The sequence below is a fragment of the Xenorhabdus sp. PB62.4 genome (assembly GCF_014467285.1).
Classification (GTDB): Bacteria; Pseudomonadota; Gammaproteobacteria; order Enterobacterales; family Enterobacteriaceae; genus Xenorhabdus.
In genome coordinates this window covers 115,344-173,014 of the sequence record NZ_NKHR01000005.1, presented here as the reverse complement: position 1 = coordinate 173,014, position 57,671 = coordinate 115,344, and the positions used below count along the sequence as shown (strand labels likewise).

57 protein-coding genes and 3 pseudogenes (1 of these 60 only partly in view) are annotated in these 57,671 nt (G+C 45.3%); 26 read left to right on the top strand and 34 right to left on the bottom strand.

Features of this window, described 5'->3' with window-relative positions:
• Positions 1–139 precede the first annotated feature (139 nt).
• From prmA to Xenpb_RS06915, 7 genes are all read right to left on the bottom strand, one after another.
• The gene (gene prmA / locus Xenpb_RS06945; RefSeq protein ID WP_187653651.1) at positions 140–1,021 is read right to left on the bottom strand and encodes a 50S ribosomal protein L11 methyltransferase; all 882 of its coding nucleotides are present in this window, start codon (positions 1,019–1,021) and stop codon (positions 140–142) included.
• A 38-nt stretch (positions 1,022–1,059) separates the two neighbouring features.
• A complete protein-coding gene (gene panF, locus Xenpb_RS06940) occupies positions 1,060–2,505 on the bottom strand; it encodes a sodium/pantothenate symporter (protein ID WP_187653650.1) in 1,446 nt (481 codons plus the stop codon).
• The gene (locus Xenpb_RS06935) at positions 2,495–2,737 is read right to left on the bottom strand and encodes a YhdT family protein (RefSeq protein ID WP_047962871.1); all 243 of its coding nucleotides are present in this window, start codon (positions 2,735–2,737) and stop codon (positions 2,495–2,497) included. Before Xenpb_RS06935 ends, panF begins: the two co-directional genes overlap by 11 nt.
• Positions 2,738–3,577: 840 nt before the next feature.
• Positions 3,578–4,927 carry an acetyl-CoA carboxylase biotin carboxylase subunit gene (gene accC / locus Xenpb_RS06930; protein ID WP_187653649.1) on the bottom strand — a complete coding sequence of 450 codons (1,350 nt, stop codon included), beginning with the start codon at positions 4,925–4,927 and terminating at the stop codon, positions 3,578–3,580.
• A gap of 12 nt (positions 4,928–4,939) precedes the next feature.
• Positions 4,940–5,395: an acetyl-CoA carboxylase biotin carboxyl carrier protein gene (accB, locus tag Xenpb_RS06925; protein WP_187653648.1), complete on the bottom strand. Its 456-nt coding sequence runs from the start codon at positions 5,393–5,395 to the stop codon at positions 4,940–4,942.
• 26 nt (positions 5,396–5,421) lie between these two features.
• Positions 5,422–5,874, bottom strand: a complete 453-nt coding sequence (gene aroQ / locus Xenpb_RS06920; RefSeq protein ID WP_187653647.1) for a type II 3-dehydroquinate dehydratase — start codon at positions 5,872–5,874, stop codon at positions 5,422–5,424.
• Between the two features lie 172 nt (positions 5,875–6,046).
• Positions 6,047–7,021, bottom strand: a complete 975-nt coding sequence (locus tag Xenpb_RS06915) for an oxidoreductase (protein ID WP_187653646.1) — start codon at positions 7,019–7,021, stop codon at positions 6,047–6,049.
• A 748-nt stretch (positions 7,022–7,769) separates the two neighbouring features.
• On the opposite strand from Xenpb_RS06915, the gene mreB reads away from it, so the two are divergent.
• The 11 genes from mreB (at position 7,770) to Xenpb_RS06860 (ending at position 20,648) form a co-directional block, all read left to right on the top strand.
• Positions 7,770–8,813, top strand: coding sequence for a rod shape-determining protein MreB (mreB, locus tag Xenpb_RS06910; protein WP_010847922.1), 1,044 nt, complete (start codon positions 7,770–7,772; stop codon positions 8,811–8,813).
• Between the two features lie 108 nt (positions 8,814–8,921).
• Positions 8,922–9,977, top strand: coding sequence for a rod shape-determining protein MreC (gene mreC, locus Xenpb_RS06905; RefSeq protein WP_187653645.1), 1,056 nt, complete (start codon positions 8,922–8,924; stop codon positions 9,975–9,977).
• A complete protein-coding gene (gene mreD, locus Xenpb_RS06900) occupies positions 9,977–10,465 on the top strand; it encodes a rod shape-determining protein MreD (RefSeq protein ID WP_187653644.1) in 489 nt (162 codons plus the stop codon). The genes mreC and mreD overlap by 1 nt, the downstream gene beginning before the upstream one ends.
• 110 nt (positions 10,466–10,575) lie before the next feature.
• Positions 10,576–11,163 carry a nucleoside triphosphate pyrophosphatase gene (locus tag Xenpb_RS06895; protein ID WP_187653643.1) on the top strand — a complete coding sequence of 196 codons (588 nt, stop codon included), beginning with the start codon at positions 10,576–10,578 and terminating at the stop codon, positions 11,161–11,163.
• Positions 11,160–12,629, top strand: a complete 1,470-nt coding sequence (gene rng / locus Xenpb_RS06890) for a ribonuclease G (RefSeq protein WP_187653642.1) — start codon at positions 11,160–11,162, stop codon at positions 12,627–12,629. Before Xenpb_RS06895 ends, rng begins: the two co-directional genes overlap by 4 nt.
• An 80-nt stretch (positions 12,630–12,709) precedes the next feature.
• Positions 12,710–16,555, top strand: a complete 3,846-nt coding sequence (yhdP, locus tag Xenpb_RS06885; RefSeq protein WP_187653641.1) for an AsmA2 domain-containing protein YhdP — start codon at positions 12,710–12,712, stop codon at positions 16,553–16,555.
• Positions 16,552–17,400 (top strand): deaminated glutathione amidase, encoded by an 849-nt coding sequence (gene nit1 / locus Xenpb_RS06880; protein WP_047963560.1) that lies wholly within the window; start codon positions 16,552–16,554, stop codon positions 17,398–17,400. The genes yhdP and nit1 overlap by 4 nt, the downstream gene beginning before the upstream one ends.
• Before the next feature lie 17 nt (positions 17,401–17,417).
• Complete coding sequence (tldD, locus tag Xenpb_RS06875; RefSeq protein ID WP_187653640.1) at positions 17,418–18,863, top strand: metalloprotease TldD; 1,446 nt, start codon at positions 17,418–17,420, stop codon at positions 18,861–18,863.
• 105 nt (positions 18,864–18,968) lie between these two features.
• Positions 18,969–19,469, top strand: a complete 501-nt coding sequence (locus Xenpb_RS06870; RefSeq protein WP_187653639.1) for a ribonuclease domain-containing protein — start codon at positions 18,969–18,971, stop codon at positions 19,467–19,469.
• A 4-nt stretch (positions 19,470–19,473) separates the two neighbouring features.
• Positions 19,474–19,743 carry a barstar family protein gene (locus Xenpb_RS06865; protein ID WP_187653638.1) on the top strand — a complete coding sequence of 90 codons (270 nt, stop codon included), beginning with the start codon at positions 19,474–19,476 and terminating at the stop codon, positions 19,741–19,743.
• A 266-nt stretch (positions 19,744–20,009) separates the two neighbouring features.
• On the top strand, positions 20,010–20,648 hold the full coding sequence (locus Xenpb_RS06860; protein WP_187653637.1) for a pentapeptide repeat-containing protein: 639 nt from the start codon (positions 20,010–20,012) through the stop codon (positions 20,646–20,648).
• A 93-nt stretch (positions 20,649–20,741) separates the two neighbouring features.
• Here Xenpb_RS06860 and Xenpb_RS06855 read toward each other — a convergent pair.
• A pseudogene (locus Xenpb_RS06855) lies at positions 20,742–21,454 on the bottom strand (transposase).
• 82 nt (positions 21,455–21,536) lie between these two features.
• Between Xenpb_RS06855 and Xenpb_RS06850 the strand changes: the two are divergent.
• Together Xenpb_RS06850 and Xenpb_RS06845 are read left to right on the top strand one after the other, a co-directional pair.
• A pseudogene (locus tag Xenpb_RS06850) lies at positions 21,537–21,770 on the top strand (transposase); the annotation flags it as partial.
• Positions 21,771–21,803: 33 nt separating this feature from the next.
• Positions 21,804–22,019 (top strand): annotated as a pseudogene (locus Xenpb_RS06845) (transposase); the annotation flags it as partial.
• Between the two features lie 141 nt (positions 22,020–22,160).
• Here Xenpb_RS06845 and Xenpb_RS06840 read toward each other — a convergent pair.
• From Xenpb_RS06840 to Xenpb_RS19890, 6 genes are read right to left on the bottom strand one after another with little or no spacing between them, the layout of a single operon-like run.
• Complete coding sequence (locus tag Xenpb_RS06840; RefSeq protein WP_255523057.1) at positions 22,161–22,577, bottom strand: hypothetical protein; 417 nt, start codon at positions 22,575–22,577, stop codon at positions 22,161–22,163.
• Entirely contained in the window at positions 22,574–24,415 is a 1,842-nt protein-coding gene (locus Xenpb_RS06835) for an S-type pyocin domain-containing protein (RefSeq protein ID WP_187653636.1), read from the bottom strand. Before Xenpb_RS06835 ends, Xenpb_RS06840 begins: the two co-directional genes overlap by 4 nt.
• Positions 24,416–24,435: 20 nt before the next feature.
• Positions 24,436–25,221, bottom strand: a complete 786-nt coding sequence (locus Xenpb_RS06830) for a DUF4123 domain-containing protein (protein WP_187653635.1) — start codon at positions 25,219–25,221, stop codon at positions 24,436–24,438.
• The gene (locus Xenpb_RS06825) at positions 25,218–27,224 is read right to left on the bottom strand and encodes a type VI secretion system Vgr family protein (protein ID WP_187653634.1); all 2,007 of its coding nucleotides are present in this window, start codon (positions 27,222–27,224) and stop codon (positions 25,218–25,220) included. The genes Xenpb_RS06830 and Xenpb_RS06825 overlap by 4 nt, the downstream gene beginning before the upstream one ends.
• Before the next feature lie 33 nt (positions 27,225–27,257).
• Positions 27,258–28,058, bottom strand: coding sequence for a type VI secretion system baseplate subunit TssF (locus Xenpb_RS19895; protein WP_255523055.1), 801 nt, complete (start codon positions 28,056–28,058; stop codon positions 27,258–27,260).
• Between the two features lie 37 nt (positions 28,059–28,095).
• Complete coding sequence (locus Xenpb_RS19890) at positions 28,096–28,497, bottom strand: type VI secretion system baseplate subunit TssF (RefSeq protein WP_255523054.1); 402 nt, start codon at positions 28,495–28,497, stop codon at positions 28,096–28,098.
• 467 nt (positions 28,498–28,964) lie between these two features.
• Here Xenpb_RS19890 and Xenpb_RS06815 point away from each other — a divergent pair, with 467 nt between their 5' ends.
• Complete coding sequence (locus Xenpb_RS06815) at positions 28,965–29,285, top strand: hypothetical protein (protein ID WP_187653633.1); 321 nt, start codon at positions 28,965–28,967, stop codon at positions 29,283–29,285.
• A 279-nt stretch (positions 29,286–29,564) separates the two neighbouring features.
• Here Xenpb_RS06815 and Xenpb_RS06810 read toward each other — a convergent pair whose 3' ends face one another.
• Positions 29,565–29,981 (bottom strand): hypothetical protein, encoded by a 417-nt coding sequence (locus Xenpb_RS06810; RefSeq protein ID WP_187653707.1) that lies wholly within the window; start codon positions 29,979–29,981, stop codon positions 29,565–29,567.
• A 111-nt stretch (positions 29,982–30,092) separates the two neighbouring features.
• On the bottom strand, positions 30,093–30,629 hold the full coding sequence (gene yjgA, locus Xenpb_RS06805) for a ribosome biogenesis factor YjgA (RefSeq protein ID WP_099116016.1): 537 nt from the start codon (positions 30,627–30,629) through the stop codon (positions 30,093–30,095).
• 198 nt (positions 30,630–30,827) lie between these two features.
• Between yjgA and pmbA the strand changes: the two genes are divergently transcribed.
• A complete protein-coding gene (pmbA, locus tag Xenpb_RS06800; RefSeq protein WP_187653632.1) occupies positions 30,828–32,171 on the top strand; it encodes a metalloprotease PmbA in 1,344 nt (447 codons plus the stop codon).
• Between the two features lie 50 nt (positions 32,172–32,221).
• Here pmbA and rnk read toward each other — a convergent pair whose 3' ends face one another.
• From rnk to Xenpb_RS06725, 15 genes are all read right to left on the bottom strand, one after another.
• The gene (gene rnk, locus Xenpb_RS06795) at positions 32,222–32,632 is read right to left on the bottom strand and encodes a nucleoside diphosphate kinase regulator (protein ID WP_099116018.1); all 411 of its coding nucleotides are present in this window, start codon (positions 32,630–32,632) and stop codon (positions 32,222–32,224) included.
• 205 nt (positions 32,633–32,837) lie between these two features.
• Entirely contained in the window at positions 32,838–34,070 is a 1,233-nt protein-coding gene (gene alr / locus Xenpb_RS06790; RefSeq protein WP_187653631.1) for an alanine racemase, read from the bottom strand.
• Positions 34,071–35,015: 945 nt separating this feature from the next.
• Entirely contained in the window at positions 35,016–35,495 is a 480-nt protein-coding gene (locus tag Xenpb_RS06785; RefSeq protein ID WP_187653630.1) for a hypothetical protein, read from the bottom strand.
• A gap of 32 nt (positions 35,496–35,527) precedes the next feature.
• Positions 35,528–36,742, bottom strand: coding sequence for an MFS transporter (locus Xenpb_RS06780; RefSeq protein ID WP_187653629.1), 1,215 nt, complete (start codon positions 36,740–36,742; stop codon positions 35,528–35,530).
• Positions 36,743–37,534: 792 nt separating this feature from the next.
• Positions 37,535–37,807: a PTS phosphocarrier protein NPr gene (gene npr, locus Xenpb_RS06775; RefSeq protein ID WP_187653628.1), complete on the bottom strand. Its 273-nt coding sequence runs from the start codon at positions 37,805–37,807 to the stop codon at positions 37,535–37,537.
• Between the two features lie 21 nt (positions 37,808–37,828).
• Entirely contained in the window at positions 37,829–38,680 is an 852-nt protein-coding gene (gene rapZ, locus Xenpb_RS06770) for an RNase adapter RapZ (protein ID WP_047963568.1), read from the bottom strand.
• A gap of 39 nt (positions 38,681–38,719) precedes the next feature.
• Positions 38,720–39,187 (bottom strand): PTS IIA-like nitrogen regulatory protein PtsN, encoded by a 468-nt coding sequence (gene ptsN, locus Xenpb_RS06765; protein ID WP_047963569.1) that lies wholly within the window; start codon positions 39,185–39,187, stop codon positions 38,720–38,722.
• A gap of 177 nt (positions 39,188–39,364) precedes the next feature.
• On the bottom strand, positions 39,365–39,652 hold the full coding sequence (gene hpf / locus Xenpb_RS06760; protein WP_047963570.1) for a ribosome hibernation promoting factor: 288 nt from the start codon (positions 39,650–39,652) through the stop codon (positions 39,365–39,367).
• Between the two features lie 23 nt (positions 39,653–39,675).
• Complete coding sequence (gene rpoN / locus Xenpb_RS06755; protein ID WP_187653627.1) at positions 39,676–41,121, bottom strand: RNA polymerase factor sigma-54; 1,446 nt, start codon at positions 41,119–41,121, stop codon at positions 39,676–39,678.
• Positions 41,122–41,195: 74 nt separating this feature from the next.
• The gene (gene lptB, locus Xenpb_RS06750) at positions 41,196–41,921 is read right to left on the bottom strand and encodes an LPS export ABC transporter ATP-binding protein (protein WP_099115601.1); all 726 of its coding nucleotides are present in this window, start codon (positions 41,919–41,921) and stop codon (positions 41,196–41,198) included.
• A 6-nt stretch (positions 41,922–41,927) separates the two neighbouring features.
• Positions 41,928–42,497: a lipopolysaccharide ABC transporter substrate-binding protein LptA gene (gene lptA, locus Xenpb_RS06745; protein WP_187653626.1), complete on the bottom strand. Its 570-nt coding sequence runs from the start codon at positions 42,495–42,497 to the stop codon at positions 41,928–41,930.
• A complete protein-coding gene (gene lptC / locus Xenpb_RS06740) occupies positions 42,478–43,071 on the bottom strand; it encodes an LPS export ABC transporter periplasmic protein LptC (protein ID WP_187653625.1) in 594 nt (197 codons plus the stop codon). The genes lptA and lptC overlap by 20 nt, the downstream gene beginning before the upstream one ends.
• An 18-nt stretch (positions 43,072–43,089) precedes the next feature.
• A complete protein-coding gene (gene kdsC / locus Xenpb_RS06735; protein ID WP_187653624.1) occupies positions 43,090–43,653 on the bottom strand; it encodes a 3-deoxy-manno-octulosonate-8-phosphatase KdsC in 564 nt (187 codons plus the stop codon).
• A 28-nt stretch (positions 43,654–43,681) separates the two neighbouring features.
• Positions 43,682–44,650 carry an arabinose-5-phosphate isomerase KdsD gene (gene kdsD, locus Xenpb_RS06730; protein WP_187653623.1) on the bottom strand — a complete coding sequence of 323 codons (969 nt, stop codon included), beginning with the start codon at positions 44,648–44,650 and terminating at the stop codon, positions 43,682–43,684.
• 35 nt (positions 44,651–44,685) lie between these two features.
• On the bottom strand, positions 44,686–45,663 hold the full coding sequence (locus Xenpb_RS06725; protein ID WP_099115596.1) for a calcium/sodium antiporter: 978 nt from the start codon (positions 45,661–45,663) through the stop codon (positions 44,686–44,688).
• Between the two features lie 230 nt (positions 45,664–45,893).
• Between Xenpb_RS06725 and mlaF the strand changes: the two genes are divergently transcribed.
• From mlaF to murA, 7 genes are all read left to right on the top strand, one after another.
• Positions 45,894–46,697, top strand: a complete 804-nt coding sequence (mlaF, locus tag Xenpb_RS06720) for a phospholipid ABC transporter ATP-binding protein MlaF (RefSeq protein WP_187653622.1) — start codon at positions 45,894–45,896, stop codon at positions 46,695–46,697.
• A 10-nt stretch (positions 46,698–46,707) separates the two neighbouring features.
• Positions 46,708–47,490 (top strand): lipid asymmetry maintenance ABC transporter permease subunit MlaE, encoded by a 783-nt coding sequence (gene mlaE / locus Xenpb_RS06715; RefSeq protein WP_187653706.1) that lies wholly within the window; start codon positions 46,708–46,710, stop codon positions 47,488–47,490.
• 4 nt (positions 47,491–47,494) lie between these two features.
• Entirely contained in the window at positions 47,495–48,007 is a 513-nt protein-coding gene (gene mlaD, locus Xenpb_RS06710; protein WP_187653621.1) for an outer membrane lipid asymmetry maintenance protein MlaD, read from the top strand.
• 33 nt (positions 48,008–48,040) lie between these two features.
• A complete protein-coding gene (gene mlaC, locus Xenpb_RS06705) occupies positions 48,041–48,670 on the top strand; it encodes a phospholipid-binding protein MlaC (RefSeq protein WP_187653620.1) in 630 nt (209 codons plus the stop codon).
• 1 nt (position 48,671) lies between these two features.
• Positions 48,672–49,025 carry a lipid asymmetry maintenance protein MlaB gene (gene mlaB, locus Xenpb_RS06700; RefSeq protein WP_187653619.1) on the top strand — a complete coding sequence of 118 codons (354 nt, stop codon included), beginning with the start codon at positions 48,672–48,674 and terminating at the stop codon, positions 49,023–49,025.
• 148 nt (positions 49,026–49,173) lie between these two features.
• Positions 49,174–49,428, top strand: coding sequence for a BolA family iron metabolism protein IbaG (gene ibaG / locus Xenpb_RS06695; RefSeq protein ID WP_187653618.1), 255 nt, complete (start codon positions 49,174–49,176; stop codon positions 49,426–49,428).
• A 57-nt stretch (positions 49,429–49,485) separates the two neighbouring features.
• Positions 49,486–50,748 (top strand): UDP-N-acetylglucosamine 1-carboxyvinyltransferase, encoded by a 1,263-nt coding sequence (gene murA / locus Xenpb_RS06690; RefSeq protein WP_187653617.1) that lies wholly within the window; start codon positions 49,486–49,488, stop codon positions 50,746–50,748.
• Positions 50,749–50,900: 152 nt separating this feature from the next.
• Here murA and degS read toward each other — a convergent pair whose 3' ends face one another.
• The 3 genes from degS to zapG form a co-directional block, all read right to left on the bottom strand.
• The gene (gene degS / locus Xenpb_RS06685) at positions 50,901–51,956 is read right to left on the bottom strand and encodes an outer membrane-stress sensor serine endopeptidase DegS (protein WP_187653705.1); all 1,056 of its coding nucleotides are present in this window, start codon (positions 51,954–51,956) and stop codon (positions 50,901–50,903) included.
• Between the two features lie 112 nt (positions 51,957–52,068).
• Positions 52,069–53,448 carry a serine endoprotease DegQ gene (degQ, locus tag Xenpb_RS06680; RefSeq protein WP_187653616.1) on the bottom strand — a complete coding sequence of 460 codons (1,380 nt, stop codon included), beginning with the start codon at positions 53,446–53,448 and terminating at the stop codon, positions 52,069–52,071.
• 257 nt (positions 53,449–53,705) lie between these two features.
• The gene (zapG, locus tag Xenpb_RS06675; RefSeq protein WP_099115587.1) at positions 53,706–54,110 is read right to left on the bottom strand and encodes a Z-ring associated protein ZapG; all 405 of its coding nucleotides are present in this window, start codon (positions 54,108–54,110) and stop codon (positions 53,706–53,708) included.
• Positions 54,111–54,435: 325 nt separating this feature from the next.
• Between zapG and zapE the strand changes: the two genes are divergently transcribed.
• From zapE to sspA, 4 genes are all read left to right on the top strand, one after another.
• Entirely contained in the window at positions 54,436–55,563 is a 1,128-nt protein-coding gene (gene zapE / locus Xenpb_RS06670; protein ID WP_187653615.1) for a cell division protein ZapE, read from the top strand.
• A gap of 259 nt (positions 55,564–55,822) precedes the next feature.
• Positions 55,823–56,251, top strand: coding sequence for a 50S ribosomal protein L13 (gene rplM, locus Xenpb_RS06665; RefSeq protein ID WP_038259580.1), 429 nt, complete (start codon positions 55,823–55,825; stop codon positions 56,249–56,251).
• A gap of 15 nt (positions 56,252–56,266) precedes the next feature.
• A complete protein-coding gene (gene rpsI / locus Xenpb_RS06660; protein WP_010847761.1) occupies positions 56,267–56,659 on the top strand; it encodes a 30S ribosomal protein S9 in 393 nt (130 codons plus the stop codon).
• A gap of 434 nt (positions 56,660–57,093) precedes the next feature.
• Positions 57,094–57,671: the 5' portion of a stringent starvation protein SspA gene (gene sspA, locus Xenpb_RS06655; RefSeq protein ID WP_099115585.1), read on the top strand. 64 nt of this gene lie beyond the right edge of the window; 578 of the gene's 642 nt are visible here — the first part of the coding sequence; its start codon is at positions 57,094–57,096; the stop codon falls past the right edge of the window.

The window sequence follows — 57,671 nt, the reverse complement described above, 5'->3', positions numbered from 1 at the left end:
AATAACATATGGTTACGTTTTATTGACGAAATTTATTATTACTTATATTTCTAATCATAAAGAGAGCGGATTACCACCAATTGACCTCCTGGGTGATCATTTTAGTGGATAATCTCGCTTTTCCATAGGCATTAAGTGATTATTTTTTAATCCCTGTGATGCGGCACCATTCTTCTTGTTCAGCTATCGGATCGATAATGAATTCATTGTCATAGGCTTGGGCAACGCCTTCTGCCTGAGTTGCCAGAACGCCAGACAAGCCCAATAATCCACCAGATTTAGGCAGTGAGCCGATAACAGGGGCGAGTTCACGTAATGGGCCAGCCAGAATATTGGCAATGACGATATCGCATTCGAGGTCTTTAGGTTGATCTTTAGATAAATAGAGGGTTAATTGGTCAGATACGCCGTTACGTTCAGCGTTATCCCGGCTGGCTTGGATAGCTTGTGGGTCGATATCAATACCGATGGCGTGTTTTGCACCTAATTTCAGGGCCGCGATAGCCAGGATGCCAGAACCACAACCGAAGTCGATAATGGTTTTTCCCACCAGATCCAAACCGTCAAGCCATTGCAGGCATAGTGAAGTGGTTGGGTGAGTCCCTGTCCCGAACGCCAAACCCGGATCAAGCATGACATTGACGGCATCAGGTTCCGGCACTTCGCGCCAGCTAGGGCAAATCCACAGACGCTTGCCAAAACGCATTGGATGGAAGTTGTCCATCCATTCGCGTTCCCAGTCTTTATCTTCTAACTGCTCAATTTTATGGATAAAGTTCTTGCCCAGTTGTGGAAGCTGTTCCAGTTGGCTTACAACCGCCTTCATATCCATTTCAGCATCGTATAGGCCGATAACGTCGGTATCGCCCCATAAACGGGTTTCACCCGGCAGAGGCTCAAAAATCGGGGTATCGTGGCTATCCTGAAAAGTGACTGATACTGCGCCACTTTCCATTAGCTCATCACCCAGTGCTTCAGCTTGTTGTCCCGTGGTGTTAAGTCTTAATTGTATCCAAGGCATAAAAATTCTCTTTTTGTGGAGATGAAATCACGCTGCGATTATTGAGAAGCAGTGGTTTGTTGTGTGTGTTTATGTCCCATCATATTGCCTATTCCGAATGCCAGTAAACTCAGCAACAGTGATGGCACGATGGGATGGAAACCGAGAAGCTGGATATTAAACGTTGCCAGCAGAGCATAGCTTGTGGCACCGATCAGCATCGAACTGATTGCTCCGTGGGCATTGGCTTTTTCCCAGTATAACCCCAGCACCAGTGGCCAAAGGAAAACGGCTTGCAATCCACCAAATGCCAACAGGTTCAGCCAGATGATCATCTCAGGTGGACGCCATGCCGCCAACAGCAGTAATGCACCTAAAAATAGGGTGGAGTAGCTGGAGATACGCGAGAGTCTTTTCTCTTGGCTGATCTGATGCGGAAACAGGTTTAAATAGAGATCCTTGACGATGGTGGCCGAAGATTGCAGCAGTTGGGCATTAATCGTGGACATAATCGCGGCCATAGGCGCAGCCAAAAAAATCCCGGCGGCGACAGGCGGCAGTACGGTGATCATCAGGGTTGGGATAACTTGATCGGGGATGGTCAGATCAGGAATGATCGCCCGCCCCAAAGCGCCGGCCAGGTGCATGCCGAACATCAGGATTGCCATGACGATGGTGCCGAGAATAATACCGCGATGAACTGCCTTGCTGTCTTTGTAGGAAATGCAACGCACAGCGGTGTGTGGCAGCCCGATGACACCAAAGCAGACCAATACCCAGAAGGACGCCATAAATGGCCCTGTAAGGATATTATCCGCCCCATGAGGAGAGACCAGATTCGGGTCAATAGCACGCAAAGTGGTGACCGCGGCTGATAACCCGCCGGCTTTGTAGATGATGCCTGTCAGTAGTAACACAGTTCCCAACAGCATCACCAGCCCTTGCAAGGCATCATTGAGGACACTGGCCCGAAAGCCGCCAAACGCGGTATACAGGGCTATCGAAACACCAAAAATCAGCAATCCGGTATCGTAAGGGATGCCCGCAGCGGTTTCCAGTAAACGCGCCCCGCCGATGAATTGCACTGTCATTGCACCGACAAAAGCAACCAGCAGGCTTATGCTGGCAAACCAGACCAGAAAACGACTCTGATAGCGTGCATACAGCATATCGTTGAGTGTGACCGCATTGTAACGACGGGCTAGGATGGCAAATTTTTTCCCCAATACGCTCAGTGAGAGCCATATCGCTGGCAGTTGGATCAGGGATAACAACACCCAACCGATCCCGTACTTATAAGCGGCGCCGGGGCCACCGATAAATGAGCTGGCACTGATATAGGTGGCTGTAATGGTCATTGCCAGTACAAACCCTCCCATAGAACGATTACCGAGGAAATACTCATTCAGGAATTCGCCTGTTTGCCGACGGCGATAGGCATAAACTGACAATATGAAAACCAATGCCAGATATCCCACGAGAGGCAGAATCACTTCACTTTGCATCAACATCCTCCAGCGGAATTTCCTTGAATATAAATTTCACCATCAGCCAGCAGAGGATGATAAATAAGGCGGGTAGCAGCAGGCAAGCCAGTTCAAACCAGCGGGGTAATCCCGTTAAACCAATGGCATCACTGGGTAAATAGGCACATAGCAGCCAACCAACAAGATAAGCTAACGTCAGGAATACTGCCCAACGTGCTTCTTTGTGGGATTGAACAAATCGTCTGTCCATCCGTTCTCCGGGTAACTTACATGAAACAATATGGGGGGAATTGTACGGTAATGCGTGGATTTATTCAGAGGAAAATGTGCCGTAGGAATGTTGAATAACAGCAAAAGATTATTCAAAGGGGAAACAAAATAATAGTTGATTGTTGTCTGTATGTATTTTGTCTTTTTGTTAATCATGTTGTGAAGTCTTAATTTTTTACTAAGAGCAGGATTGAAATGTAAAGGCAAGAAAGCCTCATTACTTAATTTAAGATGTTTTTTAATGTACCCTTTATCCATTTTTTTGCATGGAATTGAAATGAAAGTAGATGACATTTAGAAACCAAATGTTAACTCTTAATTCTTGCAATAATAAAAATAAGAAAAATGTCCAACTTGGGATTTGTTTTTTAATTGATTGATTTTACTGAATTTATTTTTTTGTTTTTGTGGTTTTTTTATAATCTTGTTTTTTTATAACTCTATGATTTGATTTTTTAGCAGGTTTTATTTAAATAAATTAATGTAGATAAAAGTGTTATTTATATTATCAATGATTTTCATCATCTAATCATATGTTTCTTATATAGGTAATCGAATTAATCTCTTATTTTACATATTAAATAATTTGTTCTCATAGACGGTAAGCAGTGATCTTGTTCATCTGCCTTAATTAAACATCTATCAGAAATAAAAATCAGGCATGAATGTTATCAGCTTGTGACATTAGTTGAGGCCATGGTATTAAAACTTGACAATCAAGACGGTAACTTACTATTTGTAAGGAATAAAAAATCCCACCTTAAAAAGGTGGGATTTCATTCACTCAAATTCATCTGCTCTGAATGAGGGTTAAAAAAACTTACTTTTCGTGCAAACCCAGTTTCTTCTCCAGATAGTGGATATTGGTGCCGCCTTTCTGGAAGTTCTCGTCATTCATGATCGCCAGTTGCAGATCGATATTGGTTTTGATGCCATCAATGATCAACTCGGCCAGCGCATTCTTCATACGCGCAATGGCGACCTCACGGGTTTCACCGTAAGTGATCAATTTTCCGATCATGGAATCATAGTAAGGCGGTACGGTATATCCCGCATAGATATGGGATTCCCAACGCACACCAAAACCACCCGGTGAATGAAAATGGATGATCTTGCCCGGGCTTGGCAGGAAGGTTTTCGGATCTTCCGCATTGATACGGCATTCGATCGCATGACCTTTGATTTCGATATCTTCCTGTTTGATGGACAGCGGCATACCTGCGGCGATACGTAACTGTTCTTTGATCAGGTCAACGCCGGTGATCATCTCCGTCACAGGGTGCTCAACCTGAATACGGGTATTCATCTCAATAAAGTAGAATTCACCGTTTTCGTACAGGAATTCGAATGTACCCGCTCCGCGATAGCCGATTTCAATACAAGCATTGGCACAACGTTCACCGATGCTGCGGCGCAGTTCCGGAGAAATACCCGGTGCTGGTGCTTCTTCCACCACTTTCTGGTGGCGGCGCTGCATGGAGCAGTCACGTTCAGCCAGATAGAGTGCATTACCCTGACCATCAGCCAAGACCTGAATTTCAACGTGACGTGGATTTTCAAGGAATTTCTCCATGTACACCATGTCGTTGTTGAACGCCGCTTTCGCTTCTGCGCGGGTCATAGCGATGGATTGTTCCAGATCTTTGTCGTGGCGTACAACGCGCATACCACGACCACCGCCGCCGCCCGATGCCTTGATGATCACCGGATAGCCGATGCGGTTTGCAATCGTTTTGTTTTTCTCAGCATCGTCACCCAATGGGCCATCAGAGCCGGGAACGCAAGGTACACCGGCTTTTTTCATCGCGCTGATAGCGGAAACTTTATCCCCCATCAAACGGATGGTATCCGCTTTCGGGCCAATGAAAATAAAGCCGGAACGTTCAACTTGCTCAGCAAAGTCAGCGTTTTCAGACAGGAAACCATAACCGGGATGGATCGCCTGTGCACAAGTGATTTCCGCCGCAGAAATAATGGCGGGAATATTTAGGTAGCTTTTTACTGATGCCGCAGGGCCGATGCAGACGGTTTCATCTGCCAGCAGGACGTGCTTCAGGTCACGGTCTGCCGCAGAGTGTACAGCAACGGTTTTGATCCCAAGTTCCTTACAGGCTCTCAGGATACGCAGTGCTATTTCACCGCGGTTAGCAATGACAATTTTTTCAAGCATGGGGACGCCTCGTTATTCGATGACGACCAGTGGCTCGTCGAATTCAACAGGTTGACCGTCTTGAACCAGAATCGCTTTCACTACGCCGGTTTTATCCGCTTCGATCTGATTCATCATTTTCATGGCTTCGACGATACACAGGGTTTCGCCCTGAGTGACATGCTGGCCGACTTCAATGAAAGGTTTCGCATCTGGGCTTGGTGAACGGTAGAACGTACCGACCATTGGGGAGCGGACTATGTGACCGCTGATTTCTGCCGATTTGTCAGCAGCGGCTGGCGCCGCCGGAGCAGCAGTTTGTACCGGCTGATGAACAGGTGCAGAAATATATTGTTGAGTCACCGGCATCGCGGGTGCTACCGTTGCGCGGCTGATGCGTACTGACTCTTCACCTTCAGAAATTTCCAGTTCAGAAATGCCAGATTCTTCAACCAGCTCGATCAATTTTTTTATCTTACGAATATCCATGAGTGTGATTCCGTACTCTTATATAATTAGTTGAATGTTGACAAGCGGTTGACCGCTGCCTGTAATGCGAAACTATAACCATCTGCACCTAACCCGCAGATTACGCCTACTGCAATATCGGAAAGATATGAGTGGTGGCGGAATGGCTCACGGGCATGCACATTGGAGAGATGAATCTCAATAAATGGGATATTCACTGCCAGAAGTGCATCGCGTAGTGCCACGCTGGTATGCGTGTATGCCGCAGGGTTAATCAAAATAAAATCAGCATTGCCCCGCGCTGAATGAATTCTCTCTATCAGTTCATATTCTGCATTGGATTGCAGATGGGATAATTCGACTCCCGATTGGTGAGCTTCTTTTGACAGTTTGTTAACGATATCATCGAGCGTTAACTTGCCGTAGGTCTCTGGCTCTCGTGTTCCCAACAAGTTCAGGTTGGGGCCATTCAAGAGTAAAATGCGAAACTTGTCTGCCATTGTGCGGGTATCTCCGGCAATCTGTCAACAATCGACCAAGATAACTCGATGTCAACGGTTTGTCATCTCTTTCTGATAACTAGATTTGTAAATTTGACGATAAAGCCCGACATTATAAACATATCGTGGCATTTAGCAGCTAAATACTGGTCTTATCAGCACATCTTCCCCTTCACCTCACCTTCACGACTGTTCTGCCAGTGATCTGATTGTTAATCAGTTTATTGGCATATTCGATAACCTGATCCAGCGTGATTTCATTGGCTGTCTGTTGATAGAAAGAATCAGGCAGCAGCGTTTGCAAGCGTTGCCAAATGGCAGGGCGTTCTGAAGCGGGCGCTGTCACGGATGCCACACCTTGCAAACGGACATTACGCAGGATAAAAGGCATGACGGTGGCGGGCAAATGGCCGTCACTCGCCATACCGCAGGCGGCTACTGTACCGTTATAGTTCACCTGTGCCAGCAAGGTCGCCAATATCTTGCCTCCGACGGTATCAATTACCCCTGCCCAACGCTGTTTTTCCAACGGACGTGACGGCTGGTTAAAGTCACTGGCAGGCAGAATCGCTTTTGCGCCAAGTGAAAGCAGGTAATCTTGATTATCGGCTTTGCTGCTAATCGCGACGACAGAATAACCCAGTTGTGACAGCAGAGTAATCGCCGTGCTGCCAACACCACCACTGGCACCTGTCACGGCGATATCTCCGCTTTCAGGTGTTACTCCGCCTTGTTCCAGTGTCATGACACACAACATGGCCGTAAAGCCCGCCGTGCCGATGATCATTGCTTGTCGGGCAGTTAATGCTTGCGGCAATGGAGTCAACCAGTCACCAGGCACGCTGGCTTGTTCTGCCAGCCCGCCCCAATGTGTTTCTCCCACACCCCAACCGGTCAGTAAAACGTGCTGACCAACATGAAAACGCGGATCTTCGGAATGATGAACAACACCAGCAAAATCGATTCCCGGTATCATCGGAAATTGTCGGATGATCTTACCTTTACCTGTAATGGCAAGGGCATCTTTATAATTGAGTGTTGACCAATGAACATCAACGGTCACAGCACATGAGGGTAATTGAGATTCATCAATATCCTGGATAGACGCTGTTAATGTCTCGTGTTGGTCAAGCAATAAGGCTTTCATGGTCATTCTCCCTTGCTGAGTATCTCGCTGATACCATTACCTGTTTGGCATCATCACAACTTTTTTGATCACAATTCTGCTTCACCATAATCTTGCTTCACCACAATATAGATAAAATCAAATAAGCTGAAACGGGCAGGCAACGATATTGTGATAGAGAGTGGCAAAACTGTAGTTACTTATTTTTATTCAGGATGGCACTGTAAAAGATAATAATATACAGGAAACAATAAGGAGAGTGCTTTTGATAACCGGCTCGGAATAATCCTTATTTTCGTTACTTGCCGTTGACAGTGACGATATTTTTTCAAATCCAATCCTCAGCCTCACAAATTTATCTATTACTTTTATACTTAGGAAACTATTCCTGACGACAACAGAAAGAAGAAAATTTTTAAGAAAAAGTGAATATTGGTTGAACTTACTGAAATGATTATAGAGCAATATAGAAGCTCGAAAAACGCGGTGGTAGCTCCGCAATATGCACTATAATGTTGGTTTTTTGGTGCATCAGGTGTTTTTGGAATGCTGTGATGAGGTTATTGGTGAAATTAACCCATTTTTATGCAGTTTTTTTCTGCTCCGTCAGAGAAAAGTAACGTAGAATATCGTGTTTCTGATGTGAATAACGTAGCCACTTTTATTGAAGTAGTAAAAGTAGTTAATTATGCGCCTTGTCGCTGCTTCATGTGGTTGGTAGAGTAGACGGACAATCTCCGTCCCCAGCTTGCAGGATTATCCTTTCGTTATGTTAAAGAAATTTCGTGGCATGTTTTCCAACGATTTGTCCATTGACTTGGGTACTGCCAATACCCTTATTTATGTCAAAGGTCAGGGAATAGTATTGGATCAACCCTCTGTTGTTGCCATTCGACAAGACAGAGCCGGCTCACCAAAAAGCGTTGCAGCCGTAGGGCTGGAAGCAAAGCAGATGCTGGGACGTACTCCGGGTAATATCGCAGCTATCCGTCCTATGAAGGATGGTGTTATTGCTGATTTTTATGTCACGGAAAAGATGTTACAGCATTTTATCAAGCAGGTTCACAATAACAGTTTCATGCGCCCAAGCCCGCGCGTGCTGGTGTGTGTGCCTGTCGGGGCGACTCAGGTTGAGCGTCGCGCCATTCGCGAATCTGCCCAAAGTGCAGGCGCCCGCGAAGTATTCCTGATTGAAGAGCCAATGGCGGCCGCAATCGGTGCAGGTTTGCCTGTTTCCGAAGCGACAGGCTCAATGGTAGTGGATATTGGTGGAGGAACCACCGAAGTCGCTGTTATCTCCCTGAACGGTGTGGTTTATTCTTCTTCTGTGCGTATCGGTGGAGACCGTTTTGATGAAGCCATTATCAATTATGTTCGCCGTAATTATGGTTCCCTGATCGGGGAAGCAACAGCAGAGCGTATCAAGCATGAAATTGGTTCTGCTTATCCGACAGATGAAGTACGCGAAATTGAAGTGCGTGGCCGTAACCTTGCAGAAGGTGTACCCCGCAGCTTTACCCTGAATTCCAATGAAATTCTTGAAGCCCTGCAAGAACCGCTGACCGGCATTGTTAGCGCTGTCATGGTGGCTCTGGAGCAGTGCCCACCAGAATTGGCTTCTGATATTTCTGAACGTGGTATGGTACTGACTGGTGGTGGTGCGTTACTGCGTAATCTTGATCGTTTGTTGATGGAAGAGACTGGCATTCCTGTTATTGTGGCTGAAGATCCACTCACCTGTGTTGCCCGTGGCGGCGGCAAGGCGCTGGAAATGATCGACATGCACGGTGGCGATCTGTTCAGCGAAGACTGAAAGTAACTCTGCGAGCTGGGAGGCGGGTATATTTTCTTGGAGCCTCCTTGCTGACTATTCCGGAGTTTTATCATTAATGAGACAACACAGCCCAACAATGCGCAATTTATGAAGCCGATTTTCAGCAGAGGGCCTTCTCTGCAACTACGACTCTTTTTTGCTGTTATTATTGCCATTATTCTGATTGTGGTAGACAGCCGCCTCGGTGTTTTCAATAAAGTCCGTAGCTATATGGATACGGCTGTGAGTCCGTTTTATTTTCTTGCCAATGGGCCACGCCAATTTTTGGACAGTATTTCTGAATCTCTGACCAGCCGCAACCAACTTGAATTAGAAAATCGAACTCTGCGTAATGAATTACGATTGCAGAGCAGTAACTTGTTACTGTTGGGGCAATTGAAACATGAAAACGCCCGTTTGCGTGAATTATTGGGATCGCCTTTGCGTAGTGATGAACATATGATGGTATCGCAGGTGATTTCAGGAGGTATGGATCCCTACCGCGATCAGGTTGTCATAGATAAAGGCGCTAAAGATGGCGTCTATGAAGGGCAGCCTGTTATCAGTGATCGGGGGGTTGTGGGGCAAGTTATTTCGGTTAGCCAATTGAGCAGCCGGATACTACTGATTTGTGATCCGACTCATGCACTGCCTGTACAGGTACTGCGTAATGATATTCGCGTTATTGCTGGCGGAGCAGGATGTACAGACGATCTCCAGCTAGAACCTCTGCCGAGTGATACTGATATTCGCGTAGGTGATGTATTGGTGACATCGGGTTTGGGCGGGCGTTTCCCGGAAGGTTATCCTGTGGCGGTGGTTTCCTCTGTTAAAATTGATAACCAGCGGGCTCATGCCGTGATTCAGGCTCGTCCATTGGCTGAATTGCGACGCTTGCGCTATCTGTTGCTGTTATGGGGTGCAGATAACAATCCATCTGAGCCATTGCCGCCTTCGGAAGTATACCGTGCCGCTAATGAACGGTTGATGCAGATGTTACCGCAGGTATTGCCAAATCCATCGGATGAGACACCGCAGTTGCTGACACCGAAATCAGGCGAAGCGAAAGATGAAAGCCAAACCTCATCTGCAATAAATCCGGTTGAAAAAACAAGGCCAGCCGAAAAGCCATCACTAAAACCATCATCAACAGGAAATCGTTAATGAGTCAGTACCATAGCCGAAGAAGTTGGGTTATTTGGTTATCTTTCCTGATTGCGATAGTGCTGCAAATTATGCCGTGGCCGGAGCAGTTCTTTGTATTCCGGCCGACTTTATTATTTTTGTGCTTAATTTACTGGTTACTGGCGCTTCCTCATCGCGTCAGCGTGGGAACCGGGTTTGTCTTGGGGGTTATCACTGATTTGCTGCACGGAAGTGTTCTGGGCGCACATGCCCTGGCATTCAGCATGATCAGTTTTCTGGTGGCTTTCAAATTTCAGCTTATCCGCAATATGTCACTCTGGCAGCAAGCTCTGGTCGTGTTGGGTCTTTCAAGCCTGATGAATCTCTGCGTTTTTCTAGCCCATGTTGTATTGCCGAAGACGGTATTCCATCCGGAAGTGTTCTGGAATGGGGTAGTCAATGGTATTCTCTGGCCTTGGCTGTTCTTATTAATGCGGAAAATCCGCCGTCAGTTTTCAGTTCGTTAAAATCGGGCAAAGCTATGTCATATTAAAGCATGTCATATGAAAACCATGACAAATGAAAACGATGACGAATGAAAATAGCCGGTTGAGATAAACTCTAAGGATGACCCACGATGAAAACCATTTACTTAGCTTCTGGCTCACCAAGACGGCGTGAGCTGGTGGAATTGTTAGATTTTAATTTTGAGATCCTGAGACCTCAGGTTGAAGAAAAATGGCGTGAAGGGGAGTCTCCAGAGCAATATGTCACTCGATTAGCCAGAGAAAAATCACAGGCAGGGGTCGCCATTGCGCCACATGATCACCCCGTTCTGGGAGCTGATACCATTGTTGTATTAAATAACCGCATTCTGGAAAAACCCCGCGATCAACAACACGCCGCTGAAATACTGAACGCTTTGTCAGGCCAGTGTCACCAGGTTATCACGGCTGTCTCTTTATCGAACAGTCAACACACCTTGAGTGAGAAAGTCATTACAGATGTGATATTCCGCCAGTTATCCCAACCGGAAATACAGGAATATATTGCAACTGGGGAGCCAATGGATAAAGCCGGGGCTTATGGCATTCAAGGTAAAGGCGGCTGTTTTGTCAGAAAAATTAATGGCAGTTACCATGCTGTTGTCGGCTTACCATTGGTGGAAACGAACGAATTAATCACACGATTTTTAGCGTTAGCTGATGGGAAGAATTATTCATGACAGCAGAGTTATTAGTTAATGTAACACCATCCGAAACGCGGGTTGCTTATATTGATGGCGGTATCTTGCAGGAAATCCATATTGAACGGGAAGCCAGAAGGGGCATTGTAGGAAATATTTATAAAGGGCGCGTGAGCCGGGTTTTGCCCGGAATGCAGGCAGCTTTTGTGGATATCGGGCTGGAGAAAGCCGCTTTTTTGCATGCTTCGGATATTATGCCCCATACTGAGTGTATTGCCGGTGAAGAGCGGAAGAATTTTCATGTCAGGGACATCGCTGAACTGGTGCGTCAGGGACAGGATCTGATTGTACAGGTGGTTAAAGATCCTCTGGGCACAAAAGGCGCTCGTTTAACGACAGATATCACTTTACCATCACGTTATCTGGTATTTATGCCGGGGGCATCGCATGTGGGTGTTTCACAACGGATAGAGAGCGAAGAAGAGCGTGAACGCCTGAAAAGCATTGTCATGGATTATTGTGATGAGCATGGCGGGTTTATTATCCGCACTGCTGCCGAAGGTGTGGGAACCGAAGAGCTGGTGCAAGATGCGGCATTTTTGAAGCGCTTGTGGAGTAAAGTGATTGAACGTAAGAAACGTAATATCACAAAAAATAAAGTCTACGGTGAATTGGCGCTGGCCCAGCGTATTTTGCGTGATTTTGTCGGGGCTTCCCTTGATCGTATTCGGGTTGATTCCCGCCAGACATTTACACAATTACAGGAATTTATTGATGAATATATTCCTGAAATGAATGCCAAATTAGAACATTATCAGGGCAATCAGCCGATATTTGATCTGTATGGTGTGGAAAATGAGATTCAGCGGGCGCTGGAACGTAAGGTGGAATTAAAGTCGGGTGGTTATCTGATTATTGATCAGACGGAAGCTATGACGACAATCGATATTAATACCGGTGCTTTTGTTGGACACCGTAATCTGGAAGAGACTATCTTTAATACCAATATCGAAGCAGCACAAGCGATCGCCCGGCAATTAAGGTTACGTAATTTAGGCGGCATTATTATTATTGATTTTATTGACATGGGTAATGAAGAACACCGTCGCCGCGTATTGCTTTCCTTAGAGCAGGCATTGAATAAAGATCGTGTGAAAACCACCATTAATGGTTTTTCCCAACTGGGATTGGTGGAAATGACGCGTAAGCGTACACGAGAAAGTATTGAGCATATTCTGTGTAATAACTGCCCGACCTGTCAGGGGCGTGGGACGGTGAAATCCGTTGAAACCGTATGTTATGAAATCTTGCGCGAAATTGTGCGTGTTAATCGTGCCATTGATGCAGATCGTTTTCTGGTTTATGCCTCTCCCGCCGTAAGTGATGCCCTGAAAGGGGATGAATCTCACGTGTTGGCGGAAGTGGAAATCTTTGTGGGAAAACAGGTCAAAGTACAGACAGAACAACTTTACAGTCAGGAGCAATTTGACGTTGTGATGATGTAAGGCATCCATTTGCAGCGAGTCTGTTTTTAAATAGGTTCTGTTTTTTCAAATAAATCGCGCTGACAACCAAGGAGAAATGTGTGAGGCGACTGCCGGGGATATTATTAGCGACAGCCGCAATAGCCATTATCATTGTGGCTTTGCTTGTCAGCGGGTTACGTTTCTTCCTGCCACATATCAATGAATATCGTCAGCAATTAACAGAAAAAATTGCTGCCGTGACGGATATCGCTGTCGATATTGGTTACATCACCGGTCATTGGGAGCCATTTGGCCCCAGTCTGGAAATCCGGAATATCAGCGCGAAGTCGGAGCATATCGGTCTTGAAGCTAAAAAAATCACACTTTCTCTGGATATCTGGCGTTCACTTTTACAGTGGCGTTGGTATTTCCGGGATTTGTCTTTTTATCAGCTTCAAGTGAATTATGACAAGGGACTGTTCGGGCAAGATGGCGAAAGTATGCTATCTGAACCGAATAGCCTTTCTTCTCTGTTTCTGGAACAGTTCAATCATTTTAATTTGCATGACAGCAGCCTGGTTTTTCTCACTCCATCCGGTGAAAAGGCAGAACTGCAATTACCGCAACTAACATGGTTGAATAAAGATCATCGCCATCGGGCACAAGGCAGTGTCAATCTTTCTTCACTTAATCGTCAGGAAGGTCTTAATAGTCAGGAAGGTATTGTACAAGTCAAGTTGGATTTGAACGATATCAATGGCGTTCTGGATAATGGCGTTATTTATTTACAAGCCGATGATATCGATACGCGGCTGTGGTTAAGCCGTTGGTTAAAGGATAATACAGGGCTGGAAAATGCCCGTTTCAGTTTGGCGAGTTGGATTACCTTAAAGAAAGGGCGAATTGATAGTGGGCGTTTGCAACTAAAGCAAGGGGAAGCCAACTGGCATCTGGAAAATGAAAAACACCAGCTTGTGGTGAATGATTTACTCTTGCAGATGCGTCGTCAGGATGAAGGATGGCTGTTTAATGTTCCAAATCTGGCAAACCTGAAAACTAACGGTCAGCAGTGGCCGGCGGGGCATATCTCAGCGCTCTATCTTAAGGACGCTCGTAAATATCAGGATAAAGACCATTGGCGGATACGGGCTGAGAATATCCGGCTTGAGCGTTTAAATGGGCTATTGCCAATACTCTCTTTTGTAACGCCGGATATCGTCAAGAATTGGCAGCACTGGCAACCGAAAGGTACGTTAAATAGTTTTGCCCTCGATATTACCCCTGAATTGCCTGATGATTTGGGAATTCGCATGAAATGGCAGGATGTGAGCTGGTTACGCTGGAAAGACCTGCCTTCAGCCGACCATTTCAGTGGCATGTTGGAAGGCAATAAACAGAGGGGTAATCTCACCTTTGGCTTGAAAAACAGCACCATTGATTATGGCAGCCTGTTTCAGGCTCCGCTCAATATTGCCAGTAGCGAAGGGCAGATTATTTGGGAAGATAGCCAGAATGGCTTGGAAGTTTGGAGCCAGGGGCTGGATTTGCAAGCAAAATCATTGTGGCTCAATGGAAACTTTCATTACCTGAAACCACAAAATGACCAACCTTTATTGAAAATGTTCGCCGGGATTCGGGTGAATGATATCGGTGAGGCATGGCGTTATTTTCCCAAGCCACTGATGGGGGAATCCCTGACAGACTATCTGACGGCCTCTTTGATCAAGGGAAAGGTCGATAATGCCACTTTGGTTTTTCGGGGCAATCCCCATGATTTCCCTTTTAAACAAAACAACGGCCAATTCCAGATTTTTGTACCTCTGCGCCATGCGACATTTCAATATCAACCCGATTGGCCAGCCCTGTTTGATTTAGATATTGACCTGAATTTCCAAAATAACGGATTACAGATGCAGGCGATGAAAACGCGGCTAGGGGAAGTGGATGCTACCGAAGTTTCAGCAGTGATTCCAGATTATGGTAAGCAACAGCTAGTTATCGATGCCGGGATATCCGGGGATGGACAGAATATCCACGATTATTTTAATCACAGCCCGATGGCGGATTCGATTGGCAGCGCACTGGATAGCCTGCAACTTGACGGCAAAGTGGATGGCAGGCTTCACTTGGACATTCCTTTGAAACACGGTGAAGTCAAAGCCAGGGGAGAGGTGGCGCTAAAAGATACCAGCCTCTTTATCAAGCCATTGGATAGCAGGATGGAACACCTTAGCGGCAAATTTCGCTTTGAAAATGGTAACTTAAAAAGTGACAACCTATCTGCTCACTGGCTTGGAAACCCTTTGTCACTGCGGTTTTCCACTCAGAACTTAGCAAAACATTATCAGGTGGATGTCGATTTAGATGCACGTTGGGCTGCGAAGACATTACCGGAACTTCCTGCTGAAATTCGCCGTAAGTTGTCCGGAACGCTGAATTGGCAGGGGAACGTGAATATTACGATACCGCCAAGTGATCGAGCTTCAAAGGACGACGTAAAATATCGGGTTGCTGTCAATGCAGATTTGTCACATATCAAGAGTACATTGCCTGCATTGGACACAAACTCCCTGCAAGAATGGGATAAGGTTAATGTTTTTGCAGAAGGCAATATCAACCAATTCCAGATGAGAGGCTCAATAGGCAGACAATATGCGTTCAATAGCCAATGGAAGTTGGAAGAAAAGTTGGAAGAAAAGCATGTCCGGCTGCAACGAGGTACTTTTCATTCGAATGGTGTTGAAATTCCTGCCCTGCCGGAAAAATCACTGTTGGCATTAAAACTACCGGCAATTGACGGTGAAAAATTATTGGCGCTGATTGCGCCGCTGAGTGGGAATTCATCAAATGATGATGGCTTCCGATGGCCAAGTGTATTCGAAATTTCGTTGCCTTCACTGGATCTTGCCGGGCAGCGCTGGGATGATCTCACATTCAATATTGTTCAACACGTTGATGGTACTAGCGTCAATGCCGTGGGGCAGGATATTAGTGGCAATTTGTGGATTCAAAATAATAAACAGGTTCGGGCGTTAATCGATTATCTTTATTACGATCCCTTGTTTGCAACGGAGTCGATTGAGGCCAATAAATTAACGTCGGATAAGGTGCCATCTCCCCATTATTCCCTGAGCAGTTGGCCGGAGTTGAATGTTGAATGCACAGAATGCTGGATCGCCGGGCTAAAACTCGGCAAAGTATCAGCATCGTTTATACCGCAAGGTGATTCCCTGATCCTGACCAACGGGAAAGTAGAAAATAGCGCAGGAAAACTGACACTGTCCGGCAGTTGGCATGAAACCAACGCAGGAAATTATACGCAAGCCAAAGGGCAACTATCGGGGAAAAAATTCGATGATATGGTGGCTTATCTCGGATTTATTGTCCCGATAGTTGATGCACCTTTTAAGTTTGATTTCAATTTGAAGTGGCAGGATGTCCCGTGGCAACCCGATCTTAAAACCCTGAATGGGACGCTGACCGCAGATATGAAAAAGGGCGCCATCGCCAAATTGGGGGGTGGCAGAGCAGGGCAATTACTAAGACTTATCAGTTTTGATGCGTTGTTACGTAAATTACAATTGGATTTCAGCGACACATTCAGTAATGATTTTGCCTTTGATTCCATTCATGGCGATGCAACGATAAAAAATGGGGTCATACATGCCGATAATTTTCTCATTGATGGGTTAGCAGCAGATATCAATGCCTCGGGAGTGGCTGACTTAGTTCGTCGTCAGATCAATATGGAATTAGTCATTACGCCGGAAATTTCGGCAACGGTAGGGGTCGCGACAGCCTTTGCGGTCAACCCTGTGGCTGGTGCAGCGGTTTTTGCAGCGACAAAAGTACTGGGGCCGCTATGGAGCAAGATATCAGTGATTCGTTATCGGCTAACGGGCAGCTTCGAACAACCTAAAATTGATGAAGTTTTACGTCAGCTTAAGGAGAATAAAGGGCCATGAGAAATGTCAATGTTGCACTCTTACAATTATGCAGTGGTACAAACGTTAAACATAACTTAGCGCAGATTGAACAACAGATTAAGCAATTGCCAGACACAGTACAATTGGTGCTGACTCCAGAAAATGCTTTATTGTTTGCGGATGCCGATACCTACCGTGAATATGCAGAAGTGCAGGGAAGTGGCCCATTGCAGCAGGCTGTGAGTGAAATGGCACAACGTTACGGTATCTGGCTGTTGATTGGTTCTATGCCGATGATCAGCCGGGAAGATCCCTCTCGCATCACAAGCAGTAGTTTATTGTTTGATGATCAAGGCGAAATCCGTGCCCGTTACGATAAAATCCACATGTTTGATGTCAATATTAACGATGAGCATGGTTCCTATAATGAATCCACTATTTATCAGCGTGGGGAACACATTACCGTTGTCGATACACCTGTGGGACGTTTGGGAATGACTATCTGCTATGATCTGCGTTTTCCGGGGTTATTTCAGGCATTGCGTGAACAAGGTGCGGAACTTATCTCCGTTCCAGCGGCTTTCACCCGCCTGACCGGTAAGGCGCATTGGGAACCCTTGCTGAGAGCCCGTGCCATTGAGAATCAATGTATTATTCTGGCACCCGCTCAGGTTGGCGTACATGGCACTCGCAGGACATGGGGGCACTCAATGGCGGTGAGTGGTTGGGGGGAAGTCATCAAGAAAAATCCTCTGACCGTCAGCGCATTACAGCTTAATATCCGGCCGGACAGTCTGACTCACATGCGTGAGCAGATCAAAGTGGTGAAACACAATCGATTCCGTCCACAACTGACTTCTTTGATAAAAAAGAATACAAATTAAGGTAAAGAGTAATTACTATGAGTTTAACTTATGTCAGTGAACACTTACTGGCTGCTAATAATCTGAATCATCAAGATTTATTCTCTGTTCTGGGCCAACTGGCGGAACGTCGTCTGGACTATGCCGACCTCTATTTTCAATCCAGTTTCCATGAAACATGGGTACTGGAAGACCGCATCATTAAAGATGGCTCCTATAATATCGATCAAGGTGTGGGAGTCCGCGCGGTTAGCGGAGAAAAAACAGGGTTTGCTTACGCTGACCAAATCACACTGAATGCTTTGCAGCAAAGTGCTCACGCCGCACGCAGCATTGTGAGAGAAGCGGGCAATGGCATTGCACATACATTAGGTGCAGTGACACATAAAGCACTTTATCCGGCAGTTGATCCTTTGCAGAGCATGAGCAGGGAAGAGAAGATTGCTTTACTGCATCGGGTTGATCAAATCGCACGAGCAGAAGATCCCCGGGTACAAGAAGTTAATGCCAGCTTGACCGGTGTTTATGAGCAGGTGCTGGTGGCGGCAACAGATGGCACATTGGCCGCAGACATTCGTCCGTTGGTACGTCTTTCCGTTAGCGTCTTGGTGGAAGAAGATGGTAAGCGTGAGCGCGGAGGCAGTGGTGGTGGTGCTCGTTACGGTTACGAATATTTCCTGCAAACCGAAGATGGTCAAGTTCTGGCAGAACAATTTGCCCGTGAAGCGGTACGCATGGCACTGGTCAACTTATCGGCAGTTGCGGCACCTGCGGGAACTATGCCAGTTGTATTGGGTGCTGGCTGGCCGGGCGTTTTACTGCATGAAGCCGTCGGTCATGGTTTGGAAGGAGACTTCAACCGTCGGGGAACGTCTGTTTTCTCCGGTCAGGTTGGGCAAAAAGTGGCTTCTGAGCTGTGCACAGTCGTGGATGACGGCACAATTGAAGGCCGCCGTGGTTCACTGTCTATTGATGATGAAGGCGTTCCGGGGCAGTACAACGTGCTGATTGAGAACGGCATCCTGAAAGGCTATATGCAGGATAAACTCAATGCCCGCCTGATGGGCGTGGCTCCGACGGGGAACGGCCGACGCGAATCTTACGCTCATTTGCCAATGCCACGTATGACCAATACCTATATGCTGGCGGGTCATTCCACACCAGAAGAAATTATCGCCAGCGTTGATCGTGGTCTGTATGCGCCGAACTTTGGTGGCGGTCAGGTGGACATCACTTCCGGTAAGTTTGTTTTCTCAACATCGGAAGCGTATTTGATTGAAAACGGCAAAATCACCAAGCCAGTAAAAGGGGCGACCTTAATTGGTTCTGGTATTGAAGCCATGCAGCAGATTTCAATGGTTGGAAATGATTTGGCCCTCGACAAAGGGGTCGGTGTCTGCGGTAAAGAAGGCCAGAGTGTACCAGTAGGTGTTGGGCAGCCAACCTTGAAACTGGATAACCTGACCGTAGGTGGAACAGCCTGATAATTTCTTAAGCGATATATACCCAATAGATTTCAAGTTGCAGCTCAACCAACAAAGCAGCAACTTGAAATATGACGGGTATAAAATGAATAGCTTGAGGTCATCATGAAAAAAAGCATATTAACGGCTGTATTATTGGTTCTGGCAGTTGTCTATGTCGTCTTTGCCAAAGGAATTGTGCCGTTTGGCAAGGATGCAACAGAGCAGAAGACAATTGCTGCGGAGACAATTGTTTCAGAGACAATAGCTTCAGAAAAGGCACCTGCTCAGCAGATTGATGTTCTGACCGAACAGAACCGTGTTGCGGACTATCTTCGTCAGCATCACACATTACCGGACTATTACATTACGAAGAAACAAGCCCGCCGCCTTGGCTGGAATGCCCGTGAAGGCAATTTATGTGAAATTCTGCCGGGACGGGCAATTGGCGGTGATCGGTTCGCCAACCGTGAGAATAAACTGCCGACAGAAGCTGGCCGTCACTGGTTTGAAGCCGATGTGAATTATCAGTGTGGACACAGAGGAAGTGACAGATTACTTTATTCTAATGATGGCCTTATTTATCTAACGGTTGATCACTACAACAGTTTTACCCGGCTGGAGTAATGATATGAAAAAGGTGGAATTCGACTTTAGCCAAATCCCGGACTTGAGCACTTTTTATGATGAATTTAAAGAGCGCTTTGATCTTGGGGACGATTTCGGTGCTAACTTGGATGCGCTGTGGGATGCTGTGACGGGAGAGATCCAGTTGCCGGTTGAAATTAATTTCATTAACTTAACGTCACAGAAACAAGCGCGTTTTTCAGCATTGGTGCTGCTGTTTGAAGAAGCAGAAGAAGAGCTGGAAGGGGAATTGCGGTTTAATGTGATGGGCTGAAATTTCCTCTTCTGTTGGGATTCCTTGAGCCTCTCATTAGTATCCGATATGTCTCGACCACAACAACATCCTGGAAATGCTCTGTATGGGGCATCGTGTTATCATGCCTTATGTCCATTGACCGGATGAATTTTTCCCTGTACAGAGAGTGCGTATAGCTACGTTCAATCAGTTATGACCTCAGGGAGCAGATTACAATCAGGGCAGCTATTATGGCAACCCAGAGAAAAATATTCTGCTGTTAACGAACATCATGGGATACAGAAATGGACAAAGAAAAATTCGGCGTACTTCAATCTCAGTCTTTTACAGGCAACCAATTTGAGTTTGTCGACTTCTGCGATTCGGATTTTGGAAAAAAAAATTTAAACGAGGCAATTTTTCTTTCATGTGCTTTTTTTAATAAAAAGAGTGGCTCCGGGTGTTCATTCTATGGCAATAAAGTCAGGAATGCAAAATTCATTAACTGTGATTTAACTCTATGCAACTTTGCATTTGCAGATCTTTTCGGTGCTGAATTCACGAACTGCAGGTTAATAGGTACTAGTTTTGAAAATGCCAGTTTTTCTGAACAACTGACAAGGAAAAAATACTTTTGCTCGGGAAAAATTGAGGATTCGAATTTAAGCAATGCCAGTCTGGCGGGACTGATTCTGGAGAACTGCAGTTTGAGAGGAAACCGGTGGTATGATACCGATATCACGAAAACAGATTTCAGTGGTGCGGATCTCTCCGATGGAGAGTTCTCCGGAATAAGATGGAGTGACGGAAATTTCACAGGAAGCGACTTAAGAGGTGCATCGCTTCAGGGACTTGATATTAGAAAAGTGGATCTATCAGGTGTCAGATTGGACGCATGGCAAATCAGCCAGCTGGTATCAGAGTTAGGTATTATTGTCTCTTGAACAGTTCAGTGGCGAAGTGCACCCCTGGTTGTCGTCAGCATCAGGAAAAACGCAGCGAGTATGGTCACTGCGGCCATATAAAACATGTAGCGGTCAAGAAGTTTCGGACACATTTCTAGCCTCTTCCCACTGTCTTTCGTATTCAGCCGGAGAAATTCCTCCATTAAAGCTATGGGGACGGATGTCGTTGTCATACCCGCCCAAATAGTGGGTGATATCCCTCATTGCCTCATGAATGTCCAGATAGCCTTCTGGCGGGATCCATTCACTTTTCAAACCCTGCCGGGCGATAATGCTGAGCCCCCGCTTGACGGCTTTGCAGACCGCATTCCTGCATTAACCGCCTGGCCTTCCAGCGACCAATCGGCCGGCCTTCATTGGCTAGCAGGCGGCTCTATCGCTCCCCGGCTCTGGTTATACAATTCACGAACCCGGATGCGTAACTGCAGACGTTCCGTGTCGATAGGGCGTTGTCGCCAGTCATAATTAGGCACTGCGTGACACCTGAAGCATCTGACATAATTCTGTCACCGGCCACCGGGTGCTCAGCCGTGTGATCAACGTATAGCGCCACTGCGTATCTCGCTCATCAGCACGGCCGCCTGCTTTAGGATTTCTTTTTCCATTTTCAGGTGTTTCACCTGTTTTTCTAATGCCTGTATCTGGCGTTGTTCGGGCGTCAGTGCCTTGCCCACAGGCGTTATTCCCTGCATTTCGGCCTGGTACTGGCGAATCCATTTCCCCAGCGTGCTGTTATCGATCGCCAATGAACGGGAGACATCGACAACCTGTTGAACCGCTTCCAGCTTAAATTCAGTGGTTAGTGAGTTTCACTTTCATTGTCACACCTCATTGTTATATGAATAACATTAGCAGGCTTTTGAGGTGTCCGAGATCCGCAAGGTTATCTACACAACGAATGCGATTGAATCGCTGAACAGCGTTATCCGTCATGCGATTAAAAAGCGTAAGGTGTTCCCGTCAGATGAATCTGTGAAGAAGGTGATCTGGCTGGCCATTCAGGCTGTGTCACAGAAATGGACAATGCCGTTGCAGGACTGGCGAATGGCGATGAGTCGTTTTATTATCGAATTTGGTGACCGTCTGGACGGCCACCTCTGAGAAAAGGCATTTACACAAAATGCAGTACAGGCTCACCTCCCGCCTTACAGCCCAAACCTCAATCCAATAGAGCGATTGTGGAAGTATATGAATGAGCAGGTGCGTAACAATGTCTATTTTCCGGATGCGAAGACATTCCGTGAAACCCTTCGTCACTTTTTTCATGCCACTTTGCCAGAAAAAGCGAAAGAACTTACGACTCGACTGACTGACAATTTTCAGTTTTTAAAACCTGCATCTTCAAATTAGGTTGGTATATCTTCAATAGATTTATTTTTTTATCATCTGTCCTAATGGGTGCATGTTATTATTCCTTTATTTTTATTTGGCCTTTTATTGAAAAAGAAAAGCCATTAAACTTTATGACTTTTCTTACTCATATTTTATATCTTATTCATCTTCATCCAGAGCAAATTCAATAGCTTCTTTTACACGGTAGTAATCTTTATTGCTTTGTATGAATTCTGGACAATTAAGCACTTCATTCAGTTTTTTATCACCTAAAATTTCTCTTACATGAGAGAATAAAAACGCCAAATCAGCCACCTGATCACGGGGAGAGTTTTTTAAGTCGACAGATAAATAACGCCTCTTTAAAAGAGAGATCGCGCTTTCTGGAAAATTATTCAATAGGATAGCGAATATCTTTGTTTGATAAATTTTCATTGTAACTAGCTTTTCCAAATTAACTTCAAAATCCTCTTTATATTCAAAATGATCTGATTTATTCACTTCTCTAATACAATCTTCAAGTTCGTAGAACGTTTTAATAAATTTATTCAATATAACAGGAAAATCATTTCTCATTTTCTTACTCTCCCAGAATTGATAATATCTTCATTAGTTACATTATCCTTAATTTTCCAATCCATTACTCCTCCTTTAGTTTTTCCTTTTAACTCAACGTGTTTCTTAGTTGTATCAATATCAACATAGTAGTCAGCTCCGAGTGCTCCTGTACTTCTTTTTATCGCATCTGGATTTTTAGGATCAACTTTTACAGAAGTAACACTAATCCCGCCTCTTGGATCTTCAGGGTCATACACAAAACCTTCGTCTTGGAAATGTTTAAATTCTTTTTTTGACATAAAACGTCTCGCAGTTCCTGGATTTCTCGGTATACCATCAATTAATCCACTTCCGTTACCATGACTACTGCTCAAATAAACATAAATTGCCGGTATATTCGAGATCGGGAAAATCAGAATATAATCCCGGAAATCACTCTCCTGTACGGGGGTGGTTGTCTTCGTCGGCCCTTGGTCTGTTCCATCTAATATCGGCGTTTCAGTTTTGTTTCCCGCGATTTCATTCGGATATTGCTGCGGGTTGACCAGAATTCCGTCCCGCCATGTTGGCTGTTCTGGGATCGGTAAGCCGGGCGTTTGGCTGGTGATCGTTGGATCAAGCGGGATGACTTTGACGTTTATTGAGGTATCATGCTGCCCATACTGATCGCTAATTTCACTTTGCGATATTCCGTCTTTTTGTGTATCGACATACCAGACCAATGTCGGCGAATCTGCATCATCTTCCCAAAACTCATATTGGTTGAGTAAATTATTATATTGTACATGGCGAACTTTGACCTGTTCTAACCCGCTTTCTTCGTTAGTATGGTATCCTACGGGGATTGATTGCCCGGTTTTTACATCTTCAACAAACCGGTAACGAACACGTGTTGGCGCAGTACCCTTTTCATCTGCAATTTTTATCAGATTGTTATGACTCTCTAAATCACTGTCGCTGCCATTCCACCAACTTCGCATCATAGCGCCTAATACTGCTACAGATGTCCCGACGAGATAAACATCACGGGATAACTCATACTGGACATCCTTCAGCTTTTGTTGCTCACTTTGAGAGACTAGTCGGCTATCTTTATCGATATCGCCATTATTTGCTTGAGCTGCTGCCGCATTAGCTGTCATCTGCCTCATTATCTCCTGCCGCATTACCTCATTAAATATCATCGGATTGGCTTCTGCCCGCGAAAATATCTGATTCCCTACCCAAGCAATGGCCTTAAGAATAAATGGCTCAGAGGTTTCCTGCCTGTTTGGGCTGTATTGGCGTGCCGGTTCGGCCCGATAAATCTGCATCTCACCAAAGTGCGTATATGGTTCCATTCCAGTCCCTGCATCTGTACAACCCGCGGGTTGCAGGCAGGATTTTGCAAACACTGGTTTCACAATACGTTCGACGGCTATCACATGCCGGCGGTTATGTGCGGGCATGACCGTTATGCCCGAATATCCGGAGTCAGTGTAATATTTTGTTTGCAGGGCTTCTTCTGTCCAGCCTTCGATCTTCGGCAGTCCATCACTAAGTTCGCCCGGCATAATCGCGGAGGAGGAACCCGATGCTTTTTCATTTGTCACCGCTGCAACAGAGGATTTTTCAACCAATTGGTTTGCCAATTTCTGCGCATCCACATGCAGTGTCATAGGAAGCGGTGATAAATTTTCTTCCCGCAGTATTCCCTGACCATTCGTCACGCCATTGGCCTTGATCACCCCATCCCGGCTTTTCAGGGTATAGGGGATACCGATTAATGGCTTGCCCTGATTATCCAATAACTGAAATTCCAGCCAGTGTTTGAATGTATTGCAGGGCACACAATCTAATCTTCCTGTGTCACTCATTCGATTAAATCCTTTATTGATTAAGTACGTTGTGCATCAATCTCGCTTCCTGCCAGAAAGTCATGGAGGGTCAGCGCCTGTAAACGTGAACCCTGTTGGCGGTGCCGACGCAGCCATTTTTCAAGGTCACGGATCAAAGTACCTTCGGGAGTATCCCGTTTCAGTGCCAGTTCGCCCTGTGCTTCCCACAGTTCATACATCAGCGTTTTTGCGAGTCCTTCCAGTGCAAAATCTGATTGCTCCCACGCTGCAATCAGATGCGGCTCCAGTACAAAGGGGCGTTCAATCTGGCTGAACGGGCATTGTGCCGGTCGAAGAAAAACCGTCGGTTCAGGCATATCCACCATCAGCTCAGTGACCGGGTTAAGCAGAGATGTCCAGTCTGTCGGTTGCATCGCGGGCATCAATACCCGCAGAATACGTGTATCCATGAGCCGGAAGACGACCTGTTCATCCCGCAGGGTCACGAGCTGGTGACGTTGCCAGTGATCCAGTTGTGCCTGCCAGCCCGTATCGCTACGGTATGCCCAGCCCCAACTGCCGTCGCTGAATGCGCGGCGGTCAAGCAGACGAGCAAGGGTGGGCAGACAGTCCCCTTTCGGCTGGATAAGCCACGGTCCCTGCTCCATCAGGTGAGCAAGCGATGTACCGCTATACAGGGGGAAAGCCTGTTCAACCCAGTTGTTCACATAGAGCGTGTTGACAGGATTAGGCACCGAAAGCGGGTTGATCATCAGGTAAACTGGCGGTTTGTCAGATCCGCCCAGCCAGGTTGCCCAGCTTGTTTTTTGGGTGAAATCAGTCATGACTGACCTCCCTGCGGGGATTTAATCACCCAGGCAGCATTCTCCTGAGCCTGCAATGCACAATATTTTTTGACCGGAAATTCCACCATTGGCAATGGCTCCACACCTTCCGGTAATTGCAGTGCCAGCCCTCGCCCACTGCCTGCCGAACCCTGCCCCACATTAATCATGGAAGACAAAATGCCGCCGGGCGTAACTTTGATAAAACTGCCACCCACTTTCAGCGTGATTTCTGATGCGGCTTCCAGTACGACCTTGCCGCCGCTTTTCAGGTGGATTTCCTGCCCGCTGTCAATGACGGTCGCATCCCCGGTCTGGGTATACTGGCTGCCGGCAATCCGGTGGGAGACATCCCCTTCGGTGGTGATTTTGCGCGAACCGGCGACCTGATGATGGTCATCGGCGCGGATATCGTGGTAACGGTTGTTATCGATGCGTTGCTTCTGGTCATGCTTGATATGCCAGTAGGCATCATTTTCGATATGCGCAGTCAGATCTTTCTGACCGTGGAGATAGATTTCTTCGCTGTCTTTCGCATCCTCAAAACGCAGTTCGTTAAACCCTTTACCTTTGTGGGTTTTGGTTTTAAAGGTGGTGCGGGTTTTCTGCGCCGGTAAATCCAGTGGCGGGCGGTTCAGGCCGTTATAGACACAGCCGGTGACTATCGGACGGTCAATATCACCATTGAGATAGGAGATAATCACCTCCTGCCCGATCCGCGGTATCGCCATAAAACCAAAGCCGTTACCGTTCCAGCCCTGTGCCACCCGCACCCAGCACGATGCCCCATCATCCGGCTGGTCATAGCGGTTCCAGTGGAAATGGACTTTAATCGCCCCGTCTTTATTGACGAAGATTTCTTCGCCTTCCGGGCCGACCACGATGGCAGTTTCATCGCCATCTGCCAGCGGTTTGTAGTGGAAAGGCGGACGATAATCATCCAGACCGGAAATAAAACTGAACTGGTTGGAAAGCGTAGTGCCTTCACCGCCACTGTCTCCCAATGCCTGCGGGCAGCGCCCGTGATGGCTGATACCGACCACCTGCCAGCGCACATTAAGCGGTTTATGGGGATGATTTTTTATCTCGAAGATTTTACCTGGCATCAGTTTGATGCAGTTACTGCTACCGCTGCCAGTCTGTTTCTGGTTGTCCAGTGCTTCCTGCCGGTATTTTAAAAACGGAATGGCGGCCGCATCTTTCTGAAAACGCCCGTAACTTTCAAACACGGTGTAAGGGGTCTGGCTGCCGAAGTCGCGGAAGCCTTCGCTGCTGTGCATATGGGAGAGGTGATAGCGCGGGTTCTCCGGGTTGAAATCTTTGTGCAGGCTGCGTTGCGGGCTCATGCCGACGCCTAACCGTACCTGATAAATCGTATCTACCCCGTGCGCGGTTTCCGGCTGGGGCTGGTATTGCAGCGGTAAGCCAGCGGTCATGCCCAGATGGCTGTCACTGAAAAACAGCGTTTCATCCTCAAACCAGAAACTGATACCTTCTTCCGCGGCTAACCGGCTGAAAAATGCATAATCGGATTCGCGCTTCTGGGTCACATATTCCCGGTCCTGATGCACATCGTAGAGCTTCGAATCGGCTTTCACCCGATGTTTTTTCAGCAGGCTGTTTAAAATGGCCGGCACATTTTGCTGATGATAAATTCGGCTGTCCTGATTGAGCGTCAGCCGCCAGCAGGCAGGCCGCACGGTGACGGAATAGATTGTCTTATTACCATCGGTGCCCACCCAGTCCGCATGGGAGATGATGCCGGTGATTTTGCGTTGCTCGGTTGCCCCGTGAAAGATTTGCAGTACCGCTTTCTGCATCAGCAATGAGGCCAAATCAATCTCCGTCTGTGGTTTAAAGGGATTCGGGTTGCCCGTTCTGACCAGTGTCAGATTGAGGGTAAAGAGTTCGGATAATCCTTCCTGTAGAGAAAAATCGCCAACCGCAAAGGTGTCTTCCGGCACACCGGCGATGTGGCAGGTAAAACGTAATCCACTTTTCATTTTTTATTCCTTATCGTTTATGACATGCATGCCTTACATGGCCGGGCGTAATCCATCGACGTGCCAGAACTGCCACAGCACTTCACTGTTGTCCGGGATAAAAATTTCCAGCATGACGAACGTGGACTGGCAGATAAAGCAGGCCATCGCCTGATTGATTAACCGGCTGAAGCGGTACATCTCGCCGGACGTGCGGTAACAACCGGGATTCAGCGTGAGCGATAACACATACCCACGAACCGGTTGCCCACGTCTTAAGCGGTCAGTCAGGCGCTCTTTTACCTGCACAATGCCGTCAATGTGTTGCTGGAACTGGCGGCTCAGCGGATGGTTTGTCTCGCTATGCGGGTCAAACAGGCGGAGAAACTGTTTCAGGCTGTCGGTGGAAAATAACATCACCGGCGGACTGGAGAGGCAGGAGAGCAGCGGCCAGCTGTTATTTTCCTGTAACAATGGTGGATAATCGGTCACCACCGGAATAATATTCTGCACATCAAGATGAGACGGTGCACTTTCCTGCGTCACGGTAATTGCGCCTTGTTCCAGCGTCAGTGCCTGCTCATGGTAGCCGGTGAAATAGCACGAGACAGCAATCTCCGGCAGATTGTTTGCCGGATTGCCGGCCAAATCAAAAAAGCACAGCCGGTGCCGGATCCTGCCCAGAAAATCAGATTCAGTCTGGAGCTGGTAATAAAATGTGTCGGGCTGCGCATCGTCATCGAAAAAACGCCCGGCGGGAACAAGCTGCTCAATCGGCAGCCAGTGATAAGGCGTGCCACGCTGCTCGCTGTCTTCGGGCTGCACTACCACCTGAACCTCCCGCAGCCGGTACAAGCACACCGATCCCCTCAATGGCAGCGGATAGCAGTGATTACCGGCTTCCAACCGGGGGGCGTCCATATAAGGTTTTAAAGTTGATCAACTGTCCGTTAAGGCTGGCAGACACCGATGTACTGATCGGGATCTCGGCAGTGTCCTGATGTTCATTATCCGTGGGCGTAAACTGTACTATCGTCGTCGGTGGGACAGGAGACAAAGCTAACGGCCAGATACGGGAGAGAATGCCGTGAACAATTTCGGAAAAATTATCCTCCAGCTTGTCCCGCAGATTGGCAATCAAAAACGCAAAGGCTTCGAAAACACGGGCAATATCAGGGTCATGAGAGGAAACCAGAAATTCAGCCAGATGCGGTGACTCTTTCGCGATGTGCTCAGCCAGCTCTCGCAGGTAAGCGCGCTCTTTTAGATAAAGCGATCCCTTGTTGTTTTTCATTGAATTTAACTTATGTTTTATCAATTAGGCTTCGGTATTATGCTGAATCTCAGCGAGATAAAATGCGTAGTTGAACAGAAAAGCACATTTATTCTACACATTAATCAATCAAATTAATTAACGAATTAGATCCAATTTTGGGCTGGTGTTGGCAGGATATAGGGGGATTATCGGAATATGCACGGTAATTCAGGCAAAAATCAGGCTGGCAGGAATCCTTAACGGTTTGACTCCCTTTTCAAATCAACATAAATCCTATTTATCTTCAATGAACAACAGGATGGCTTTTGCGCATCCGTTCATACTTGTATCTATCCCTGTTTGGATCACGTATTCAATTTGTTGATTCTGGTATATGCTCCTCACTTTTCAGGAAATCAAATGGCAACGGTAGTCAACCTGACAGAATATTCAATTTTAATGTCAGCGTTTTGCATATATGACAAAATTGTTAAAGGTGAGTGAAAATGGAAAAAAATATAGAGTCACTAATGATTGAACATGGTTTTACTTCAAAGGATATTAGCTTGATAAAAGCTGCCTCAGAGCGCTCCGGTTATGAAATCATGCAAGAAATATGTATTTTGAAAAGAAAATTTCATGGTGTTGTTTTTGTTTTTTTTATTGCTCTTTCTTTTTTTATTTTCATGCTATTACTCGCTCATGATATCGATGATTATATTAATACTGCGCTTACATTTTTTATTTCAATGCCAATAGTGTTATATTTTTCATCTGTAAGACTAACATATAAATCCTTTATGTTTATAAAAAAGCATAAAGGATAGATTAAATGCTCTTGATATTCTAAGTACTTTATTTCATTTCCCATCATTTGAAGAATGGATTCTCTTTCTTCAGAATTGTCTGAACTAAATATATGACGTTCATATAAAACAGATAAATAATTTAACTCGTCAATATATTTTTTTCTCGATACATTACTGTTAATGAATATTGATGTAGAGAGTGCTAATTGCCGCATTCTTGTTTTTTATGCAATGCTTGTATTCTAAAGTAAGACTCTCTACCAGAGCGACCGTATAAGCCATACATTTTAGTAAATATCATTTAATGGATTGAGATTGCAGAAATCCAACCTGCCAGTGGCCTTTTTTCATGGCTTCTACAGAAGGTACAAATCTGCGTATGGAGCTTTGAATTAATAGCCAGGTTAATTCGGCGGCGGCAATCGGTGAACCCGAACCTTCAACAACGGCAATGCCCCGCTGTTTGCACAAGGCCAGATCGATATTGTAAGCAACTTTTCCCGTTTGGCTGATCAGTTTTAAATTGGGGGTTTTAGAAAAAAATTTCTCATCAATAAGTGTTCTTTCACGGATCAATATCAGGGCATCAGCCTTGGATAATAATTCTTCTGCTTTAGGATCACGGTCAAGGGCACCCAGACAAACTTCCTCAAAATCACTGTGCTGGTACAAAGCTTGAAGGTGTTTTGTAGCGTATTGATAATCATCAGGAATAACGACTAACGTTTAATTCAAGGTGTTAACGTAAGCTGAATTGATATGGAAATGAGGAAGGTATAGAAGGAAGTACCGCCAATTCTTAACGAAATGGCGGTGAAGAGGATACTAAGCGGATTCCGATAACTCTTTCAGGTATTGGAACATCTGGCGGTAAGATTTCGGTGGCTTGTTGGCCGCCTTCTCTTTTTTGGCGTTGCGGACCAGTGTGCGAAGTTGCTGGCGATCCGTATGTGGATACAGCGCCACGACTTCTTCAAGCGCATCGTCGCTTTCAAGGAGTTTGTCACGTAGCTCTTCCAGTTTATGCAGAATAACAACTTGCTGGTTGTGACGGTTTTTCAGTTTATCCAACGCAATCGTGATTGGTTCAGGATCACGGGCACGCAGTAGCTTTCCAATTAGCTGCAATTGACGGCGACGGCCTTCACGTTTGATTTTTTGTGCCAGTTCAATGGCTGCCAGCAAATCTTCATCCAGTGGAATACGCTCCAGTTGGCTTTTGCTGAGTTCAACCAGCTCTGTGCCTAATTTTTTCAGTATTTCAGCATCCCGCTTGATTTCACTTTTACTGACCCAGATTATCTCTTCTTCTTCCTCTTCAGCAGGATAATTGTTGAGCCAATCTTCAGGCTGCTTTGCCATAATTGTTTTCCTTCTAAAAAGGCCGGATAAGGTGCATTTTGGAGCATGACCTATCGTCCGGTGGGTGTTAACATCCTAATATTGTGTATTGTAACTGGGAAAATTGCCTGATTACCACCCGGCATTCATGTCATGAACCGGACGGAGGCATTTTTTCTGACGAATTCTCTCTTTAATTCATTGGATTATGGTTAATTAATGATAGTTACCAATCAACAAGTCGCAGAGCAACGTAAGCAACTGGAAAACGCAGTCGCTCACGCTCTGGAATTAGCGAAAGCCGGTTGTGATGCCGCAGAAGTCGCGGTTAATAAAACCACTGGGATTAGCGTCAGCACGCGTTTCAGTGAAGTCGAAAATGTTGAATTTAACAGCGATGGCGCACTGGGAATCACTGTTTATCATCAGCAGCGCAAAGGCAGCGCTTCTTCAACCGATCTCAGCCCAGAGGCAATCGCCCGTACTGTTCAGGCTGCAATTGATATCGCTCGCTATACATCTCCTGATCCTTACGCAGGCCCTGCTGATAAAGAGCTGTTGGCATTTGAGGCTCCGGAGTTGGATCTTTTCCATCCTGCGGACTTGGATGCAGATACGGCCATTGAATTGGCGGCCCGTGCTGAACAAGCCTCATTGCAGGCAGATAAACGCATTACCAATACCGAAGGCGGTAGTTTCAACAGCCATTATGGCATTCGGGTATTTGGCAATAGCCATGGCATGCTGCAAAGCTACTGCTCAAGCCGTCATTCAATGTCGAGCTGTGTGATCGCTGAGCAAGATGGCAACATGGAGCGTGATTATGCCTATACCATAAGTCGCCATTTTGACGAGTTGAAATCACCTGAATGGGTTGGGCAGGAGTGTGCCCGTCGTACACTTTCCCGTCTGGGAGCGCGTAAACTGCCAACGATGAAAGCGCCTGTTATTTTTTCTGCGGAAGTGGCAACAGGATTATTCGGTCATTTGGTTGGTGCGATTAGCGGTAGCAGCATCTACCGTAAATCTTCTTTCTTGTTGGATAGTCTGGGCAAACAGATCCTGCCTTCATGGCTGACAATTGAAGAACAGCCTCATTTGTTGCGTGGGCTGGCCTCAACACCATTTGACAGTGAAGGTGTGCGTACAACGCCGCGCGATATCATCAAAGATGGGATTTTGCAGACGTGGTTGCTGACTTCCTACTCTGCCCGTAAGTTGGGTATGACGAATACAGGCCATGCGGGCGGAATTCATAACTGGCATATCGCAGGTCAGGGACTGGATTTTGCGGGTTTGCTACGTGAAATGGGAACCGGCCTGCTCGTTACTGAGCTGATGGGTCAAGGCGTTAGTGCTGTCACTGGGGACTATTCCCGCGGCGCATCCGGTTTTTGGATTGAAAACGGCGAGATCCAATACCCGGTCAGTGAAATCACCATTGCAGGCAATTTGAAGGACATGTGGGCGAATATGGTGACAATCGGTAATGACATTGAAACACGCAGTAATATTCAGTGTGGTTCAGTATTGCTGTCGGAAATGAGTATCGCCGGTCAATAGGGATACTCAATCAACAACAGCCAGTTTGGTGTAACCGGGCTGGCTGTGAGTTAGCGGTGATATTCACCTGCGGCTTCTGGTTGATAAATTATTTCTAATACTTTTACGCGTGTCTTTTCGCCGTTAGGTAATTTCCAGCTAATTTCATCGTTCACTCTCAGACCCAAAAGTGCGGCACCCAAAGGAGCCATAACGGACAAATGTTTGGTGCTGTCTTTCAGAGATGCCGGATAGACGAGTGTGCGAACACGTTCTTCATTGCTGCCCAGATCAATAAAACGAATTTCACTGTTCATTGTGACAACATCGGCAGGAATGTCGGGTGGAGACACAATTTCCGCTCTATCCAGCTCTTCATTCAGGGCAACTGCAATGCTGGTGTTAGCAAATGCAGGTTGTTCCAACAAGGAATCTAAACGTTCGGCATCCAGTTCGTTGATAATAATTTTAGGTTTTGTCATACCACGCTCCAAATTAGACTCAATACAAAATAACACCCCGCATCGCAAGGAGGGGGGTGTTATTTTCGAAGTGATTAAAATGATATTAGGCTGTTCTGCCGTGAAAATAAAGAGATCATGATCACGAACTGTTTTGTGTTGTTAATGAGATAAAGCTCATTAACACAGGTCAGAAGAATAACCCGATATCATTTGGAACGGCTGATTAGGAGCCTGTAACCGCGATTTTTGGGTTGGTTTCTCCCCAGATGGAAAGTAACTCAAAAATCGGTATACCGCTCCATGCCTGAATGTCAGACTGAGTGATTTCATTGTTGCCTTGTTTACCGAAGAGCACCACTTCATCGCCCGCTTTCACGTCAGGCAGGTCAGTAACGTCTACCATCGCCGTGTTCATGGAAATGCTGCCAACAATTGGCGCACGGTGACCATTGATCAGAACATAGGCTTTGTTTGACATTCTGGAGCTGATGCCATCAGAGTAACCCACTGGCAGGTTGGCGAGTTTGGAATCACGTTTCAGGATGTAAGTGTTGTCGTAGCTAACACCATTGCCTTTAGGGTATGACTTGATAGAAGCAACACGGGTTTTTACTTTAATCAGCGGCTTGTATTCTGGATGGCTATCAGGCAGAACGCCGTAAAGTGCACTACCAACGCGCGCCATATCGAATTGTGCTTCTGGGATACTCATGGACGCAAAAGAGCTTGATGCGTGCAGAGTGATTTCATCTCTTTTCAGGTTGGCGGTTTTGATCAACCAAGAAGTTTGTTCTGTGAAGTTCTTGATGCTTGAACGGATTACATCCAGATCGCTGATAGCATGGTGGCTCATTATGCCGATCAGTTTCAGGTTAGGTAACTGAACGATTTTCAGTGCGTCTTGTTGACCTTGCTCAGTTTTCATTTCCAGCCCGTTACGGCTCATGAGTCCGGTGTTCAGTACCAGATGAACGCGAATTTGTTTGCCATGTTTTTTAGCCAGTGCATCAACAGCTTGAGCCTGTTCCAGATCACCGACCATTTCTTCCATGTCATAGCCCAGTGTGCTTTCAATTTCACTTATATCAGCGGTGCGGACGCGCAGTAATTGTCCTTTATAGCCGCTCTCACGCACGATGCGGGCTTCTTCATTACTGGTAATGCCCACACAAGTTACGCCCGTTTTAATGACAGATGGCATCAGCAAGCCGATACCATGGCCGTAGGCATCGCCTTTCAGAATCGCACACATTTTGGTGCCTTTATTCAGGTTTTTTTGCAGTGTGTGGATATTGTTTTCGAAAATCGTGGGATTGACTTCAACCCAAGAGTTGTTGTGGGCAGCAACTTTTTGTGCTTGAGCATTGTCTAAGGAAAGAATAGGTGCAGCGTGAGCGGCACCTTGGCACAGAGTCAGACCAAGAAAAATAGCCAGTGTAGTTTTACTAAAACGCATGAAGTAAATCTCCAATTTAGGAACTGTACATATAACGTTCTCTTTGTAAATGTGTTTTAATAATAAAGTCTTTTTAATCTAATTTCACATGGTTAACTTATTGAGTGCTAACATTTATTATCAATATAATACTATTTATAAATAGTCGGGGTAATTAACTAAATTAATAGTTTAAACAACTCAGCTTTATCTTTGGTGAATATTTAGTGATCAGGATTTATTAAGCTTTTTTTATCTTTGGTTGGTTTTTACGGCTGTTTTTATGTTTGTGCGGAAATATGGGAGATAGTTTGGAGAAAAAATAGTTTTGATGTGCTAATCAAAATGGGCTGAACAATGTAATAAATGGATGCTCGGTTGTTTTCGTTACAAACACGCCAAGTCGCGCCCGTTTATAGCCCGAATCGGGTAGCTTTGTTTTACAGGCCTTTCGTTTAAAAATACGATGCTATGATTGGGAAATTACAACTTAACAGGACTGTTACCAATTATAGGGGTTCCGGTTACCCGTCGAGCGTAAATTTCCTCTTTCAGTGTCTCTGTAAAAATGACAGACAAAGTATTCGATAAAGAAAGGGGGCGTCTATCACATCACTACATAAGGTTGGAAAAATATTTACCGAAAAATTTTTTTATCCGTTTTTTTGCCCTTCTGAACGGAGTAAAATACATATTTTTCAATCCTGAGTAATTTTCATATTTCTCACCTGCCACACCAAATACAAGCTCTGCTTTAGCTGGAGGAAACATTTGAGTACCAAATAACTTGTCCCAGAAAGAAAAAATGAAACCGAAATTTCTGTCATGATGTCGTATATCACTACTATGATGCAGTTGGGATAAGCAGGGCTGACGAAAATATTCCTTTAGATAAGTTATTTTTAAATGGTGATGTAATCACTTCAGGAACAGGATCAAAACCTAAATGTTTTCTTTTATCAAATATCAGATTTTTGTCCCTTGTGTAACATAGTATGAGCTGGAAACGGTTATTATACGGGCATGGTTCACGCCAGTGTTCAATTTTTTACCATCAAGGATTAGAATGTCCGTAATATTCATATCTACCCGATTTCCTTCAATATAAATACCCCAGTCACTTTCCTCAGCTTTATGAATACCAAGAGAGATAATGTAATCAACTGAATTTCTATCTTTATGATGAGGAAGTTGGTAATTTTTTTTATAATTCCAAAGAAAAGAGTAACTGGGATAAACAGGTTCTCCGACTGTCTTCGATACAAAATCACAATAATAACTTAACATGGCTTCAAAATAGGGAAGTGCATAGTACATATGCGCTTCCACAGAATCCGTATTACCTTTCAGAAGCCCGCAATTGGCAGAGATTGCTAAGTAGCGATACAGAATATCTATTTCTCGTTCAGATATTGCATTTTTGACGACTAACATTCCGTTAAACATTTTTATCCCTCATGATTTTACTTATGAAATTATCATGCCGATTGTGAATCCGGTAAATTAATTTCGCTGAGCTTATGTGAGTTATACATATATATGCTTCCTTTTATTTTTTTAACGAATAAGATGAAGTAAATTAATGTAATACAGAAAATAATACTGGTTATACGAAAAGTTGTATCTATACCATAATAATTAGCAATAACACCTCCAATAATCGGCATAATTATTGCTACCAAAGCAGACAACATCTGAATTATGCCTGTTGTTTTCCCTACATTTTCGTAACCCACCGTGTTTCTGACACCATAACGTACGGCAAAAAAAGTAATTCCCGATGATATCCCTACTATTACTATGGCTGAATAAAAAGCTAAAACAGAGGTGGTGTTTGAAGGTAAAAAACCAAAGCAAGTAAACGCTGTCGCATTGGTAAGAATGGAATAAAGTAAAACTGATTTTGCTATTATTCTTTTTATCAGAAATGAAGCCAGCTTAGTTCCTGCAAAACTACCCAGTCCCATTAAGGAAATGATAATACCAATACTGTTTTCATCCTGTCCTATTACTTTAAAGAAAATTCCCAACATATCATTACTGAGATAAAAGGCCAGATTCGAAATCGTATATGCGGTAACAAGAATACCCAATTCCTGCTTCTTCAACATTATTTTTAAAAATGAATATGATTCTGACGGTTCAGTAACCTGAGAAATTTCTGAGTGGTGATACTGTGTATGGTCAAGAAATGTGCTCAACGATGCTACCAGATTTAAGATAACAGAGAGCCCGACGACAAACCATATCCCCCAAAGACCATATGCCCCGATGACAATAAGTGGAATAATGATCCTACTGATGCTGATTAAATATCCATAGATTTCATAAAACCGACTAGTTTCTTCATCATCCTTATTCAATTTTGTATTTGAGATATTAATCCCGCTCCTGACCAGAGTTTTAATGAAAGCCGTGGCATAAAGTACGAGAATACTACCTCCTAACCCGATGAATGGTATTACGCACGCATTAGCTGAAAACAATAATATTCTGAACCGTCGAATTTCATATCTGTCAAAAAGTTTCCCGAATAAATAACTAGAAAAGAGGAAAGGCAAAGAAAAACATGCCCCAAGAATCCCTAACTGTAAAGGATCGGAATGTAATAAATAAATAGCGATAATGTTAAATATTGCATAATCCAGATATGTGTCAAATTCATTGGCACCTATGCCAATATATTTTATCATTTTCGAACTTCCATTATCCAAATGGATGATTGGGCAGGTATAAATTTATTTTACACCTACCCGGATATAATCAATTAAACACCTAATGGTTGATAATCCATAATATACCTCTCCAGTCAGAGATTGTAAGATTATTGATATGTTGTTCCCTTGCAAGGTGAGTACAATGTATACAAGTCATATTGGGAATACAAGTAATGTTATTCGTTTTAGAAAAAATATGTTATCTTGTTGTCTGATTGTTTAATGTATATAATTATTAAAAATTAATTAATATTTGATTATTTAAATATAAAAATAACCACTGTTAAAATATAAATAAACATTACAGCTCACTATAAAATATATTATATATCCAGTCAGGGAAAGAGCATGAATATTTATTTCTTTCTTAGTGCATTAAGGCCGATAACTAACACCTTATCAAATAATCAGGGTAAGATTCTAGGGTGGAGTATGAATACCTCAATTTCATTCATATAGAGTTATAATCAAAAATTGTTGATATGATACTTATTATTCCTCTTAAAATATTACCTTTTTGGGATTTTTTTAAGCTGATTTTATTCATAAAAAAATCAAACTTAAGCAATGGATAATAAGTAAATATTCATGCTGTAAAGCATCAAGCTCAAAATCAGTGTTGTAAAAATGGAGTGACCATAGATTTTATGCTCTCTCCAATAAGGAGTGGCGACAGAATAGCTGCCCCAACCGACTAAACCATGAAGTTTTTGAGACGGAGAGAAGGGATAACAAGCCTTTCGAGCCAATGTGCTTAGGGAGAGGATGCTATTCTTCGTCAAAACCAGAATTAAAGAGTTCAACAATAGCTGCCAGCGCCTGCTGTTCATCAGGCCCGATTGCTTCAACTTCAATATAGCTGCCTTGTTCGGAATCCAGCATAAGCATGGCAATCACGCTATCAGCTTCGGCTTGTAAGTTATTGCTGTTGCGCAGGATCACCTGCGATTGAAATTGCTGCACAAGGTCATACAGTTTCATCGCAGGTCTGGCATGTATACCAAGCCGATTTTTAATCTCAAGCCGTTGTTTGACTGTCATGCTTTACTTACATTGGTTGCACTATTTACGTTTTTCCAGTGTGCGGTGACGTGATTGCACGTTTTTACCACGAGAACGGAAGTAATCTGCCAGTTGTTCAGCAACATAGACAGAACGGTGTTTACCGCCTGTACAGCCAATGGCAACAGTCAGGTAGCTGCGGTTATTGGTTTCCAACATTGGCAGCCAAAGTTCAAGATAACTGCGGGTCTGGTAAATGAAGTTATGCACTTCTGTATGGCGATCCAAAAATGCTGCAACAGGACGATCCAAACCAGTCATTGGGCGCAGTTTGGGATCCCAGTGAGGGTTTGGCAGGAAACGCACATCGAAAACATAGTCTGCGTCGATCGGGATGCCATGTTTGAAACCAAAAGATTCAAATACCATGGTAAGTTCACGTTCCCGTTTACCCAGTAAACGTGTCCTGAGCATTTCTGCCAGTTCATGGACAGACATTTCAGAGGTATCGATGATCAAATCGGCACGAGAGCGCAGAGGTTCCAGCAGATCACTTTCTTGGTCAATTGCACTTTCCAGTGACAGATTTTTGCTTGATAGCGGATGTAAACGACGCGTGTCACTGTAGCGACGGATCAGAGTATTGCGATCCGCATCAAGAAACAGCAATTGTGGTGAAAAACTGTCCGGTAATTGCGTGAGAGCTTCTTCGAAGACTTCTGGTGATTCCGGCATGTTTCTGACATCAATGCTAACCGCTGCTGAAATATCGCGTTCAGCCAGCGTGTTTGCCAGTTCTGGCAGCAACACGACCGGTAGGTTATCCACACAATAGAAGCCCATATCTTCCAACGCACGCAGGGCAACGGACTTTCCGGAACCTGAACGACCGCTGACTATCATCAGCACCATGAGGCGACTCCCCTATATGTTTATAATTGTAATCGCTGTTTATTCAGTAATGATTTTGTATAGCTCTTCGTCACTCTGTGCTGAGCGCAGACGACGGCAGAGTGTTTTATCTGCAAGGCGCTTTGCAATCAATGATAGTGAGTGTAAATGAGTTTGACACTGATCCGATGGCACCAATAAAGCGAACAATAGGTCAACAGGTTGATTATCTATGGCATCAAAGGTGATGGGTTGTTCCAGATGCAAAAATACGCCAACGGCATTTTTAGAGCATTCTTTGTCCAATTTGCCATGGGGAATTGCAATCCCATTGCCAATGCCAGTTGTTCCCACTTTCTCGCGGGAAAGAATGGCTTCGAATACAGCATATTCTGGTAATCCAAGCTGTTTTGATGCCAGCTCACTGATAATTTCTAAGGCACGCTTTTTACTCGAACACGGTACGTTGTTACGTGTGCATTCGGGCGAAAGCACTGAGCTTAGTGGTAAATCTGTTTCGTTGTTCATTTCTTTATTCACTTAGGGCCTTGTTATACCGGATACCTAATTGGGGCATCCGGTATTGATGCACTGTTTATACCCGTCGTCTTTCAAGTTGCCGCTTTGTTGGCTGCATCTTGGAATCCATTGGGTATATAGATAGAACAGCAATAATTGTATGACGGCCCCGTTGCCTGAAAGCTGTTAATGTTGTCTCAATTTACTTTTGTGTTTGGTCAATTGACGCGCTAGCTTATCTGCCAGTGCATCAATTGCCGCATACATGTCTTCATGCTCTGAGGTTGCATGCAACTCACCTCCATTAACATGTACTGTGGCTTCGGCAATCTTCTGCACCTTTTCCACTCGGAGGGTGACCTGAATGAGGTTAATCTTATCGAAATATTGATCCAGCTTGCCGCATTTGGTGTTTACAATGTTGCGCAGTGCATCTGTGATTTCAATATTGTGGCCTGTAACATTGAGTTGCATAGTGTTTTCCTTCTCTGTGTTGTTCAAACCAGCTTTTTGCGTTGGTTTGAAGGCGGGATGGATAACGACTCTCTATATTTTGCGACAGTTCGCCGCGCCACTTGAATGCCTTGTTCAGCCAGTATACTGGTTAATTTACTGTCACTCAGAGGCTTGGCCGGGTTTTCTGCCGCGACCAGTTTTTTCACCAGAGCACGTATTGCGGTAGAAGAAGCTTCGCCCCCGCTATCGGTGTTGACGTGACTGGAGAAAAAATATTTAAGTTCAAAAATTCCTCGTGGGCTATACAGATATTTCTGTGTCGTCACACGGGAAATGGTGGATTCATGCATGTCAACCTGGTAGGCGATATCAGCCAGTACCAGCGGTTTCATGTGTTCCTCACCATATTCAAAAAAGTCTTGTTGCCGTTCGACAATACTGCTTGCGACTTTCAATAATGTCTCATTGCGACTTTCGAGGCTTTTTATCAGCCACTTGGCCTCTTGCAAGTTATTGCGAATGAATAGGCTATCACGCTCATTGTGGGCCCGTTGCCCCAGTGCTGCGTAATGTTGGTTGATGCGCAGACGGGGGATGCTATCGGTATTTAGCCTGACTTGCCAGCTTTCATTTTCTTTCTGCACCAATACATCAGGAATAACATACTCGGATTCACCGGTGTTGACTGCCAGTCCCGGTTTCGGCTCCAGAGATTGAATGATATCAATTGCCTCTTTTAGGGTGCTCTCTTTTAATTTGCTCTGACGTAATAAATTACGGAAATCCCGGTTGCCAAGCAATTCAAGGTAGTTGCTGACAACAAGTTTGGCGTCGTTTAAGTGAGGCGTCTCTGACGGCAGCATTGAAAGTTGGATAAGCAGGCATTCACGTAAATCACGGGCAGCAACGCCAATGGGATCAAAATGCTGTATGCGCTTGAGAACGGTTTCAACCTCTTCCAGAGTGAGTTCATCATCACCCATGCCGGTAAGAATTTCGTCAGTTGGGACGGTCAGGTAACCAGTATCATCAATCGCATCAATAATCGAAGTGGCAATGGCGGAATCCGTTTCGGTAAACGGCGTCAAATCTGCCTGCCACATCAGATAATCTTGCAGTGTCTGGGTGGTTTCTCCCTGATACATGGGAAAATCATCCGCATTGTAGTCACTGCTGGTCCCTGAAGGCGTGCCAGCGGAGTAAATCTCATCCCAACTGGTATCCAATGGCAGCTCTTCAGGCATATTTTTCTGTTCAAGTGCTTCGCGGGTATCCATCGCTGCTGTTTCAAAATCAGCGTCAGGAAGCTCTTGGCTATCCACTTCCTGATGCAGATCATCTTGTTCAAGCAGCGGGTTGGTTTCCAACGCTTGCTGGATCTCTTGCTGAAGTTCAAGCGTAGAAAGTTGCAACAAACGGATAGCTTGCTGGAGCTGGGGCGTCATCGCCAATTGTTGACTGAGCCTGAGTTGCAAACTTTGCTTCATAGCGTTACTACTTTCTCCTTAAATCTAGCTTGAATGATTCCCTGCATTGCGTCTGACTGACAGAAGAATGAGGATTAAAGGCGGAAGCCTTCACCCAGATAGACGCGTTTGACCTGTTCGTTACTCAGGATTTCATCAGGTGTTCCGTGGGCAATCAAGTTGCCTTGACTAACGATATAAGCCCGCTCGCAAACATCCAGTGTTTCACGGACATTATGATCGGTAATCAGGACACCCAGACCGCAATCCCGCAGGTGTTGAATGATCTTTTTAATATCCAGTACGGAAATTGGGTCAACACCCGCGAAAGGCTCATCCAATAGGATGAATTTGGGATTGGCGGCCAGCGCTCGGGCAATTTCTACACGGCGACGTTCGCCACCAGAAAGTGATTGCCCAAGGTTATCACTCAGATGAGCGATGTGAAATTCTTCCATCAACTCTTTTGCGCGCGCTTTTCGTTGTTCTTGGTTTAAGTCTTTGCGGATCTCAAGGACAGCCATCAAATTGTCTAATACGCTCAGACGACGAAAAATAGAGGGCTCTTGCGGTAAATAGCCTATCCCACGACGGGCGCGTTCATGTAACGGCATCAGGCTGATGTCTTCTTCATCAATCGTAATGGTGCCGGTATCACGTGGAACAATGCCGACTACCATGTAGAAAGTGGTGGTTTTACCTGCGCCATTGGGGCCAAGTAAGCCAACAATTTCCCCTGAATTCACTTTTAGGCTGACGTTTTCAACGACCTTACGGCCTTTATAGGCCTTAGCCAGATTTTCTGCGTTTAGTATTGCCATATGCCGTTATTTACTCTTTTTTTGAAGTTCAGTTTTTTGAACATCAGTTTTTTGAACATCAGCACCCGGGCCTTTTTCCTGTAGCTGAGCAGGTAACAGGACGGTGGTAACACGTTTACCTTTATCACTAAAGGCTTCCATTTGTTGTGTTGGTACCAGATAGGTGATTTTATCGCCCTTGATATTACTGTCCAGTTGTTCAAGATAGGCATTACCTGTCAGGGTAACCAGCTCATTGTCCATCTCATAGCGCATCTTTGAGGCATGCCCCTTGATGGGCTTACCGTCATCCTGCAATTGGTAGAAAGTCGCTGGGTTGCCGAAGGCTTCAATGACCGTCTTATTCGAATCCCCTTCTGGACGGGTGACAACGACTTTATCTGCATGAATATCGATCGAGCCTTGTTTGACAACAACGCTGTCCGTAAATGTGGCAACGTTACCCGTTAAATCCAGCGACTGTCTCGCTGAGTCAATGGTAATAGGCTTTTTCGTATCATCTTTCAAGGCCAGTACAGGCAGGCTCGCTGCAAAAAGCGTACTGGCAATAACGGTATTACGGATTAGGTTGTTCATGTGGAATCTCATAACGAGTGGTCACCTTTTCAATCAATTCAGCAGTTTTGTTTCGCAGATTGCCGCGCATTTTCATGCCAACAGACTTTATATCAATGCCAATAAGGGTGGCTTGGTCATCAGATGCGACATCTTGGGTTGTGAGATTGACGGTCGCATTGTCTGTTGTGATCCGTTGCAGTTGTGACGCATCGGACAGGCTATCCACTTGGACATCCCCATACAGGTAGAGCATTTTATCATTGGTTAGTTTGGCTTGGTTGGAACGTACTGTCCATGTAGGGATTGGGGTTCCAGGGATGCTATTCGGATCAAATGTTGTCAATACGGGCTTGGTAAACCAAGTCAGTTTCGTTTCCGCATAGTTTTTAACATCGTCGGAGACCAGTTTGTAAACCAACTTTCCTTCTGGATCGTAGACGAAAGTAATGGCTTTTTGGGTTTGATAAGTGGGATGACCGTCATCCACAATGGCGGATGATGTATCATCATTTACATTAGATAAATTCCAGCCAATCAACGCAAGCGCGATCAATATCAGTATTGCAATCAGCCAGGATTGAATTTTGCTCATTCTTTTTTCAATTTTAGTTTATATGGATAATCCTTTGGCGCCTTCCAGCTTATTTTGAGCGAAGAGCACCAAATCACAAAGTTCCCTGACTGCACCACGACCACCCGCAATCCGGGTCACGTAATCTGCCTTCGGCAACAGCAGTGGATGGGCATCAGCAACCGCAGCAGATAATCCAACCTGTGCCATGACGGGCCAGTCAATAAGGTCGTCACCAATATAGGCAACTTGATCTGGCTGTAACGCTAGTTTATCCAACAGTTCTTGATACGCCAAAAGCTTATCGTTTTGGCCTTGGTAAAGATGTGTAATGCCTAATGTTTTTGCGCGATCTTCCAGCAATTTTGCCTTGCGGCCGGTAATAATCGCAACTTCAATGCCCGAAGTGATTAAACAACGGATGCCATAACCATCACGAACATTAAATGCTTTCAGCTCTTCCCCTTGGTTCCCCATGTAGATCAGCCCATCAGACATGACGCCATCAACATCACAAATCAGAAGACGAATTTTACTGGCTTTTTCGATAATATTTTTGTTAACCGGACCATAGCAGGTGTCCAGAGACTCTTTTTGATTCATTAAGGGATTCTCTTAAGGTTTATACTATTTATACGACTCCGGCCTGTAAAAGGTCGTGCATATGTAATACACCAAGCAATTTGTCTCCTTCTGTAACCAACAGGGACGTAATGTGGCGTGATTGCATCAGATTTAGCGCATCAACGGCCAGGGCATTGGGTTTGATGCGGATGCCTCCGGAAGTCATCACATCAGAGATTTTCGCATGGTTTAAATCGATTCCCATATCGAAAACCCGGCGTAAATCGCCATCAGTAAAAATTCCGTTGATCTGCATGTCTGCATCGCAAATAACTGTCATACCTAGCTTTTTGCGTGTGATTTCCACCAAAGCTTCACGCAATGTTGCTGTACGCGGAACACGGGGAATGTCATCACCTGTGGTCATTAAATCACTCGCCAGTAACAGAAGTTTGCGTCCCAGTGCGCCACCCGGGTGGGAAAGTGCAAAATCTTCGGCAGTAAAACCACGGGCTTGTAAGAGGGCAACGGCCAAAGCATCTCCCATGACAAGCGTGGCTGTCGTGCTGGTGGTTGGTGCAAGTCCCAACGGGCAGGCTTCTTGTGGCGTTTTAATACATAAATGGACATCAGCGGCTTTTCCCATGCTACTGATATAGTTATTTGTCATGCAGATTAGCGGAACTTTTTGTCGCTTGAGAACAGGAATCAACGCCAGAATTTCATTTGATTCACCTGAATTGGAAATTGCCAGAACGATATCTTTTGATGTTACCATACCAAGATCGCCGTGGCTGGCCTCGCCGGGATGGACAAAGAAAGAAGGCGTGCCGGTACTGGCAAATGTTGCAGCGATTTTCCGCCCAATGTGGCCGGATTTGCCCATTCCCATGACAATGACTTTTCCCTCACAACCAAACATCAATTCACAGGCCTGACTGAAATCGTCATTGATATATTGTTCCAGACCAGCCAGTCCGTCGAGTTCGATGTGTAATACTTTCTTACCTGCTTGCTGAAAATCGATCTTAGGCATTTCTATTTCCCACTCTTTTCCCATTCAATCGGCAATTAATGAGTACCGTAATAATTAGAAACAAAAAGTACGACAAAATAAGTGATAAAACAGCTCAATAACAAGATGCCGTTCAATCGGTTCAATCGGTGCTTTCTTCCCAGACAGAATACCGTGAATAGTATACTGGCTGCCATCATGACCCAAAAGTCCCGGGAAAAAGCTTCGGGTGAAATAACACTGGGGGAAAGTATGGCGGGAATACCCAAAACGAGGGTGATATTGAATACATTAGAGCCAATAATACTTCCCATTGCCATATCATTCTCACCTTTTATGGCTGCGGCAATCGTAGTGGCGAGTTCAGGCAGGCTGGTTCCCACGGCAAGGATGGTCAGTCCGATGACCAGTTCACTCACTCCATAAATGCGCGCAATGACGGTTGCGTTGTCAATCACCATACGGGTAGAAATAGGGAGAATAATCAAACCCAAAACAACCCAAAGCAGGGCAATGCCTTTGTTGCCTTCGACAGGTAATTCCGCATTTCGTTCCTGAGTATAACTATCCATGCCATCAGACTGGGATAATGAGGTCATTTTGATCATCAGGGCGATGAAGAAAAGGGCTGAAAGCAACAAAAGGATACCATCCAGACGGCTTAGGTAACTGTTAGATAACAGATATCCGGCAAATGCAGTGATCACCAGCATCAGTGGCACTTCCTGGCGCAGGATATTGGATTTCACTGTGATTGGCCTGATGAACGCCGCAGCACCTGTAATCAGCAGCAGGTTAGTAATATTGGAACCAATGGCATTGCCCACGGCCATGTCCGGCAGCCCGTCTAAAATTGCTGTAATAGACACCATGAGTTCTGGCAGTGAGGTTCCGATTCCTATAATGATCAGACCAATAATAAATGGAGGGATCTTCATGGCACGGGCAAAAACCGCAGCACCATAAACCAATCTATCGGAAGCATATACTAGTAAAATCAACCCGGTAATGAGCAGTACAATAGTCAGAAACATGGGGGCGCCTTAAATAAGATTTATTCCGAGCATAATGCTAATAATGGTTGATTTCTAAACATGAAATGTTTATTCAGCTAGACTTATACATTCTGACGGCCAAGAGATAAAAAGTAAAATTTGTCACCATTTTGCTAACGCAAACTGGGCAATTTTTTTGTAGTATGCGTCATGGATTATTTAAATAAAGTAATGAAGACAGTTCTATTAACGGTTAGGGGCTATCAACAATGAGTCAACAAACAGCAAATCTAATTGAGATCTGCGGTATGTATTTCACCCGAGGTCAACGCCCGATTTTTGCTGATATTAATCTGACCGTCCCGAAAGGAAAAATTACCGCCATCATGGGGCCTTCCGGTATAGGAAAAACCACTTTGTTGCGTCTGATTGGAGGGCAAATTCGCCCTGAACGCGGCGAAATCTGGTTTGATGGCGATAATATTCCAGCGTTGTCCCGTCCACGCCTTTATGCTGCCCGCAAGAAAATGAGCATGTTATTTCAGTCAGGTGCATTGTTTACTGATCTGAATGTTTTTGACAATGTCGCTTTTCCTTTGCGTGAACATACCCAATTACCCGAAGCGTTGATTCATACAACCGTGATGATGAAATTGGAAGCGGTAGGGCTGCGTGGTGCTGCGTACTTGATGCCATCGGAATTGTCTGGCGGCATGGCAAGGCGGGCGGCACTGGCGAGGGCAATCGCACTCGATCCTGATTTAATCATGTTTGATGAACCGTTCGTTGGTCAAGACCCTATCACGATGGGGGTTCTGGTGAAACTGATCGATGAGCTGAATCACGCACTTGGTGTTACGTGTGTTGTGGTTTCCCACGATGTACCTGAAGTACTGAGTATTGCTGACTATGCCTATATTGTGGCTGAACGGAAAGTGATCGCAGAAGGGACACCAGAACAATTGAAAATGAATCAGGATCAGCGGGTACGGCAATTTCTGGATGGTATCGCTGATGGGCCAGTACCTTTCCGTTTCCCTGCTGGGGATTACAAAACTGAGTTATTAGGATAATGGAATGGTGATGTTAACACGAGCATTGGCAGCATTGGGCCGGCGTATGATTGAGGTTACGGCTTCATTCGGTCGTGCGGGTTTCATGTTGTTCAGTGCAATTATTGGTAAGCCGGAGCCTGCCAGACAATGGAAACTCTTGCGTCAGCAACTTTATAGCGTGGGTGTTCAGTCTTTGCTGATTATTGTGGTTTCAGGGCTGTTTATCGGCATGGTTCTGGCATTGCAGGGCTATCTGGTTTTGACCACATTCAGTGCCGAGGGCAGCCTTGGCATGATGGTGGCGCTCTCACTGTTGCGTGAATTAGGGCCTGTGGTGACGGCGCTGTTGTTTGCGGGGCGGGCGGGTTCAGCTTTGACCGCAGAAATTGGTTTGATGAAAGCGACGGAGCAAATTTCCAGTCTGGAAATGATGGCTATTGACCCACTGCGTCGAGTGATTGCTCCACGTTTTTGGGCGGGTTTTATCAGTATGCCTTTGTTGTCTCTGATCTTTGTCGCTGTTGGGATCATAGGGGGCGCGATTGTCGGCGTGGATTGGAAAGGCATTGATGGAGGCTTTTTCTGGTCGTCCATGCAATCTGCGGTGGAATGGCAAAAAGACTTGCTGAACTGTTTTCTCAAAAGTGTCGTTTTTGCCATCACAGTAACGTGGATTGCTCTGTTCAATGGTTATGACGCTATCCCAACGTCGGAAGGGATCAGCAGGGCGACAACGCGTACAGTAGTTCATGCGTCGTTGGCGGTATTGGGTTTGGATTTTGTGCTGACAGCACTGATGTTTGGGAACTAAGTTGATGCAAAACAAGAAAAATGAAATTTGGGTTGGGGCTTTTGTCCTGATTGCGTTGGCTGCAATCATTTTTTTATGTCTGAAAGTGGCGGATATCCGTTCTTTCGGCAGTCAGCCGACTTATCGTGTCTATGCCGCTTTTGACAATATTGGTGGCCTGAAAGTGCGTTCACCGGTGAAAGTCGGTGGTGTGGTGATTGGCCGTGTGGAAAAAATCTGGTTGGATCACAAAACCTATACACCACAAGTTGAATTGGATATTTTCACGCAATACGACAACATACCAAATACCAGCTCGCTTTCTATCCGAACTTCAGGGTTGTTGGGTGAACAATATATTGCACTCAATATTGGTTTTGATGACCCTGATTTGGGAACCTCCATGTTGAAAGATGGAGACAAGATTGAAGATACCAAGCCAGCGATGGTACTTGAAGATTTGATTGGTCAGTTCTTGTATAAGAGCGGTAGCGGAAATCAGGAAAAATCCGCTTCGACACCTGAACAAGCACACTAACCAGTAAACCACTGCTTAGGAGAAATAATACTTATGTTTAAGCGATTACTCATGGTTGCGTTGCTTGTGGTTGCGCCATTGGCCAGCGCTACGGATCAAACTAATCCCTACGCATTGATGAAAGATGCGGCAGAAAAAACGTTTACCCGTTTGAAGAATGATCAACCGCAGATTCAGTCGAACCCGGAAGTCCTGCGTCAAATTGTGCGCCAAGAATTGTTGCCTTATGTGCAAATAAAATATGCTGGCGCACTGGTGTTGGGGCCTTATTACAAACAAGCGACACCTGAGCAGCGTGACGCTTATTTCAAGGCGTTTGAATCCTATCTGGAACAGGCATATGGTCAGGCTTTGGCTATGTATCATGGGCAAAATTACCAAATTGCACCAGAGCAGCCATTGGGCGATAAGACCATAGTGGCAATCCGTGTCACGATTACTGATTCTAATGGGCAACCGCCGATTCGTTTGGATTTCCAATGGCGTAAAAACAGTAAAACAGGTTACTGGCAGGCTTACGACATGATCGCTGAGGGCGTGAGCATGATCACCACTAAACAGAATGAGTGGGCGGATATCCTGCGTCAGAAAGGTATTGATGGGCTGACTGAACAATTGTCTATCAGCGCGAAAGCGCCAATCACTTTAGAACAGAAAAAGTGATATGAAACAGGATATTCTTGATAACGGTATAGTCGGTAACGCACCGGCCAGTCAGGAGACAGTGAGCTGGGAGAAAACGGAGAATACACTGTTTCTGAAAGGAACATTGGATCGTGACAGCCTGCTTCCTTTGTGGCAACAAAAAGACCGAGTGATGGAGGGGATCGATAACATAGATGTTTCCCTGCTTCATCATGTGGATTCCACCGGGCTGGCTCTTTTTGTTCGTTTAAAGGGAGAGTGTCAGCAGCAGGGTAGAACTCTGACACTTTCAGGTGTGGGAGAACGTCTGGAAACGTTGGTTGCGTTGTATGGTCTGCAAAGTCTGCTGAACGATAACCCGCCCAAAGCGTAATTCTTTCTTTCGATAATCAACGCCCTTGTAAGCCATCCTCTTACAGGGGCGTTTTTCTTGGTTTAAGAGTCGCCTAGATTCCATTAGGATAGGCGTCTACTATTATTTTTTAACGACACTATTTTCTAACAATGGGTGTGAGCAATTTATGGATAATAATGAAATTAAAAAAGTGCTGATAGAAAGTCTGGCACTTGATGAAGTTATCGTTAGCGGCGATGGCAGCCATTTTCAGGTTATTGTCGTTGGAGCAATTTTTGATGGCCTGAGCCGTGTCAAACAACAGCAGACAGTTTACGCTCCTCTGATGGAATACATTGCAGATAATCGCATTCATGCGTTGTCAATCAAAGCTTATACACCTGCGCAGTGGCAACGTGACCGCAAGCTTCAGGGATTTTGAGGCTGTTTGCTTCGCCGCGAACAGCACACTTTGAATTAAACAAGAGAATCATGACAGATGGATAAATTTCGTGTGAAAGGGCCTACTTGCCTGTCGGGAGAGGTTACGATTTCCGGGGCAAAAAATGCCGCATTACCAATTATGTTCGCAGCGTTGTTGGCAGAAGAGCCAGTTGAATTACAGAATGTTCCTGAATTGAAGGATATTGATACCACCATCAAATTGCTCAATCGCTTGGGAACGAAAGTGGAACGTAATGGCTCCGTTTTTGTTGATGCCAGTGGAGTCAATGAATATTGTGCTCCTTACGAACTGGTCAAGACAATGCGTGCTTCCATCTGGGCATTGGGGCCGCTGGTGGCACGTTTTGGTCAGGGGCAAGTCTCTTTGCCGGGCGGTTGTGCCATTGGGGCCCGTCCTGTCGATCTCCATATTTCCGGGCTGGAGCAGCTTGGTGCAAAAATCGTGCTGGATGAAGGTTATGTCAAAGCTTCTGTAGATGGCCGTTTGAAAGGGGCCAGCATTGTCATGGATAAAGTCAGTGTCGGGGCAACAGTGACTATTATGACAGCGGCAACATTGGCGGAAGGTACAACTGTCATTGAGAATGCGGCGCGTGAACCTGAAATTGAAGATACGGCTAATTTCCTCAATACGTTGGGAGCGAAAATCAGTGGTGCAGGCACTGATCGCATCGTGATTGAGGGGGTTGACCGTTTAGGCGGTGGGGTTCATCGTGTTCTGCCTGATCGTATCGAAACAGGCACTTTTCTGGTGGCTGCGGCGATTTCCCGTGGCAAAGTGGTTTGCCGTCATGCCAAGCCCGATACACTAGATGCTGTTTTAGCGAAACTGCGTGAAGCGGGTGCGGACATCAAAGTGGGCGAGGATTGGGTTAGTCTTGATATGCACGGTCAGCGCCCTAAAGCAGTCACATTCCGCACGGCTCCGCATCCGGGTTTCCCGACTGATATGCAGGCGCAATTCAGCCTGTTGAATATGGTTGCGGATGGTGCAGGAATGATCACTGAAACCATCTTTGAAAATCGCTTTATGCACATTCCTGAGTTGATTCGTATGGGCGCTCGGGCAGAAATCGAGAGCAATACAGTGTTATGTCACGGCGTTGAAAAACTGTCTAGCGCTCAGGTGATGGCGACTGACTTGCGCGCCTCTGCAAGTTTAGTGCTGGCAGGTTGTATTGCTGAAGGAACTACAGTTGTAGATCGTATTTATCATATTGACCGGGGTTACGAGCACATTGAAGATAAGTTGCGTGGTCTTGGGGCGAATATTGAGCGAATTAAGTCAACTGATTAAGCGAAATTAGTTTTTTCTTCGTTCATTTAATCCCTCGTTCCTTTATGGACGAGGGATTAAACACTTTTTCCATGCACTGTTCAGGTTTCGAATGTGCAGATCCTCAAGATACCAATTTCACTCACCATCAATTTCACTAATCATCAATTTCACTAACCATCAAACTCAACAATAGTGACACTTAGGGTCAATGAAGTTCCATCACGCAGTACGGTGACAGGAACAACGCTACCGGGATGAATTTCTGCGACTTGATCCATTGTTTCAGTGGGGGAAACGGCAGGTTGGTGATTGACGCTGGTAATGATATCGCCCACTTTGATGCCAGCTTTTTCGGCCGGGCCTCCCGGTGCGACCTGAAAAACACGCATGCCTTGAATTTGATTGATATTACTGCCTGATGAGCGGATATGGGGTAATTCTCTGGCTGTGATACCTATATATCCTCTAATAACCCGTCCGTCACGGATTAATTTCTGCATAATTGTCGTAGCCAGTTTCGTTGGAATGGCAAATCCCAACCCTTCAGGTGTTGAGCCAAACTCTGACTTATCAAACGTTAACGTATTGATCCCGACTAATTCCCCTAACGTATTAACCAAAGCACCCCCTGAGTTACCTTGATTAATTGAGGCATCTGTTTGCAGGAAATTCTGGCGGCGGGTCGGGCTAAGCCCAACACGCCCTGTCGCACTGATAATGCCTTGCGTGATGGTTTGCCCCAAATTGTATGGATTACCGATAGCCAGAACGACATCTCCCACATGAGCCACACGTTTAGGATTGATGGGGATTACAGGAAGATCTGCGGCATTAATTTTCAAAACCGCCAAATCGGTTGGGTCATCTGAACCGACCAGCAGGGCTTCATAGAAACGACCGTCTTGCAGGGCGACAATGATGGAGCCGGCTTTATTGATGACATGCTTGTTAGTCAGAATATAGCCATGTTCACTCATTATAACGCCAGAACCCAGGGGCCGGAGTTCCCGGCTTTCATGGGAAAAACTACCCATACTGCTGCTATAGATATTGACAACAGCAGGGGCTGCCCGCCTGACGCCTTGGCTGAAACTGTAAACTTTATTGCTGGCGTTATCGCTCAGGAGATTTTTTAAGCCATTGGGTTGCAGGGAAGGAATGGCAATCAGCAAAATAGCTGCAATTAATAAACCTATCAGTATAGAGCGCAATAACTTGGTCAGCATGGCATTATTCAGTAATAATTGATTGAAAAGAAGAATAGCATAGAAGCGAACAGACACAGCATGATACTGTGTCTGTCATGGACATTAGATCGCGTTTTTAATATTTAATTGATTAATTACGCAGTAACAGATAAATATTATCGTCACCACGTAAGACGCTTAATGCGACAACTGAAGCTTTATCTTCAATGACTTTACGCAATTCGCCAATATTCCGCACACGCACATTATTGGCGCCAACAATTAGGTCATCTTTCTGCAAACCAGACAGTGCAGCAGGCGAGTTCTGAACAATGGAGTCTACTTTGACACCTTGAGTGCTTTTCACCGTGGCATTGCTCAGGGTTGCACCTTGCAAGGCAATACTCAGTTTTTCTGCTTTGGTTGACTGGCCATCACTGTTATCCAATGTTACGGTGACTTCCAGTGGCTTCCCTTTGCGTAGCAGGCCAATTTTGACAGCTTTGCCCGGAACGGTTGTGCCAATTTTTGCCCGCAATTCAGCAAAGCTGTTGATCTTCTTACCATCAAAAGAAACCAATACATCCCCTGGTTTGATACCCGCTTTGGCGGCAGCCGATTTAGGTATAACTTCGCTGACAAATGCCCCTTGTTGTGCATCGATGTTGAGTGCCTTAGCGATATCTGCGCTCATTTCGGTTCCTTTGATCCCGAGTATGCCACGTTTGACTTCTCCATTGGCAATGAGTTGTGCAGAAAGGCTTCTGGCCATATTACTTGGGATAGCAAAACCAATACCCACGTTACCACCGCCCGGAGCAATAATGGCGGTGTTAATACCGATTAATTCCCCTTTCAGGTTAATCAAGGCACCACCTGAATTACCGCGGTTAATGGACGCATCGGTCTGGATAAAGTTTTCCAGACCTTCCAAATTCAGGCCACTGCGGCCAAGAGCGGAAATGATCCCGGATGTAACAGTTTGCCCCAACCCAAATGGATTACCGATTGCTACGGCATAATCCCCGACGCGCAGTTGGTCGGAATCAGCGAACTTAATGGCTGTCAGGTTTTTGGCATCTTTCAGTTCTAAGAGTGCGATATCCGTTTGGGGATCGCGCCCAACCAGTTTTGCGGAGTATTCGCGACCGTCGTTTAATTGGACTCTTATTTTGTTAGCATTTTCAATGACATGACTATTGGTCAGCACATAGCCTTTATTGGCATCAATAATAACGCCGGATCCTAACCCCTTGAATGGGCGGCTTCGCTGTTCTTGTGGCGGAAAAGCAGGTCCAAAGAAGAATTGGAAATCTTCGGGTAATTGAAGCTGTTGATTTTGTACTTCAGTACCTGAAACATGCACGGTAACAACGGAAGGAAGTACTTTTTCCAGCATTGGTGCCAGACTAGGCAATTCTTGAGAGGCCACGGCAGCAGGTAATGCTGCATTACTTACCATTGGAACTGAAGCTAAAGACAGTCCAATACTGATAGCGAGTGCGCTAAGCAATGTATTTTTTCTTTTCATTGAATACGTTCTCTTAATACCTATAGCCAAAAAAGGGAAGTTGTACTTAAGAGACCTATCCTGTCAGGGAGTTTAATCTTCCCGGAAATTACGCTTATCGGGATAGGTTCTAAGCATAATTAATTCGATGCTGCTATGACTACTGATTATTCAGCAAAGTTCACTAATAATGTAGTTTCAATGAATTTCTTTACAGGTATTTACGTGAATTCACTGTTAGTGCGCCGTGGCACCGAATGTTACCACGGCAAAAAAATTTACTGTTTCTTATCTTGGATAGGACGGAACAGGCCGGATGCGCCCTCAGAATAATCCCGTGGAGGTATGTCCGATGCCATTTTATTTTTCTCGGCTTCGGATCCGCTCAGGCGATAATTAAAAGGATTATCCTGTATCGGCATGTTAGGCATCAGGTCGTTGGAACTTTTGGCCATGTGCTGATATAACTGACGATAATCGCGAGCCATATTATCAAGTAACTCAGCGCTGCGGGCGAAATGGCTGACCAACTCTTTGCGATACTCTTCTAATTCAGTCCGGTTTTTCTCTAGTTCTGCTTGTAGTTCATTCTGTTGGCGTACCTTTGAGCTGCCAAAGCGGACAGCCAGCGCGCCGACGATAAAACCAATGATTAATCCGATCAGTGCATATTCCCAAGTCATGGCAACTCCTTTAGTCACATCATTGTTTTGCAATATCAGTTCTGCAATATCATTACTACCACTATAACCGCTAATTTAGTCAGAGTGGAATATTGATTATTATTTAATTAATTTATACACCATCTAATGTGTTAATTTTATACAGATTTGCTAGGGTATACAGTGAATTATATCCGATAGATTTTAAGTTGCAGCGTCGCCAGTAAAGCGAAATTTTGGATGAGAAATCATATAATGAACTGAAATCAGAAGAGATTGACGCGACTCTGTATCAGTAAAATGTCATACGTGCTGAGAATAAAAATTTTTAAGGATTGTCACTTTCATGTCACCGATTACACCTTCATCTCTCTATCAATCTGCGTTGTCTGAGGGGCAGTACCAACCTGATGATGTGCAGCGCAATACGGTTGCACGCTTAGATACGCTTCATCACGATCTTATTAATGCCAGCCCTTGCCATTCTCCACAACCCAATAAACTGAAAGGAATATTTGGCAAGTTATTTGGGCGGCAGACCCCTGAACCGTGTCGTCCAGTTCAGGGGCTTTATATGTGGGGCGGTGTCGGGCGTGGGAAAACATGGTTGATGGATATGTTTTTCCAGAGCCTGCCCACAGAGCGAAAGTTACGCCTCCATTTTCATCGTTTCATGTTGCGGGTGCATGAAGAGCTAATGGCCCTGCAAGGGTATGAAGACCCTTTGGAGATAGTGGCTGATGGCTTCAAGGCAGAGACGGATATACTCTGTTTCGATGAGTTTTTTGTTTCTGATATCACGGATGCCATGATCCTCGGTACTTTGCTGGAAGCCCTGTTTGTGCGGGGAATTGCATTGGTAGCAACATCCAACATTCCACCGGATGATTTATACCGAAATGGATTGCAGCGTGCGCGGTTTCTGCCAGCCATTGAGCAAATAAAAAAATATTGTGATGTCATGAATGTTGATGCGGGCATTGACTATCGGTTGCGGACACTCACACAGGCACATCTCTATTTGACACCATTATCGGAAGAAAATCGGCAGGAGATGCAGCGCATGTTCCAACGTTTGTCCGGGCAGGAAGGTGAACCAAATCCGGTTTTGCAGATTAATCATCGCAGTATGCCCGCAATCAGCAGCGTTGACGGGGTATTAGCCATCAGCTTTAAGACCTTGTGTGAAGATCCCCGCAGCCAGTTGGATTACATTGCGCTATCGAAACTTTATCATTCGGTATTGCTGCATGACATGCCAATAATGACCACTTTGTATGAAAGTGCAGCACGTCGCTTCATTGCATTGGTGGATGAATTCTATGAACGGCATGTGAAGCTTATTATCAATGCTGAAGTATCAATGGAGCAAATTTATCAGGGAGAATTGCTGACGTTTGAATATCGGCGTTGCTTGTCCCGATTACAGGAAATGCAAAGCGAAGAATACCTGAAACTTCCTCATTTACCTTGATATCTTGACTCTTATGGGAGAAGGCAGCATCGGCCTACTGGATAATTATTGAATTTGGGGTCGATTTTTTACAATGACTTCTCTATAATCTTGCGACCCCACGTTACAGCAGGATTTTTTTTCCCAAAAAACTTGCAATAGTGCCGGCATAGGCTATTCGAAGGGGTAGGTTTGCTGGACATGAGTCGTGTGAACCTCAAAAACAGTTTCTGAACATCGAGTGTTCACCAACGTGTAACTTATAATTGGGTAAGCTTTAATGAAAACTTTTACAGCTAAACCAGAAACCGTAAAACGCGACTGGTATGTTGTTGACGCAGATGGCAAAACCTTGGGCCGTCTTGCAACTGAAATAGCTCGTCGCCTGCGCGGCAAGCACAAAGCGGAATATACTCCGCACGTTGATACTGGTGATTACATCATTATTGTTAACGCAGAAAAAGTTGCTGTAACCGGCAACAAACGTGCTGACAAAATCTATTATCACCACACTGGCCACATCGGTGGTATCAAGCAAGCGACCTTTGAAGAGATGATTGCTCGCCGTCCTGAGCGTGTCATTGAAATCGCGGTTAAAGGCATGCTGCCAAAAGGGCCACTGGGTCGTGCAATGTACCGTAAACTGAAAGTTTACGCGGGCAGCGAGCACAACCATGCGGCACAGCAACCACAAGTTCTGGACATTTAATCGGGATTATAGGCAATGGCTGAAAATCAATACTACGGCACTGGTCGCCGCAAAAGCTCTTCCGCGCGTGTCTTCATTAAGCCAGGTAGCGGTAACATCGTAATCAACCAACGCAGCCTCGAAGTTTACTTCGGGCGTGAAACTGCGCGCATGGTTGTTCGTCAACCACTTGAGCTGGTTGAAATGCTGGGCAAACTGGATCTGTACATCACTGTTAAAGGTGGTGGTATTTCTGGTCAGGCAGGCGCAATCCGTCACGGTATCACCCGTGCACTGATGGCTTATGACGAGACTCTGCGTTCTGATCTTCGCAAAGCTGGCTTCGTTACTCGCGATGCTCGTGAAGTTGAACGTAAAAAAGTGGGTCTGCGCAAAGCACGTCGTCGTCCACAGTTCTCCAAACGTTAATTTATTGCCACCTTTGTGGCATTGGATTAAAGTTGAAAACCCGTCATTTTATGGCGGGTTTTTTTTACGTCATGAGATTTTTTATTCTTCGATAGATAATCCGCTATTTTTCGCCAAAAAATAGCATATTAAAGAAACAAATCTTTAGACTCCAATATTTCATCATTAATTCTCGATGTACTTCCTCACAAAATGTGCAAAATCTGGTAGACTAGTAACAATTTTTTGCCTTATCCATGAGTTTGCCTGATTTGGCAGAGGTAAAACATATCTTCGAAATATTTCTCGTTACGCCAGCAACGCTGTCACTTGAAAGATGAAGGGATAACAACCTCGGATAATAAGCGCGAAACAGGATGAGAATATGAGCGAGAATGGCCGCTGTTCACTGAAGGGCTGTTCGTTCCTTTTTTTAGATAAACTTGGAGGTTTTCATGGCTGTCGCTGCCAACAAACGTTCGGTAATGACTCTGTTTTCCGGCCCGACCGACATTTTTAGCCATCAAGTGCGAATTGTACTGGCGGAAAAGGGGGTCAGCGTTGAGATTGAACACGTTGAAGCAGGTAACTTACCTCAGGATTTAATTGATCTGAATCCTTACCAATCAGTTCCTACTCTCGTTGATCGTGAACTGACCCTGTATGATTCTCGCATCATTATGGAATATCTGGATGAGCGTTTCCCGCATCCGCCACTCATGCCTGTGTATCCTGTTGCTCGTGGCTCCAGCCGCCTGATGATGCATAGAATTGAAAAAGACTGGTATTCTCTGATGTACAAAATTCAGGAAGGAAATGTTCAGGAGGCTAATGCTGCACGGAAACAGCTTGCTGAAGAATTGCTGGCTATCGGGCCTATTTTCAGGGAAATGCCTTTCTTCATGAGTGATGAATTCAGCTTGGTCGACTGTTACTTGTCTCCGCTGCTGTGGCGTTTGCCTGTCTTGGGCGTTGAATTGTCAGGCCCGGGCGCAAAAGATCTTCAAGTCTATATGCAGCGTGTATTTGAACG

What these genes read in the sequence shown, in the direction of transcription:
- prmA (WP_187653651.1), bottom strand. Translation starts at nt 1,021, where the DNA reads ATGCCTTGGATACAATTAAGACTTAACACCACGGGACAACAAGCTGAA.
- panF (WP_187653650.1), bottom strand. Translation starts at nt 2,505, where the DNA reads ATGCAAAGTGAAGTGATTCTGCCTCTCGTGGGATATCTGGCATTGGTT.
- Xenpb_RS06935 (WP_047962871.1), bottom strand. Translation starts at nt 2,737, where the DNA reads ATGGACAGACGATTTGTTCAATCCCACAAAGAAGCACGTTGGGCAGTA.
- accC (WP_187653649.1), bottom strand. Translation starts at nt 4,927, where the DNA reads ATGCTTGAAAAAATTGTCATTGCTAACCGCGGTGAAATAGCACTGCGT.
- accB (WP_187653648.1), bottom strand. Translation starts at nt 5,395, where the DNA reads ATGGATATTCGTAAGATAAAAAAATTGATCGAGCTGGTTGAAGAATCT.
- aroQ (WP_187653647.1), bottom strand. Translation starts at nt 5,874, where the DNA reads ATGGCAGACAAGTTTCGCATTTTACTCTTGAATGGCCCCAACCTGAAC.
- Xenpb_RS06915 (WP_187653646.1), bottom strand. Translation starts at nt 7,021, where the DNA reads ATGAAAGCCTTATTGCTTGACCAACACGAGACATTAACAGCGTCTATC.
- mreB (WP_010847922.1), top strand. Translation starts at nt 7,770, where the DNA reads ATGTTAAAGAAATTTCGTGGCATGTTTTCCAACGATTTGTCCATTGAC.
- mreC (WP_187653645.1), top strand. Translation starts at nt 8,922, where the DNA reads ATGAAGCCGATTTTCAGCAGAGGGCCTTCTCTGCAACTACGACTCTTT.
- mreD (WP_187653644.1), top strand. Translation starts at nt 9,977, where the DNA reads ATGAGTCAGTACCATAGCCGAAGAAGTTGGGTTATTTGGTTATCTTTC.
- Xenpb_RS06895 (WP_187653643.1), top strand. Translation starts at nt 10,576, where the DNA reads ATGAAAACCATTTACTTAGCTTCTGGCTCACCAAGACGGCGTGAGCTG.
- rng (WP_187653642.1), top strand. Translation starts at nt 11,160, where the DNA reads ATGACAGCAGAGTTATTAGTTAATGTAACACCATCCGAAACGCGGGTT.
- nit1 (WP_047963560.1), top strand. Translation starts at nt 16,552, where the DNA reads ATGAGAAATGTCAATGTTGCACTCTTACAATTATGCAGTGGTACAAAC.
- tldD (WP_187653640.1), top strand. Translation starts at nt 17,418, where the DNA reads ATGAGTTTAACTTATGTCAGTGAACACTTACTGGCTGCTAATAATCTG.
- Xenpb_RS06870 (WP_187653639.1), top strand. Translation starts at nt 18,969, where the DNA reads ATGAAAAAAAGCATATTAACGGCTGTATTATTGGTTCTGGCAGTTGTC.
- Xenpb_RS06865 (WP_187653638.1), top strand. Translation starts at nt 19,474, where the DNA reads ATGAAAAAGGTGGAATTCGACTTTAGCCAAATCCCGGACTTGAGCACT.
- Xenpb_RS06860 (WP_187653637.1), top strand. Translation starts at nt 20,010, where the DNA reads ATGGACAAAGAAAAATTCGGCGTACTTCAATCTCAGTCTTTTACAGGC.
- Xenpb_RS06840 (WP_255523057.1), bottom strand. Translation starts at nt 22,577, where the DNA reads ATGAGAAATGATTTTCCTGTTATATTGAATAAATTTATTAAAACGTTC.
- Xenpb_RS06835 (WP_187653636.1), bottom strand. Translation starts at nt 24,415, where the DNA reads ATGAGTGACACAGGAAGATTAGATTGTGTGCCCTGCAATACATTCAAA.
- Xenpb_RS06830 (WP_187653635.1), bottom strand. Translation starts at nt 25,221, where the DNA reads ATGACTGATTTCACCCAAAAAACAAGCTGGGCAACCTGGCTGGGCGGA.
- Xenpb_RS06825 (WP_187653634.1), bottom strand. Translation starts at nt 27,224, where the DNA reads ATGAAAAGTGGATTACGTTTTACCTGCCACATCGCCGGTGTGCCGGAA.
- Xenpb_RS19890 (WP_255523054.1), bottom strand. Translation starts at nt 28,497, where the DNA reads ATGAAAAACAACAAGGGATCGCTTTATCTAAAAGAGCGCGCTTACCTG.
- Xenpb_RS06815 (WP_187653633.1), top strand. Translation starts at nt 28,965, where the DNA reads ATGGAAAAAAATATAGAGTCACTAATGATTGAACATGGTTTTACTTCA.
- yjgA (WP_099116016.1), bottom strand. Translation starts at nt 30,629, where the DNA reads ATGGCAAAGCAGCCTGAAGATTGGCTCAACAATTATCCTGCTGAAGAG.
- pmbA (WP_187653632.1), top strand. Translation starts at nt 30,828, where the DNA reads ATGATAGTTACCAATCAACAAGTCGCAGAGCAACGTAAGCAACTGGAA.
- rnk (WP_099116018.1), bottom strand. Translation starts at nt 32,632, where the DNA reads ATGACAAAACCTAAAATTATTATCAACGAACTGGATGCCGAACGTTTA.
- alr (WP_187653631.1), bottom strand. Translation starts at nt 34,070, where the DNA reads ATGCGTTTTAGTAAAACTACACTGGCTATTTTTCTTGGTCTGACTCTG.
- Xenpb_RS06785 (WP_187653630.1), bottom strand. Translation starts at nt 35,495, where the DNA reads ATGTTTAACGGAATGTTAGTCGTCAAAAATGCAATATCTGAACGAGAA.
- Xenpb_RS06780 (WP_187653629.1), bottom strand. Translation starts at nt 36,742, where the DNA reads ATGATAAAATATATTGGCATAGGTGCCAATGAATTTGACACATATCTG.
- npr (WP_187653628.1), bottom strand. Translation starts at nt 37,807, where the DNA reads ATGACAGTCAAACAACGGCTTGAGATTAAAAATCGGCTTGGTATACAT.
- rapZ (WP_047963568.1), bottom strand. Translation starts at nt 38,680, where the DNA reads ATGGTGCTGATGATAGTCAGCGGTCGTTCAGGTTCCGGAAAGTCCGTT.
- ptsN (WP_047963569.1), bottom strand. Translation starts at nt 39,187, where the DNA reads ATGAACAACGAAACAGATTTACCACTAAGCTCAGTGCTTTCGCCCGAA.
- hpf (WP_047963570.1), bottom strand. Translation starts at nt 39,652, where the DNA reads ATGCAACTCAATGTTACAGGCCACAATATTGAAATCACAGATGCACTG.
- rpoN (WP_187653627.1), bottom strand. Translation starts at nt 41,121, where the DNA reads ATGAAGCAAAGTTTGCAACTCAGGCTCAGTCAACAATTGGCGATGACG.
- lptB (WP_099115601.1), bottom strand. Translation starts at nt 41,921, where the DNA reads ATGGCAATACTAAACGCAGAAAATCTGGCTAAGGCCTATAAAGGCCGT.
- lptA (WP_187653626.1), bottom strand. Translation starts at nt 42,497, where the DNA reads ATGAACAACCTAATCCGTAATACCGTTATTGCCAGTACGCTTTTTGCA.
- lptC (WP_187653625.1), bottom strand. Translation starts at nt 43,071, where the DNA reads ATGAGCAAAATTCAATCCTGGCTGATTGCAATACTGATATTGATCGCG.
- kdsC (WP_187653624.1), bottom strand. Translation starts at nt 43,653, where the DNA reads ATGAATCAAAAAGAGTCTCTGGACACCTGCTATGGTCCGGTTAACAAA.
- kdsD (WP_187653623.1), bottom strand. Translation starts at nt 44,650, where the DNA reads ATGCCTAAGATCGATTTTCAGCAAGCAGGTAAGAAAGTATTACACATC.
- Xenpb_RS06725 (WP_099115596.1), bottom strand. Translation starts at nt 45,663, where the DNA reads ATGTTTCTGACTATTGTACTGCTCATTACCGGGTTGATTTTACTAGTA.
- mlaF (WP_187653622.1), top strand. Translation starts at nt 45,894, where the DNA reads ATGAGTCAACAAACAGCAAATCTAATTGAGATCTGCGGTATGTATTTC.
- mlaE (WP_187653706.1), top strand. Translation starts at nt 46,708, where the DNA reads ATGTTAACACGAGCATTGGCAGCATTGGGCCGGCGTATGATTGAGGTT.
- mlaD (WP_187653621.1), top strand. Translation starts at nt 47,495, where the DNA reads ATGCAAAACAAGAAAAATGAAATTTGGGTTGGGGCTTTTGTCCTGATT.
- mlaC (WP_187653620.1), top strand. Translation starts at nt 48,041, where the DNA reads ATGTTTAAGCGATTACTCATGGTTGCGTTGCTTGTGGTTGCGCCATTG.
- mlaB (WP_187653619.1), top strand. Translation starts at nt 48,672, where the DNA reads ATGAAACAGGATATTCTTGATAACGGTATAGTCGGTAACGCACCGGCC.
- ibaG (WP_187653618.1), top strand. Translation starts at nt 49,174, where the DNA reads ATGGATAATAATGAAATTAAAAAAGTGCTGATAGAAAGTCTGGCACTT.
- murA (WP_187653617.1), top strand. Translation starts at nt 49,486, where the DNA reads ATGGATAAATTTCGTGTGAAAGGGCCTACTTGCCTGTCGGGAGAGGTT.
- degS (WP_187653705.1), bottom strand. Translation starts at nt 51,956, where the DNA reads ATGCTGACCAAGTTATTGCGCTCTATACTGATAGGTTTATTAATTGCA.
- degQ (WP_187653616.1), bottom strand. Translation starts at nt 53,448, where the DNA reads ATGAAAAGAAAAAATACATTGCTTAGCGCACTCGCTATCAGTATTGGA.
- zapG (WP_099115587.1), bottom strand. Translation starts at nt 54,110, where the DNA reads ATGACTTGGGAATATGCACTGATCGGATTAATCATTGGTTTTATCGTC.
- zapE (WP_187653615.1), top strand. Translation starts at nt 54,436, where the DNA reads ATGTCACCGATTACACCTTCATCTCTCTATCAATCTGCGTTGTCTGAG.
- rplM (WP_038259580.1), top strand. Translation starts at nt 55,823, where the DNA reads ATGAAAACTTTTACAGCTAAACCAGAAACCGTAAAACGCGACTGGTAT.
- rpsI (WP_010847761.1), top strand. Translation starts at nt 56,267, where the DNA reads ATGGCTGAAAATCAATACTACGGCACTGGTCGCCGCAAAAGCTCTTCC.